The sequence below is a fragment of the uncultured Campylobacter sp. genome (assembly GCF_937921625.1).
Taxonomy (GTDB): Bacteria; Campylobacterota; Campylobacteria; order Campylobacterales; family Campylobacteraceae; genus Campylobacter_B.
Genome location: NZ_CAKZTI010000048.1, coordinates 1 through 57671, shown reverse-complemented (window position 1 = coordinate 57671; position 57671 = coordinate 1). Strand labels below are relative to the sequence as shown.

At 47.7% G+C, this 57671-nt stretch carries 48 protein-coding genes, 1 tRNA gene and 1 pseudogene (1 of these 50 running past the window's edge); 23 read left to right on the top strand and 27 right to left on the bottom strand.

Features of this window, described 5'->3' with window-relative positions:
• From Q0101_RS07915 to Q0101_RS07885, 7 genes are all read right to left on the bottom strand, one after another.
• Positions 1-636: the 5' portion of a hypothetical protein gene (locus Q0101_RS07915; protein WP_297944078.1), read on the bottom strand. It extends 51 nt beyond the left edge of the window; the window shows 636 of its 687 coding nt (coding positions 1-636); it begins with the start codon at positions 634-636; its stop codon lies beyond the left edge, outside the window.
• 592 nt (positions 637-1228) lie between these two features.
• A complete protein-coding gene (locus Q0101_RS07910) occupies positions 1229-1732 on the bottom strand; it encodes a flavodoxin family protein (protein ID WP_297944075.1) in 504 nt (167 codons plus the stop codon).
• Entirely contained in the window at positions 1729-2943 is a 1215-nt protein-coding gene (locus tag Q0101_RS07905; protein WP_297944073.1) for a radical SAM protein, read from the bottom strand. Before Q0101_RS07905 ends, Q0101_RS07910 begins: the two co-directional genes overlap by 4 nt.
• A complete protein-coding gene (locus Q0101_RS07900; RefSeq protein ID WP_297944070.1) occupies positions 2944-3726 on the bottom strand; it encodes an ABC transporter substrate-binding protein in 783 nt (260 codons plus the stop codon). It abuts the gene before it with no gap.
• Positions 3723-4496 carry an ABC transporter ATP-binding protein gene (locus Q0101_RS07895; RefSeq protein ID WP_297944067.1) on the bottom strand — a complete coding sequence of 258 codons (774 nt, stop codon included), beginning with the start codon at positions 4494-4496 and terminating at the stop codon, positions 3723-3725. Before Q0101_RS07895 ends, Q0101_RS07900 begins: the two co-directional genes overlap by 4 nt.
• Entirely contained in the window at positions 4493-5461 is a 969-nt protein-coding gene (locus Q0101_RS07890; protein WP_297944065.1) for an iron ABC transporter permease, read from the bottom strand. Before Q0101_RS07890 ends, Q0101_RS07895 begins: the two co-directional genes overlap by 4 nt.
• Positions 5451-5645: a hypothetical protein gene (locus Q0101_RS07885; RefSeq protein ID WP_297944062.1), complete on the bottom strand. Its 195-nt coding sequence runs from the start codon at positions 5643-5645 to the stop codon at positions 5451-5453. Before Q0101_RS07885 ends, Q0101_RS07890 begins: the two co-directional genes overlap by 11 nt.
• A 368-nt stretch (positions 5646-6013) precedes the next feature.
• Here Q0101_RS07885 and Q0101_RS07880 point away from each other — a divergent pair, with 368 nt between their 5' ends.
• On the top strand, positions 6014-8095 hold the full coding sequence (locus Q0101_RS07880) for a carbon starvation CstA family protein (protein WP_297944060.1): 2082 nt from the start codon (positions 6014-6016) through the stop codon (positions 8093-8095).
• Positions 8082-8297 carry a KCU-star family selenoprotein gene (kcuS, locus tag Q0101_RS07875; RefSeq protein WP_297944058.1) on the top strand — a complete coding sequence of 72 codons (216 nt, stop codon included), beginning with the start codon at positions 8082-8084 and terminating at the stop codon, positions 8295-8297. The genes Q0101_RS07880 and kcuS overlap by 14 nt, the downstream gene beginning before the upstream one ends.
• 386 nt (positions 8298-8683) lie before the next feature.
• Here kcuS and Q0101_RS07870 read toward each other — a convergent pair whose 3' ends face one another.
• The 6 genes from Q0101_RS07870 to Q0101_RS07845 all read right to left on the bottom strand — a co-directional run bounded on the left by Q0101_RS07870 (position 8684) and on the right by Q0101_RS07845 (position 12903).
• Positions 8684-8977 carry a hypothetical protein gene (locus Q0101_RS07870; protein WP_297944055.1) on the bottom strand — a complete coding sequence of 98 codons (294 nt, stop codon included), beginning with the start codon at positions 8975-8977 and terminating at the stop codon, positions 8684-8686.
• 105 nt (positions 8978-9082) lie between these two features.
• A complete protein-coding gene (locus Q0101_RS07865) occupies positions 9083-9916 on the bottom strand; it encodes a hypothetical protein (protein ID WP_297944053.1) in 834 nt (277 codons plus the stop codon).
• A 261-nt stretch (positions 9917-10177) separates the two neighbouring features.
• Entirely contained in the window at positions 10178-10378 is a 201-nt protein-coding gene (locus Q0101_RS07860) for a hypothetical protein (RefSeq protein ID WP_297882160.1), read from the bottom strand.
• 121 nt (positions 10379-10499) lie between these two features.
• The gene (locus Q0101_RS07855) at positions 10500-11111 is read right to left on the bottom strand and encodes an NAD(P)H-dependent oxidoreductase (RefSeq protein WP_297944050.1); all 612 of its coding nucleotides are present in this window, start codon (positions 11109-11111) and stop codon (positions 10500-10502) included.
• A 1-nt stretch (position 11112) separates the two neighbouring features.
• On the bottom strand, positions 11113-12648 hold the full coding sequence (gene guaA, locus Q0101_RS07850) for a glutamine-hydrolyzing GMP synthase (RefSeq protein ID WP_297944047.1): 1536 nt from the start codon (positions 12646-12648) through the stop codon (positions 11113-11115).
• Between the two features lie 54 nt (positions 12649-12702).
• Positions 12703-12903: a hypothetical protein gene (locus Q0101_RS07845; RefSeq protein ID WP_297944044.1), complete on the bottom strand. Its 201-nt coding sequence runs from the start codon at positions 12901-12903 to the stop codon at positions 12703-12705.
• A 27-nt stretch (positions 12904-12930) separates the two neighbouring features.
• On the opposite strand from Q0101_RS07845, the gene Q0101_RS07840 reads away from it, so the two are divergent.
• From Q0101_RS07840 to Q0101_RS07805, 8 genes are all read left to right on the top strand, one after another.
• The gene (locus Q0101_RS07840) at positions 12931-13341 is read left to right on the top strand and encodes a hypothetical protein (protein WP_297944041.1); all 411 of its coding nucleotides are present in this window, start codon (positions 12931-12933) and stop codon (positions 13339-13341) included.
• The gene (gene uvrC, locus Q0101_RS07835) at positions 13322-15124 is read left to right on the top strand and encodes an excinuclease ABC subunit UvrC (protein WP_297944038.1); all 1803 of its coding nucleotides are present in this window, start codon (positions 13322-13324) and stop codon (positions 15122-15124) included. Before Q0101_RS07840 ends, uvrC begins: the two co-directional genes overlap by 20 nt.
• Positions 15125-15289: 165 nt before the next feature.
• A complete protein-coding gene (locus Q0101_RS07830; RefSeq protein ID WP_297944035.1) occupies positions 15290-19840 on the top strand; it encodes an ATP-binding protein in 4551 nt (1516 codons plus the stop codon).
• Between the two features lie 14 nt (positions 19841-19854).
• Positions 19855-20235, top strand: a complete 381-nt coding sequence (locus Q0101_RS07825) for a response regulator (protein WP_005869488.1) — start codon at positions 19855-19857, stop codon at positions 20233-20235.
• A gap of 13 nt (positions 20236-20248) precedes the next feature.
• Positions 20249-20325, top strand: a tRNA-Arg gene (locus Q0101_RS07820).
• Positions 20326-20572: 247 nt separating this feature from the next.
• Positions 20573-21754, top strand: coding sequence for a tryptophan synthase subunit beta (gene trpB / locus Q0101_RS07815; protein ID WP_297944032.1), 1182 nt, complete (start codon positions 20573-20575; stop codon positions 21752-21754).
• Positions 21747-22493 (top strand): tryptophan synthase subunit alpha, encoded by a 747-nt coding sequence (trpA, locus tag Q0101_RS07810; RefSeq protein WP_297944029.1) that lies wholly within the window; start codon positions 21747-21749, stop codon positions 22491-22493. Before trpB ends, trpA begins: the two co-directional genes overlap by 8 nt.
• 10 nt (positions 22494-22503) lie before the next feature.
• Positions 22504-23655 (top strand): hypothetical protein, encoded by a 1152-nt coding sequence (locus Q0101_RS07805; protein WP_297944026.1) that lies wholly within the window; start codon positions 22504-22506, stop codon positions 23653-23655.
• Positions 23656-23874: 219 nt separating this feature from the next.
• On the opposite strand, the gene Q0101_RS07800 is transcribed toward Q0101_RS07805, so the two are convergent.
• Entirely contained in the window at positions 23875-25965 is a 2091-nt protein-coding gene (locus Q0101_RS07800; protein WP_297944023.1) for a TonB-dependent receptor, read from the bottom strand.
• A 1024-nt stretch (positions 25966-26989) separates the two neighbouring features.
• On the opposite strand from Q0101_RS07800, the gene yedE reads away from it, so the two are divergent.
• Complete coding sequence (yedE, locus tag Q0101_RS07795; protein ID WP_297944021.1) at positions 26990-28051, top strand: YedE family putative selenium transporter; 1062 nt, start codon at positions 26990-26992, stop codon at positions 28049-28051.
• A gap of 297 nt (positions 28052-28348) precedes the next feature.
• Here yedE and Q0101_RS07790 read toward each other — a convergent pair whose 3' ends face one another.
• From Q0101_RS07790 to Q0101_RS07765, 6 genes are all read right to left on the bottom strand, one after another.
• Positions 28349-28804 carry a hypothetical protein gene (locus Q0101_RS07790; protein ID WP_297944019.1) on the bottom strand — a complete coding sequence of 152 codons (456 nt, stop codon included), beginning with the start codon at positions 28802-28804 and terminating at the stop codon, positions 28349-28351.
• 469 nt (positions 28805-29273) lie between these two features.
• Positions 29274-30146 carry a hypothetical protein gene (locus Q0101_RS07785; protein WP_297944017.1) on the bottom strand — a complete coding sequence of 291 codons (873 nt, stop codon included), beginning with the start codon at positions 30144-30146 and terminating at the stop codon, positions 29274-29276.
• Positions 30147-30208: 62 nt separating this feature from the next.
• Positions 30209-31993 carry a hypothetical protein gene (locus tag Q0101_RS07780; RefSeq protein WP_297944015.1) on the bottom strand — a complete coding sequence of 595 codons (1785 nt, stop codon included), beginning with the start codon at positions 31991-31993 and terminating at the stop codon, positions 30209-30211.
• On the bottom strand, positions 31977-33098 hold the full coding sequence (locus Q0101_RS07775; protein WP_297944013.1) for a DNA adenine methylase: 1122 nt from the start codon (positions 33096-33098) through the stop codon (positions 31977-31979). Before Q0101_RS07775 ends, Q0101_RS07780 begins: the two co-directional genes overlap by 17 nt.
• Positions 33099-34712 carry an anthranilate phosphoribosyltransferase gene (gene trpD, locus Q0101_RS07770; protein ID WP_297944010.1) on the bottom strand — a complete coding sequence of 538 codons (1614 nt, stop codon included), beginning with the start codon at positions 34710-34712 and terminating at the stop codon, positions 33099-33101. It abuts the gene before it with no gap.
• Positions 34713-35024: 312 nt separating this feature from the next.
• Entirely contained in the window at positions 35025-36710 is a 1686-nt protein-coding gene (locus Q0101_RS07765) for an anthranilate synthase component I family protein (RefSeq protein WP_297944007.1), read from the bottom strand.
• A 128-nt stretch (positions 36711-36838) separates the two neighbouring features.
• Here Q0101_RS07765 and yaaA point away from each other — a divergent pair, with 128 nt between their 5' ends.
• The 3 genes from yaaA (at position 36839) to Q0101_RS07750 (ending at position 39861) form a co-directional block, all read left to right on the top strand.
• A complete protein-coding gene (yaaA, locus tag Q0101_RS07760) occupies positions 36839-37570 on the top strand; it encodes a peroxide stress protein YaaA (protein ID WP_297944004.1) in 732 nt (243 codons plus the stop codon).
• Positions 37571-38391: 821 nt separating this feature from the next.
• Positions 38392-39123: a sulfite exporter TauE/SafE family protein gene (locus Q0101_RS07755; protein WP_297944001.1), complete on the top strand. Its 732-nt coding sequence runs from the start codon at positions 38392-38394 to the stop codon at positions 39121-39123.
• A gap of 357 nt (positions 39124-39480) precedes the next feature.
• Entirely contained in the window at positions 39481-39861 is a 381-nt protein-coding gene (locus Q0101_RS07750) for a CrcB family protein (protein WP_297943998.1), read from the top strand.
• Positions 39862-40442: 581 nt separating this feature from the next.
• Here the strand turns inward: Q0101_RS07750 and Q0101_RS07745 are convergent.
• The 5 genes from Q0101_RS07745 to Q0101_RS07725 form a co-directional block, all read right to left on the bottom strand.
• The gene (locus Q0101_RS07745) at positions 40443-41600 is read right to left on the bottom strand and encodes a hypothetical protein (protein WP_297943996.1); all 1158 of its coding nucleotides are present in this window, start codon (positions 41598-41600) and stop codon (positions 40443-40445) included.
• A 68-nt stretch (positions 41601-41668) separates the two neighbouring features.
• Positions 41669-42658, bottom strand: a complete 990-nt coding sequence (locus tag Q0101_RS07740) for a glycosyl hydrolase (RefSeq protein ID WP_297943993.1) — start codon at positions 42656-42658, stop codon at positions 41669-41671.
• Positions 42659-42734: 76 nt separating this feature from the next.
• Positions 42735-43328: a hypothetical protein gene (locus tag Q0101_RS07735; RefSeq protein WP_297943990.1), complete on the bottom strand. Its 594-nt coding sequence runs from the start codon at positions 43326-43328 to the stop codon at positions 42735-42737.
• 270 nt (positions 43329-43598) lie between these two features.
• The gene (gene rpsU / locus Q0101_RS07730; RefSeq protein WP_005869392.1) at positions 43599-43811 is read right to left on the bottom strand and encodes a 30S ribosomal protein S21; all 213 of its coding nucleotides are present in this window, start codon (positions 43809-43811) and stop codon (positions 43599-43601) included.
• Positions 43812-43862: 51 nt separating this feature from the next.
• Entirely contained in the window at positions 43863-44495 is a 633-nt protein-coding gene (locus tag Q0101_RS07725) for a hypothetical protein (RefSeq protein WP_297943987.1), read from the bottom strand.
• 171 nt (positions 44496-44666) lie between these two features.
• Here Q0101_RS07725 and Q0101_RS07720 point away from each other — a divergent pair.
• The 5 genes and pseudogenes from Q0101_RS07720 (at position 44667) to Q0101_RS07700 (ending at position 51946) form a co-directional block, all read left to right on the top strand.
• Positions 44667-46979, top strand: a pseudogene (locus Q0101_RS07720) (ribonucleoside triphosphate reductase).
• 17 nt (positions 46980-46996) lie between these two features.
• Positions 46997-47719 (top strand): anaerobic ribonucleoside-triphosphate reductase activating protein, encoded by a 723-nt coding sequence (locus Q0101_RS07715; protein ID WP_297943984.1) that lies wholly within the window; start codon positions 46997-46999, stop codon positions 47717-47719.
• 328 nt (positions 47720-48047) lie between these two features.
• Positions 48048-49070, top strand: coding sequence for a ribonucleotide-diphosphate reductase subunit beta (locus Q0101_RS07710; protein ID WP_295152816.1), 1023 nt, complete (start codon positions 48048-48050; stop codon positions 49068-49070).
• 282 nt (positions 49071-49352) lie between these two features.
• Positions 49353-49988, top strand: coding sequence for a protein-L-isoaspartate(D-aspartate) O-methyltransferase (locus tag Q0101_RS07705; RefSeq protein ID WP_297943981.1), 636 nt, complete (start codon positions 49353-49355; stop codon positions 49986-49988).
• Between the two features lie 155 nt (positions 49989-50143).
• The gene (locus Q0101_RS07700; RefSeq protein WP_297943978.1) at positions 50144-51946 is read left to right on the top strand and encodes a hypothetical protein; all 1803 of its coding nucleotides are present in this window, start codon (positions 50144-50146) and stop codon (positions 51944-51946) included.
• A gap of 433 nt (positions 51947-52379) precedes the next feature.
• Here the strand turns inward: Q0101_RS07700 and Q0101_RS07695 are convergent, their stop codons facing one another.
• A complete protein-coding gene (locus Q0101_RS07695; protein ID WP_297943975.1) occupies positions 52380-52889 on the bottom strand; it encodes a molybdenum cofactor biosynthesis protein MoaE in 510 nt (169 codons plus the stop codon).
• Positions 52890-52904: 15 nt separating this feature from the next.
• A complete protein-coding gene (locus tag Q0101_RS07690) occupies positions 52905-53126 on the bottom strand; it encodes a MoaD/ThiS family protein (protein WP_297943972.1) in 222 nt (73 codons plus the stop codon).
• Positions 53127-53213: 87 nt separating this feature from the next.
• On the opposite strand from Q0101_RS07690, the gene nspC reads away from it, so the two are divergent.
• The 4 genes from nspC (at position 53214) to selD (ending at position 57121) form a co-directional block, all read left to right on the top strand.
• Entirely contained in the window at positions 53214-54368 is a 1155-nt protein-coding gene (gene nspC / locus Q0101_RS07685) for a carboxynorspermidine decarboxylase (RefSeq protein ID WP_297943969.1), read from the top strand.
• 95 nt (positions 54369-54463) lie between these two features.
• On the top strand, positions 54464-55423 hold the full coding sequence (locus Q0101_RS07680; RefSeq protein WP_297943966.1) for a formate dehydrogenase subunit gamma: 960 nt from the start codon (positions 54464-54466) through the stop codon (positions 55421-55423).
• A gap of 82 nt (positions 55424-55505) precedes the next feature.
• Complete coding sequence (gene yedF, locus Q0101_RS07675; RefSeq protein WP_297943963.1) at positions 55506-56102, top strand: sulfurtransferase-like selenium metabolism protein YedF; 597 nt, start codon at positions 55506-55508, stop codon at positions 56100-56102.
• The gene (gene selD, locus Q0101_RS07670) at positions 56102-57121 is read left to right on the top strand and encodes a selenide, water dikinase SelD (protein WP_297944116.1); all 1020 of its coding nucleotides are present in this window, start codon (positions 56102-56104) and stop codon (positions 57119-57121) included. The genes yedF and selD overlap by 1 nt, the downstream gene beginning before the upstream one ends.
• Positions 57122-57671: the final 550 nt, after the last annotated feature.

Sequence of the window (57671 nt, the reverse complement as noted above, 5' to 3'; positions counted from 1 at the left end):
CGCTAGATACAGCTCGAAGTAGGGCTTCAAAAAGTCCTCCTGCGGCCTTTGCGCGTAGTTTGGATACTGCAAGTACGCCGAGAGCAGGTAGTCGCAGTCGATCGAATAATACGCTTCGCCGAGCACCCATAGCTTCGTATCGAGCTTGGGCGAATCTATCATCCACTCCGTGATCGCCTCATAGACGGCGTTCGCAAGCCCATCTTTGTTATGCGCGAGATCAAAGCTCTCCTGCACGCGAGCGGATTTTATCTGCTCAAGCATCTCTAAAAGCTCATCATCGCCGAGAAACTCGGCGAAAATTTTTAAATTTTGAACGTGCGCTAAAGCTAGGCTCTTAAGCGCTTCGTCATCAAATTTCGGATTCTGCGGCGGGCAAAAATATCCGGGAGCCACACCTCGACCAAACGCCTCTCGCGTTTGCTGCGCCGTGACCGCATATATCGGCATTATGCGCGTTTGCAGCTCAGCGCCACTTTGCAGCGGCGCAAACACCGCCTCCACGCCCGCGTCCTCAGGCATAAAGCACTGAAAAAGTCCGTAAAACTTATCCTGCAGATCGATCTCTTCGCAATCTAAGCTTAAATCTAGCCCCACAACCTCGTTAATGCGACTAGCGTATTCGAAATTCGTCATCTTCGCCCTTTTAAATTTTGACCGTCAAAGCGTTTGCGTGGAATTTTACCTAAATTTTACGCATTTGCCGAATTAAAATTTATGCGCGATGAGACTTTTGTAGAATTTAAAATTTAGCGGTTCGGTTTGGGTTCAGTACTGCGACAACGCGGCGGATAGATTGGCGGCGGCAGGTTGTCGCGTGACGGGGTGATGAGCGGCGGCAGATAGGTTATCGTGCGGCGGGAGAGCGGCACCTGACGGCGGCACCTACGGCGCGTGACGACAGGGGTAGCCGATGATCGCGACCGCAGCGCTCGCAGTCCACTTGCTCGCAGAAGCAGATTTTTCGCGCTCAGGCCGTCGCAAAATGGCGGGCGGTGTATTGGATGACGGCACCACTCGCAGACCAGTCGCTTACAAAAGCGCTTTTCGCGTTCAGGGCGCACATTAGGGGCGCAAGGTCAGCGGCATTATTTGATCTGTTGCGCACGAAATGAAATTTAACTCTAAATTTAAAAGTGCGAAATTTTTCAAATCGCGCGTGAAGTAGTTTGAAATTTTATCTGGCTTTGCTTCGCCGCGCATCGGTTTGCGCGGCTTGTTTTAAAATTTATTCTATCCCCGCAAATGCTGCTTTTGCGTCCGCCAGATCCTTCTCGTCCGGGTGTTTCGCAGCCTCCGCCCAGCGCGCAAGTCGCTCGGGGGTAATAGGGTGGGGCGAGTTGCCGCCGGCCGCCATTTTGCGCATCATTTCAAGTAGATTCGGATCGATCGCGCCCTGGCAGGCAAACTCCCTTATGATCTCGTTGTCGTTTGCTTTAAGCCCCTCTTCAAAGCTATCCAAACACTTGCGCGAGTGCTCGCCGTCCGGCTCTGCGCCCAGAGTCATAAAAACGCCAAGCTTCTTGCCGTGAATCTTGCGTAAAAAGCGCATAAATTTCGCTTCGGCTTCGCCCTTATCGACGTAAAAGCCTAAAGCTATGAAGTCGTAGTCATCGACCTCACCCTCAAAGTCGCGGAAATTTAGACTCTCGCAGCCCAGTTGCTCGGCGATCGCGTCGCCCACCTTTTTCGTGTTACCCGTTTGTGAGGTGTAAAGCACGATTTTTTTCATACAAAATCCTTTCTAATAATGTTTGCTATCTCTTCGTTGATGTTGTTGCCCCAAAAAATTCCGTCCAAGTTTAAGATCGATCTTTGATCTTTTAGCTCCAAAAGCCCCCAGCTCTCAAATTCTTTGAGCTTTTGCACCGCTTCGTCGTAAATGCTCGCGCTTAGGGCCTCTTTTAGCTCGTTTAAGCTTACGATCGGGTATTGAAATAGATTGCTTAGAACGCCGTATTTTGCTTCGCGCTCATCGATTCGCGAGATCATCTTGTGCCCCGAAACGCCGTAAATTCCGAAGCCCGCTACGTGTCCGCCCGCGCCGTTGCCGATAGGCAGGACGTCCGTACCCTTGTGGCTTAGCTTGATGTAGCCGTAGTTATCGCGCCCTTTGCGAGCAAGCTTGGTAAGCTCCAAAACCTCGAAATTCCCGCTTTGCAGCAGCGCCTCTGCGAAAGCGTGGTGCAGCTTCTTATCGATCTCTAGATCATAGTAGGATTTGTCGATCTTTTTGGATAGCTCCGAGCCATCGAAAAACATTAGCGAGTAAAAGCTGGCGCTATCTAGACCTAGCTCATTTACGTAATGCGCGTCCGCGACCGCTTCCTCTACGCTTTCGTTCGGGAAGTTGTAGATGATGTCGCAGCAGAGCATGCCGTCAAATTTTTCTCTAAGCTCTTTTAGTCGCTCGATTGCGCGAGCAGGCTTGTGCACGCGGTTTAGAAGCGCGCGCCCCTGCCTACTGAAGGTCTGCACGCCGATGCTAAAGCGGTTTACGCCAAAGCTTTGCAAGGCAAGCGCCTTTTGAAGGTCTAAATTATGCAGCGTGGTCTCTACGCTGATCTCGCAGTCCTCTGCGATCTTAAAATTTTTATGCAGCGCGCCCAGAACCTTTTCGAAGTGTGTCTCGCTAAAGACGCTCGGCGTGCCGCCGCCGAAGTAGATACTTTTGATCTTTTTAGTGTCGAAGTAGGGCATCTCGCCATAGTCTTTGATCTGGCGGATCAAAAATTTAGTGTATTCGTCCAGCTCGTCGCCGAGTTTGGAGCGCATCATCGAACAAAACGAGCAGATGTTGTCGCAAAAGGGCACATGCAGATAGATCACGCAGTCGCTGTCTTTGGCGGGCTGCTCCAGCGCGTCGAATAGCTCGTTTTCGCTTGCGGAAACGCTCTCGAAAAGTTTGGAGCGGTGGTGGGATTTAATGCGCTCTTTAAACATCTATTTCGTTGCCTCCGCGTAAATTTCATCCACCGTCTCGCCGATCTGCGGGCTGCCTCGCAAGATGAGCGTCGGAGCTTTTAAAATTTTGCCCGATTTTACGGCTTTGGTGTTGCTAAGGATCGGATTTGCCTTTAAAAAATCCTCCGTCTCGCCGCCCACGACTACGATTATATCGGGGTTTTGCTCGAGGATGTATTCGGCAGATACCGAAGGCGTGCTGCCTTTTAGGCCGTCTGCGATATTTTTGGCGCCTAGGCGAGCGAAGATATCGCCTACTAGGGTTTTGTCGTTAAAGGCCATAGTGGCGTTTGAGCCGAAAAATAGCGCTACTTTTTTACCGCGAAGAGCGGGTTTGTCCGCGAAAATTCCATCCATCCGCGCGCAAATTTTATCCGCCTCGCCCTCTTTTTTTACGATGGTCGCGATCTTTTTTACGTTTTGGCAGATCTCTGCGGTGGAGTTCGCATCCATCGCAAGGCTCTTAAGCCCCAGTTTTTGCAGATTATCGCTAACGCCTGCGGAGTGAAAGCTCGTAATAACCAGATCGGGCTTAAGTTCGACGATCTTCTCCATATTCGGCTTTACGTAGGTGCCTACGCTCGGCAGTTTTGCGGTTTCTGCCTCTGGGCGGATCTTGCTCATCGAGGTAGTTGAGATCGCAGCGATCTGATCCTGCGCGCCTAAAGCGTAGATGATCTCGACTGCGGCGGGGTCGAGCACTACCAGGCCTTTGGCGAGCGCAAAACTCGCCGAAAGCAAAGCTATAAGAATTTTTTTCACATTTTCTCCTTTTGCGGTAAGATAAATTTGGTTCCTAAATTTTCGACTATCAAGGCGTCAAAGCCGTAAATTTCTTTTATGATCTGCGGCGTAAAAAGCTCGCCCGCGCTACCGCGATACCTCACTACACCGTCTTTTAGCATCAAAATTTCATCGCAAAACAGTGAGGCTAAATTTAGATCGTGCAGCACGATGACGCTCGTTAAATTTAGCGTTTTGGTTAAATTTTCGCAGATCCTCATCGCCTCGATCGCGTAGTTCATATCAAGCGCGCCCGTGGGCTCATCGAGCAGTAAAATTTCAGGCTCGCTTACGAGCGCTCTGGCAAGCAGCACGCGCCCGAACTCGCCGCCGCTTAGCTCAAACGCGCTGCGATTTAAAAATTTTTTCACGTCCAAAAGCTCGGCGATTCGCTCTACCTTGTCGCGGTCGCTCGCATCGTAGCCGCTAAAAGCGCTTTTTAATCGGCAAAATCTGCCCGCAAGCAAAATTTCTTTCACGCTAAGCGGCGCGGCGAGGGCTGTTTTTTGCGGTACGAAGCCGATGAGCGCCGCAAGCTCTTTTAGGCTATACTCGCTCGCCTTTTTGCCGTTTATTTCGATGATCCCGCTTGCGGGCTTTAAAATTTGCAAGATATTTTTTAGCAAGGTGCTCTTGCCGCAGCCGTTAGGACCCAAAATCCCGTAAAATTTGCCCCGTTTTAAATTTAACTCGATACCTCGCAAAATCGCTCGCTTGCCGTAGCTGAAGTTTAGCCCGCTTACTTTCATGCGTGCTTCCTAAACGCAAGGTATAGGAAAAATGGCGCGCCGAAAAACGAAGTCACCACGCCGATTGGAATTTCTACCGGCGAGAGGGCGTTTTTAGCGATTATGTCGCAAAAAACCAAAAAAACTCCGCCGGTAAGCGCGCTAGCGGGGATCAACACGGCGTTACTAGACGTGCGAAGCGCCATGCGAAGCGTATGCGGAATGATGAGCCCCACGAAGCCTATCATCCCCGTAAATGCGACCGAAAAGCCGATGATGAGCGAAGAGACGATGAGTAGGCTCTTTTTGGACTTCTCGACGTTGAGCCCCAGCGACTTCGCCTCCTCGTCGCCGTTTAAGATGATATTTAGCTCGTGGCGCTTCGCGTAAAAATACGCCATGCAAAACAGCAGCGGCGGCAGTAAAAGCGCGATCTTTTGCCAATTCGCCCCGCCTAGATAGCCCATCATCCACGCCGTAATTCTAAAGCTGTCCTCTCCGATTAGATAGACCGCGAAAGAGGTAAATGCGCCCAAAAACGACGATACGGCGATACCTACGATCAGTAGTGTCGAGATCGAGCGGGTGTGGGCGGCGAGCTTAAAGATCACGATCGACAGCGCGCTTGCGCTTAAAAACGCGAAAATTCCGTAAAAAACGTCGCTAAGCCCCAGCAGGTAAGCTATGACTGCGCCGAAAGTCGCTGCCGAGGCGATGCCGATGATGTAGGGATCCGCAAGCGGGTTTAAAAACACGCTTTGCACCACTACGCCGGAAGTTGCCAGTAGCGCGCCTATTAAAATTCCAAGCACGAGGCGCGGCAGGCGCATTTGCGTTAGAATTAGCTGCTTGGTCTCGTCTATCTCGCCGAAGGTGAAAAATTTTACGATGTCGCCCAGCGAAATGCTCGCCCCACCGCTACTTACGGCCACTAAAGCAAGCAATATAAAAGCTGCGATTAGAAAGAGATAAAATTTAAAGCTCATAGCCCACCAGGCGAACTATACGCGCAGATTTCGTCGCGGCGGATATTTTAAAATTTAAGCGATGCCAGGAATTTATACGCGCGGAATTTATGAAATTCTCGCGGCTCGCATCGTTATTTTCGCGGCTCGCAGAGCTTTTGATATGGGCGCGAAAAAGTATGTAGCCGCACACCTGATCTGGCATAAATTTCCTCCTAAAAGTATTCGCGATTTTTGTTAAGAAATTAAAATCGTTATCATAAGATTTTATCGCTTGGTTTCTTAAATCGCGATAAATTCCGTAACGGCTAAGAGCTGCGGGGTTAAATTTAGGGCGATTAAGTATTAAAATTTCGTGCGCCGCCAAGCCGGCTCTTTAAATTTGAAATTCAAAATTTAGGCGTCAAATTTAAACGTCGAAAGCTCTTTTTAATTTTGCAATTCAGCTTTAAATTATAAAAACGCCGATAAAATACGCATTAAATTTTACTTAGCGAGCTCTGCTTCAAAGACGCAAGCCGTTTTGTTAAAACGACATACTGCCTAAGCCGCTCGCTAATTTAAGGAGTGAGCATGAAATTTTGGCAAAAGATCCTTTGGGCGGCGGTCGCCGTCATAGGGGCGTGGTGTTTCGGCGTACTTGCGCTAAATAAAGGCGAGAGCATCAGCGCCGTCTGGCTCGTAGTAGCCAGCGCGTGCATCTATCTGATTGGATACACCTTCTACGGGCGCTTTATCGCGTATCGCGTCTTTGAGCTGGACGATCGTCGCGCGACTCCTGCGGTGATCCGAAACGACGGACGAGATTACGTCCCTACGAACAAATACGTCCTTTTCGGCCACCATTTCGCCGCTATCGCTGGCGCCGGACCGCTCGTAGGCCCCGTAGTAGCCGCACAGATGGGCTATCTACCCGGCATGATCTGGCTTTTGGTGGGCGTCGTGCTCGCAGGCGCGGTGCATGATTTCATCGTGCTCGTGCTATCTACGCGACGCGGCGGCAAGAGCCTCGGCGAGATGATCAAAGATGAGATGGGTAAGCTCACGGGCGGTATCGCGATGATCGGGATTTTTTTCATCATGCTGATCATCGTAGCGATCTTGGCGATGGTCGTCGTAAAAGCGCTCGCAAACTCGCCCTGGGGGCTTTTTACGATCGCGATGACGATACCGATCGCCGTATTTATGGGAATTTACATGAGGTTCTTGCGCCCGGGCAAGGTCAGCGAGGCATCGATCATCGGCTTTATTTTGCTGATGCTTTCGCTTTGGGGCGGGCATTACGTGGCGATCGATCTGTACTGGCACGATGTCTTTTCGCTAAAGGGCGAGACGCTAGCACTTCTTACGATCGGCTACGGCTTTGTAGCGGCTATCTTGCCCGTGTGGCTGTTGCTTGCGCCGCGCGATTATCTAAGTACTTTCCTTAAGCTCGGCGTCATCATCGGTATGGCGGTCGCGATAATCTTTGTCGCGCCCGAGCTTAAAATGCCCGCTACGACGAAATTTATCGACGGCACGGGTCCTGTTTTTGCCGGTCCGATATTTCCGTTTTTGTTTATCACTATCGCATGCGGCGCGATCTCGGGCTTTCACGCGCTGATCTCCAGCGGCACGACGCCGAAGATGGTCGAGCGCGAAACCCACACTCTTTTCATCGGCTACGGCTCGATGCTTATGGAGAGCCTCGTGGGCGTAATGGCGCTCGTATCGGCGTGCATCCTAAGCCCGGGCGAATATTTCGCTATCAACTCGCCAGCTGCGGTACTGGGCAAAGACGCGGTAAGCGCCGCGGCGTATATAAGCTCTATCGGATTTAGCATTACGCCCGAGCAGATCGGCGCCTTGGCTTCAAACGTCGGCGAAACCACGATGATGAGCCGCACGGGCGGCGCTCCTACCTTTGCGATGGGGCTAACGATGCTGCTGCATCAGATCATCGGCGGCAAGGAGCTGATGGCGTTTTGGTACCATTTCGCGATTTTGTTTGAAGCGCTGTTTATTCTGACCGCGGTCGATGCGGGCACGCGCACGGGGCGCTTTATGGTGCAAGAAATTTTAGGCAACGTCTATAAGCCGTTTTCCGATACCAAAAATTTCCTCTACGGCATCATTGCGACGCTGATCTGCGTGGCGGGCTGGGGCTATCTGCTCTACAGCGGCGTTACCGATCCTATGGGCGGAATTTACACGCTGTGGCCGCTTTTCGGCGCGTCCAATCAGATGCTCGCGGGCATCGCGCTGCTGCTTGCGACGGTGGTGCTTTTTAAAATGGGCAAGCAAAAATACGCCTTCGTCACGATCGCTCCTGCGATTTGGGTGCTTATAACCACGCTTTATGCGGCGATCTTAAAGCTGATGCCGGCTAACGGCGAGCGCGTGCATGACGCGGTAAGCCACGTGGCTATAGCGCAAAACACCGCCGCCAAGCTCGCTAGCCTAAGCGATCCCGCGGCAATCGAAAAGGCGCAGGCTATCATCAGAAACAACGTCATCGACGCCGTGCTATGTGCTCTTTTCGTCGTCGTTACGATCATCGTCATCGCCCAAACGATCCGAATGTGCCTTAAAATTTCAAAGGGCGGCGCAAGCGATGGATATTTCAAGCTAGCGGAAAGCGAGTACGTAGATAGGGGCGTTTATGAAAAAGTTTAAATTTAACCCGCTCGCAGCCCCGAAGGCCGTGGCGAGGTTTTTGGCGCGCGCGGATGTCGCACTTGCGCCGCTCATCGGGCTCGGCGATTACGAGGGCTATCTGCGCCATTTCAGAAGCGCTCATCCGGACGAAATCCCGCTAAGCAGGGCGGAATTTTTCCGCGCGATGCAAGATAGCAAGGCAAAAAACGTCAAGTGCTGATAGTGACGAAAGGGCGCGGTCGCGCCGTACAAATCGTCGTTGATCTGAAATTTTAAATTTGATAGGGTGCGGGCGTGCGAGTCATAAAATTTAACCCGCTGCTAGAGATTAAATTTCGCGCGTACCTCTTGAAGAGCACTTTAAATTTGCCCGCACTTAGGGCGTTAAGATTTGTCCTTGCCGTTGCGCCGTACTTATCGCTGAGCCGCGATTTTTTGCAATGCTCTCGCCTGCATGTCGTAGAATTTTTAAACGGGTATTTCTGTGTCTTGGTAGAATTCTATATAAAATTTTTGCAAAATTTTTAACAAATCTGCCTTAATTAAAGGCGTGAAATCACGGCTGCAAATTTTAAATCAGGAATATGGGTGTGCTTGGATCATGGCTTAGATTTCATAGCAGGTTAAAATTTGCTCCGTATCCTCGTCGTAGGCGTTATCGACTAGTATGAGATCGCGGGTGAACTCAAGCGCGCGATGCCTGCGTTTTTCATTTTTACCGGGAGCGAGGAGTGAATATTTTTCTTTTTCGTCGCGGCTGCTGCCCTCGGGCGCTAAATTTTGCTCGGCAAATGCGCCATTTTGCTCCGTTTCGGATTTTGTGCTCGCAGCCCGGCAAGAAGCAGCCGTAATGACGCCTAAAATTCTCGTGCCCTTTTGTTTAAATTTATGCGCCAGCACGGGCTTTGCCGCGAGATATTGGACCTGCTCGCCGAGTTTAAATTTAAAGGGCTCGTCGTACTCAAATTTATCCGTCGCTTCGCACCTGGATTTACTCGCCCCATCCTAAGTAAATCCGCCCGAGCCGCCGTGCCCGAAGCCGTCCGCCTCGCTACGCACAATATCAAGAATCCTCAGCTCGTTCGGCTCGTTTATAAAGTGTCCGCGCCAGCCGTCTGGTCCATCCGCCGCAAGATCTAATTTATCGAAATCAAAGTCCAGCTCCACGCGGAATTTAATATTAAAATTTGCGTCCGTAAAAACAAGCTCGTTACCACCCTTTATTTCGCCGTTTTCGCCCGCTTCGCCCACGCGAATGCAATATCCGCCGCTTGCGCGCTGCACCTGCGTCATAGGGCAAGTTTTAGCGATGATTTTAAGCTCGCAACCGCTTAAATTTAAGCCGTAAATTTGACCCGAGCGCGTAAAAATCAAGAAATTTAGCTCGTCCTGTTTAAAAATCGCCGCGCAGCCCTTTAATCGCTTTCGCGTGCCCGCCTGCGTCTTAAAATCGTAAATAAAAAGCGTGTCATCTGTCGCCGTAATAGCCTTTTTATCGCCATCCTTGCTACTTAGCGCGATAAAGTTGCCGTATTTTAGCACGCCCTTTTTGTGCTTTGTGATGAGCGCGAGATCCGCGGCGTTAAATTTATAAATCGTGTCTATAAAGCCCAAAACTACGAGCGTGCGGCCGTTGTCGTCAAAGGTCGCGGCACGGGTAAAATCGCGGAAAGGCGCGCCGGCTAGCTGCTTGCCGCTTGCAAGCGAGAATTTTCTAAGCTTCATCTGTTTTTGCTCGTCGTTATCGCCCATATAAAATGCGCGATCGCCCTTTATTAGGACGTTTTCGCCGATATCGCGAAGTCTGTTTTGAAGCCTGCTTTGCCATAAAATTTTCATCGGTCGCTCCTTTTGTCTGCGCGTAAAGAACACAGCGCGATTTATCGCTTTTAATTTGCGCTAGCGGTTTCATCGGCGCGCACGCTAATCCTTGCTGTTGCTTAATTTACGCTATTTGCGCGGCGCTCGGTATTGATCAAATCGGCATTTCAGCCGTGCTTTGCAGGCAAATTTATCCGCGCAGCGTTTGGACCGGGCTAGAAAGAAATTTAACCGCGCGCTGTTTGAACGAAACCGCGAAATTAGCCTCGCAAATTTAGATCATTTTTTCGGTTTATTTTCTTTGATATAGTCCACGGCGATACGCTGGCAGGCGATCTTGTCGTTCTTTTCGAGGCATAAAGTCTCCAGCTCCTCGCGGCTGAAATTTTTGTAATCTTTGATCGTCTTTTTGCCGCCGCCTCCCATCACGAAGTATATGAGAGCCGCTAAAATCGCCATCGCAGCGATTAATCTAAGCATGATTACCTCCTAAATTTCATAGATTTTGCGCCAAATGTGCGAGCGAATTCGGCGCGCATCTGTTTAAATAGGCAGTCAAATTCTATGCCGTTCGGATTTTGCGAGCAGCGCATTTTTAAATTTAAAGCAAATTAATCTGCTTCGGAAAGTACCTATCCAGCGTCTGCGCTACCTGCTCTAACCAGACCTTTCGCTCAGCTTCGTCGCTATCCGCGACCACTCTAAACATCAGCCGCTCAAAGGTTTTCACGCCGCAAAAATCAAAAATGCAGCTTTTCCAAATTCTTTCCAGCGGATCGCCGAATATCTTGTTTTCTCTGGCCTCGGGGGTGTTGGAGGTGTTGAAAACTACGGCGGCTTTAGCCTTTAAAAGTCCTATCGGAAGCCCGCCGCCGTTATCGCCCGGCGCAAAATCGTAGGCTACTCTCTGCCTTAGCACACGGTCAATCCAGCCCTTGAGGATGGCGGGCGGCTCGCCCCACCAGTTCGGATGGACAATCACGATGCCGTGGGCGTTTGCTATGTCTTTTTGATGCGCCTTTAACAGCTCGTCGTCGCTTTCATCGCTCACGAGCTCAGCGCCGCTAAGGATCGGATTAAATTTCTCCTTATATAGATCATGAAATTTAACCTCGTAGCCGCTATTTTGCAGCTTTTCTACCGCTACGTTTGCAATAGCTGCATTTAGGCTTCTTTCGTAAGGATGCGCTAAAATGATGCAGATTTGTTTCATCTTACTCCCACTCTATCGTTGCGGGCGGTTTACTTGAGATGTCGTAAACTACGCGGTTGATGCCGTCTACTTCGTTTATGATGCGTCGAGAGACGTTTTCTAGCAGGTCGTACGGCAAGCGCGAGAAGCTGGCCGTCATGCCGTCGCTAGCGTCCACTACGCGCACGCACACGGCGTTTTCATAGGTGCGGTTATCGCCCATGACTCCCACGGAGTGCACGTTTAGCAGCACGCAAAACGCCTGCCACGTTTTGTTGTACCAGCCGCTTGATTTTAGCTCGTCGCGCAGGATCACGTCGGCTTTGCGCAGTAGCTCGAGGCTCGGCGTATTTACCTCGCCCATTATGCGGATCGCAAGACCCGGACCAGGGAATGGATGGCGGAAAACGACTTCGCGCGAAAGACCTAGCTCAAGTCCCAGCTGGCGTACCTCGTCTTTAAAAATTTCGCGCAGAGGCTCGATCAGTTCAAATTTCATATCTTTAGGCAGGCCGCCTACGTTGTGATGGCTTTTGATTGTTTTGCTTGAGCCTGCGACCGAGCTTTCGATGATGTCGGTGTAGAGCGTGCCTTGGGCTAGAAATTTTACGTTTTTGTGTTTTGCCGCTTCTTTGCTGAAAACCTCGATGAAGGTCGCGCCGATGATTTTGCGTTTTTGCTCGGGATCGACCACCCCTTTTAGTCTGCTTAAAAACAGCTCGCTAGCATCGATCACGTCTAAGCTCACGCCGAGTTTGAGTCTAAACATCTCCTCCACCGCCTTGCGCTCGCCCGTGCGGAGTAGTCCGTTATCGACGAAAACCGCTATTAGGCTCTGTGGCACCGCATGCGCCAAAAGCGCCGCTACGACCGAGCTATCCACGCCGCCGCTTACCGCGCAAAGCACTTTGGCGCTGCCTACGCGTTCTTTTATTTTGATCATCTGCTCTTTGGCGAAGCTGCCCATATTCCAAGTGCTGGTTATTCCACAGATCTCTTTGGCAAAATTTTTTAAAATTCTATCGCCGAACTCGCTGTGGCAGACCTCGGGGTGAAATTGTAGCGCATAAATTTTACGGATCTCGTCGCCAAATACGCACCATTCACTCTCATCCGAGCTTGCCATCACCTCAAAGCCCTCCGGCAGGCTCTCGACCTTGTCTGAGTGACTCATCCAGACAGTAGAGTTATCCTCCACGCCGCCAAATAGCCTGCTGGCGCGAAGCAGTTTCAAAGAGGCTTTGCCATACTCTTTTTTGCCCGCAGGCACGACGCTGGCGCCAAATTTATGCGCGATGAGCTGCATGCCGTAGCAGATACCTAAAATCGGAATTCCAAGCTCAAAAATTCTATCGTCGCAAAAATACGCGCCTTTGGCGTAAACGCTAGCGGGCCCGCCGCTTAAAATAAGGCCTTTGGGGTTTTTTGCTTTTATCTTATCGATCGGTGCGTCGTATGCGATCAGCTCGGTGTAAACGCCTTGTTCGCGCAAGCGTCTAGCGATCAGCTGGGTGTATTGAGAGCCGAAGTCCAGCACTAAAATGTCTGCCGTTTGCATGAAATTCCTTTGTAAAAATTTTTAAAAGTATAACAAAGCAAAGCTAAAAGTAGGCTATTTATCGCGTAAAATTCTAATACCGCCTTTCGCGTCGTTTGTTTTGTTGCCGTCCGCGGCGGATGCCTTTGCGTTCTCGGTTTGCTCATCCGCGTCCGAGTAAAAAGGCGGCGCTTTGTATCCGCAGCCGCTAAGCAAAACTAAGATAAAAAATGCTAAAATCCGCTTATGGAAAATGCAAGAGAAATAATAGCTCATATCAGAAAAGGTCCTTTATATGCCAAGATGCGAGAAAGAGGCGAGTTCTTGGCGATTTTGCCGCTTAGTTGGCAAAGGCTGATCGCTTTCATCTACGTCAAAGATGGCATTTTGATGATAGCCGCGAAACACCCGGCGGGGCTTTGCGAACTAAAACGCGATAGTAATATAAATTTAATAAAAGACGTATTAAAGCGCTTCGTAGCCGCTAGAGAGACGGCGGAGCTTTGCGGCGTCCGCGATATAAAATTTTTTGTCGCAGATAGAGTAATGAGCAGAAGGAGGGCGCAAATTTATAAAGCTCATTTGCGCCGGGATGGCGAAGCTTTATCTTTGGAGCGCGCAAAGGGGGAGTTTAAAAACAAAATCCAAGATCCGCAAATTTATAAAATTTTTGAAGAGATAAGAGGACTGATCCTTGCTAATAGAGGAGATTAAGAGCTTGCCTGCTAGCCCCGGCGTGTATCAGTACTTCGATGCCGCGGGCAAGCTGCTATATGTCGGCAAGGCAAAAATTTTAAAAAATCGCGTCAAAAGCTACTTTTCTTTCACGCCCGCCCTCGCGCCGAGTCCGCGCTTAAGCGCGCGCATCGCCAAGATGATAAGCGAGGCTGTTCATTTAGAATACATCGTAACGCCCAGCGAGAGCGACGCGCTGATACTAGAAAATTCCTTCATCAAGCAGCTTAAGCCCAAGTACAACATCCTGCTGCGCGACGATAAGACCTATCCATATATCTACGTAAATTTAGACGACGATTTTCCGCGCTTTGAGATCACGCGAAAGATCATAAAGGGCAGAAACATCAAATACTTCGGCCCCTATTTTCACGGCGCGAAGGAAATTTTACAGACGCTTTACATGCAGTTTCCGCTCGTGCAGAAGAAAAATTGCGTCAAGGGCAAAAAGGCCTGTTTGTTCCATCAGATCGGGCGCTGCGCCGCTCCGTGTGAGGATAAAATTTCAAAGCAGGATTACGCGGGTATCGTACAGGGTGCGCTTGCGGCTCTGAAAAATCCGCAAAAGATGGTGCCGCAGCTTCAGGATCGGATGGCGCGGCTCGCGCAGAGCGAAAATTTCGAGGAAGCCGCACAGATCCGCGATACGATCGAAATTTTAAAGCAGATGAATGTCAAGGTTGAGGTCGATCTAGCAAAGCTCGATGATTTCGAGGTCTTTGCGATTGCTGCACGCGACGGACTCGTCTGCGCCGTGCATTTTAGCATACGCGAGGGTAAAATTTCAGCCTCAAACTCGCATATAATCAACTGCAAAGCCCCAAGCGCCGATGATATCGCAAACGCCTACAAGCAGATGATCTTAAGCGCCTTTCCTGCCGCGGCTCCCGTGGCGTGCGCTAAAATTTACGTTTACGACGAGTTTGACGATGCGGATCTGGTACGTGAAATTTTATCCAAGCGGCACGAAAGAGCCTTTAAAATTTACGCGCCGAAAATCGGCGAGAAGCGTAAAATTTGCGAGATTGCATATCAAAACTGCGAGATCAATATCAAAAAGCATCTAAAAACGCACGATTACGCATTTTTACAGGAGCTGAAGGATTATTTTAATCTTACGAATTTGCCCGTAAATATCGAAGTTTTCGACAATTCGCATATGTTCGGCGCCGCAGCCGTGGGAGCTATGATAAGCTTTCAAGACGGCGAGTTTAACAAGCAAAACTACCGCCACAAGCACCTTAGCTCAAATAACGATTACGATCAGATGCGCGAGTACCTAACTAGCCGCGCGCTTAAATTTGACGAGCTTGCAGCGCCCGATCTGTGGCTCATCGACGGCGGAACGGCTCTGCTAAACTTGGCGGAGGAAATAATCTGCAGCGTCGGAGCAAACGTCGATATAATCGCTATCTCTAAAGAAAAGATCGATGCCAAAGCCCACCGCGCAAAGGGAGCTGCGAAAGATAAAATTTGCACGAAAAGCGGAATTTTTTCGCTGCCTACGGACGATAAAAAACTTCAATTTTTTCAGCGCCTGCGCGATGAAGCGCACCGCTTTGCGATCTCGTTTCACCAAAAGAGCAAACGCAAACTCGATTTGCAAAGCTCAAAACTGCTAAGCTTGGGCGTTAGCAAGGGAAGCCTGAAGAAGCTTTTGGACTTTTATGGCGATTTTGAGAGCATTTATGCGGCTAGCTTCGATGAGATCAGATCACTTACGAATATCCAAACCGCCGAAAAAATTTTAAACAATCATTAACGAAAACCTAACGCAAAAAGCTATATTTAAAGATTTGTTTAGTAAAATCACCCATTAACTTTGCAGGACGGCTAAATCGTCTCCGCCTAGCGTGACGGAAGCGACTTCGTTTCTCCGGTTGAATAAAATTTAACGTCGCGTAAGCTGCGCTTTGAAGGATTTTGTATGAATTTAAATACTACAAGTGCTTTGAGACTTGTTAGCGGTATCCCGCTACTTTTGATTTTCGCGTTTGCATCATATTTCTTGTTTATCTCTTTGCAGGATTACGCCAGAGTGGGAATTTTGCAGCAGCAAATTGCTAAAAATAGTAATCTCGCGGCGTTAGTAGAGCAGGTAGATAAAGAGCGCGGTATCACTTCGGCGTTTTTGGGTAGCGAGGGAAACCCTGGTATGGGAACCCTTCTATCGGGTCAACGTAAAAAAACCGACGATGCGCTTGCAAAGTATAAAGAAAGCAAAAATATCAGTGAAAATGTCGTAAAAAAGACTATTTTTGATATTTTCGCTTACGGCACCGGTAATGACGAGCTTTTGGCTGCCGAGACCGATATAGACGGTTTGTTAGACAAACTTCCGCAGGTAAGAAGGGATGTCGATGCTCAAAGCAAAAGCTTCGGTGAGCTTTTCAGTTCATATTTTCAAAAATTCGACGATGATGTAAAAACAATCCAACGAGTGCTAAGAGAGGGTCTTGTAAGCTCAAATATCACCGTTTGGACGGTTTCGTTGCTTAATACTTATGAGGCGATGGATGCCACTGCATCGGAGCGCGACTATATTATCGAATACATCATCGGTAGCAAGGCTATGAATCAGGCGCAGCTAAGGACTTGGGCTAGCTTCAATCTATCTAGTTCGCTTCCTAATTACTACTTCTTGCCGGAATCGGATGCTAGAGCTGCAATTTTAAAAATTCTAGACGGAGAAGAATTTCAAAACGCATTAAGAGAAACTGCTAAAATTTCAGCCACATTGCAGCAAGAAGCGGACGAAGGACACTATAGCGTGCCTTTTCAAGAGTGGTTTGCCTCTACTACACTTAAATATAAAAAGTTAAGTGAAATTTCTGAAAAGATCAATGCTGAGCTTGCGACGCATGCCGATACTTACCTAGCGCAAAGGCTAAGAAACCTATTTATCGCTCTTGGTATATGGGCTTTAGCGGCTATTTTGGTCGTTTTTGCCTTGGGTATTACTAGGCGTTTAAGACAGAACGTTACCGACCTCGGCAACGTGCTTAGCCGAATCGGCGATTTGACGAATCAGCACGAGCATATCGACGTTAGGACTAGTGAGGGTGTTAACAAGGCGTATTCACTTATCGAGGATGCACTCGATCTGATTGCGTATCAAAAAGGCGCTGCGGAGGATGCCAACAAGGCAAAATCGATCTTTTTAGCTAATATGTCTCACGAGATCAGGACGCCGCTTAACGGCATCATCGGCTTTACGGAGCTTCTTAAAAATACCGATTTGGACGAGGAGAAGCGCGATTACGTTGATACCATCGAAAAATCGTCCGAAAACCTTCTAACGATCATTAATAACATTTTGGATGTCTCCAAGATCGAAAGTAATAAGGTCGAGCTTGAGGATATCTTATTTAACCCTATTCAAGATTTCGAAAGCGCGGTTGAAATTTACGTTGCCAAGGCTACCGAAAAGAATATCGACATCCTGCTCTACATCGATCCTACGCTCGTACACCACCTATACGGCGATATTACGAAGATCAAAGAGGTTCTTATCAACCTCATGTCAAATGCTGTCAAATTTACGCCTGAGCACGGCACTATCGTGGTCGAAATTTTAAGAGAGCCTAGCAAAGCTCCAGGAGAGGCGATCGTAACGTTTAGCGTAGAAGATACCGGCATTGGAATTTCTGAAGATAAGCTCGCAAATGTATTTAACGCCTTCTCTCAAGCTGACTCTACAATCACGCGCAAATATGGTGGAACGGGTCTTGGACTTACGATTTCGTCTAAATACGTAGCGATGATGGGCGGCAAGCTTCAGGTCAAATCTACCGTAGGAAAGGGTACTAGATTTTACTTCACCCTTGCTTTTAAAGAGACTCAAAAGACTGATGCAGACGCAGTATTTGAAAGCATCAAAGGATTAAATTTCGCGCTTTTAGCTGATAGCGCCGATACGATGTATAATGATATCGTTAAAAATTATATCAGCAAGCTAGGCGGTAAAATTTCGATATTTAATACGAACGCGCAGTTCCGCTCAGCGCAAAATAATAACAAATATGACGCCCTTATCACTAGATTTAAGAATTACGGCGAGGTTAGCGATATATTGAGTATGCCTACGATCTTGACTCTTAAGCCGAAAGAGCTTCAAAGTATTAGTATTTCAAATTCTAAAATTTTTACTCTTACAGAGCCTTTTAACTTAACTAAATTCGTTAAGACGCTAGATAAAATTTCAAAATCCGGAATTGCTCTAAATAGATCGGATTTTGCTCCACAGACGCATGAGATTAAGCTGGATACCGAGATAGAAAAGCCTATAGTCGCTGATGAAATGATTATGGAAGAGCCGGTAGTAAAAGAAAGGCCTATCATCAACAAGCTCGATGAATTACGACATGCTACTACTTCGTCGGCAGACGAGCTACGCGCTATCTTGCAAAGCAGAAGGCGTACACACGATGCCGAGGCTCATTCTGCGCATAAAGAGGAGGCTGTTAGTAAGCCTAGTATTGCTCAAGAACTCAAAAAAGAAGCTCCTAAAGCAGAAGAGCCGGTCATTAAGCCTATAGATATCGAGCCTATGAGTGATATTAAGATTGAAAAGACAGAGCCTGAATCGCCAAAGATTAATGTTGATATTCCTGAAATAGTAATTCCACGCGCAGAAAAGCCAAAGGTAGAGCCTTCAAGCACAAAGGATGCCCAGGCCGATATCGATGAGCCTATATCTTTGGAAATCCCTGATGATTTTGTGGGGCTCAAAACACATGCGACTCAGACCCAGGCTCCTAAAGCCGAAACTCCTAGCATCAATCTTTCTGATATCGAAATAGAGCTTCCTAAGATCAAAAAAGAGGAAGAAGTAAAGGCTGAGCCTGCGAAAGTAGAAATTCCAAAGGCTAAGGTGGAGACACATAAGGCCGAGATTGAAATTCCTGATATAGATATTGATCTTTCGGATATCAAACCGAGCGTCAAAGCGCAAGAGCCTGTTAAAAAGGTTGAAATTCCAAGCGTAGAAGAAGAAATTCCTGTAGCCGTTAAAACCGAGCCTGAAATTCCTATTGCTAAAGCTTCGAAGCCTGATACTTCAAGTGTTTCTGCTCATGAAGATGAAATTTCAAGTGTTAAACTTTCAGAACCTGAAATTCCAACTAAAAAGATAATTGAGCCAGAACCTATCGCTGTTGAGCCAGAGCCGGTAGCAATTGAGCCTGAACTAAAACCTATCAAGCCAAAACTTGAAGAGGTTAAACAGGGACTGTCAAATATCGAGTCTGAACCGGTAACGCCAGTAGTAGAACTGGCAGCTCAAAATATTCCTGTCGAAGAGCCGAGTATTGAGCCGGAGTCGGTGTCTATTCCAAAGACAGAGCCTGCTACTCAAAACGTCCATGTCGAAGAGCCAGAGATCGAGCCTGTTAGCGTAAAAGTCGAACCGGTAGTTATCCCGCAGCCTGAGGAAGAGGAGATGGTCGAGGTGCCCGTCACCGTATACGAAGACGAGCAACAGGAAGAAACCATCATGGTCGAAGAGGATGTTGAAGTCGAAGAAGAGGTTGAAGTGCCGGTAGAGCGAAATCCTGCCGATGAAAATGTACCTTTGGTCAATAGAAAATATAACGCTAAAATCCTTATTGCGGAGGATAATGAGATCAATCAAAAGCTTATGAAGCATACGTTAAATAGCTTTAATATGAATTTGACGATAGTCGAAAACGGACTTTTGGCGCTGGAAGCCAGAAAAGCTAATAACGACTATGATCTCATATTTATGGATATTTCGATGCCTGTTATGGACGGTATCGAATCTACAAAGCAGATCAAGCAATACGAACACGAGAATAATCTCCGCCACATCCCGATCGTGGCTGTTACTGCCAATGCGCTAAAGGGCGATAGAGAGAAATTTATGGCGGCGGGGCTTGACGAATACTGCACCAAGCCGATCAAAAAGGATATCTTAGCCCAAATGCTAGATAATTTTATCGGCGATAAACGATCTGATGCAGCGCCTGCGGGTGGAACTACAAAGAAGCTGGTTAAAAAGCTTGTCAAACGCCAGGTACCTAAGACGGTCATTAAAACTGTCAAAGTGCCAAAGACGGTAATGAAGCTAGTTCCTAAAAAAAGTATAGTTTCCGATGACGTAGTGAAAGCTAAGGGTGCACGCGTGCCGACAAAAGATATACTTATATGTAAGGCAAACATTATGGAAAGTAAAATTTTTGCCAGCATATTAAAACATCAGTATAAAGACGTAGAAATTGCGGGCAATTTCGACCAGCTTATTTCTATGGCGGCTACGGGTAGTTATAAGCTTGTTTTGATTGATAAAAAGCTAGCAGGGCTAGACTTAGCGGCGTTAGAGAGCTTGCGCCGAAAAGCGTCTGCAACCAAGCTAGTTCTGTTTTCTAACGACAACGATGAAAATCCACTATTTAGCGAAGTCGCTAGTTACAATATCACCAAGTCGGGTCTTGAGAAACTCGCACAAAAATATATATAAGGATGAGGTCTTAAATGAGAGATTTGAAAGTTTTAACGGTTGATGACGACGCTATAAATTTAAAGCTACTTGAAGTTATGCTAAAAAAATACGGAAAATTCCAAACCATACTCCAAGCCAAAAACGGCTTGGACGCCCTTGCCGTACTCGAAGTTCAGCCTGTTGATTTGATTTTATTAGATATCGTAATGCCTGTGATGAATGGGCTGGAATTTTTAGATAATCTTCACGCTAGAGAAAGTATAGCTCATATCCCCGTCATCGTCCTTACGACGGACGAGACCGCTAAACGAGAGGCTTTAAATAAAGGTGCTTATGACTTTATGACAAAGCCCATCAATGACAAAGATCTTCACAAAAAACTAGACGACGTTATGAATATTATCGGCGATTAAATTGCCGATTTTTGTCCTCGTAGCTCAGTAGGATAGAGCGCAAAATTCCTAATTTTGAGGCCACAGGTTCGAATCCTGTCGGGGACACCATTGCTCTTTTTGAGATATTTTGCTTTCAAATTTAAGCCCTCATATTCCATATAGAATCACGTTATAAAATTTACTTGTAGTCCGTGAAACCTTGAATTGTAAATTTTAAAATTTACTATCTTACGCCGCGCGTTTTTGCGGCTGTATATCCGATAAATTTAGAAGAGCGCCGCAAAAGGCGCCGTAAAAAAAGCGAAATTTAACGCGAAATTTTATATAATCTTGCGATTTAATGCGAGGAGATAGGATGAATAAAAAGGCGTATTTCGGGAGTTTCGGCGGGCAGTTCGTGCCCGAAACGGCGATGTTTGCGCTCGAGGAGTTGGAGGATGCGTACAGCACCATAGCGCAGACTAAGGAATTTAAAGACGAGCTAGGTTACTTGCTGCGCGAATATGCGGGGCGTCCGACGCCGCTGTATCACGCTGCGCGCCTTAGCGAGCACTACGGGCATGAAATTTATCTAAAGCGCGAGGATCTTAATCACACGGGCGCTCATAAAATCAACAACGCCCTAGCGCAGGCGCTACTAGCCAAAAAAATGGGCAAAAAAAAGGTCATCGCAGAAACCGGCGCAGGCCAGCACGGCGTGGCGACGGCGACGGCAGCGGCGCTATTTGGGCTTGAGTGCGACGTGTATATGGGCGAGACCGACGCCGCGCGCCAACAGCTCAACGCCTTTAGGATGCAGCTTTTGGGTGCAAATTTAATCAAAATCGGCACCGGTTTAAAAACGCTCAAAGAGGCGACCACCGCGGCGATTCAGGCGTGGGTGAATGAGATAGAGAGCGTATTTTACGTCATCGGCTCGGCGGTCGGACCGCATCCGTATCCGAAGATGGTTAGGGATTTTCAAAGCGTCATCGGCACCGAGACCAAATCGCAGCTTGCGAGCAAGGGGATCAAGGCCGATTACGTCCTAGCCTGCGTGGGCGGCGGAAGCAATGCGATAGGAATTTTTAGCGCGTTCGTGGATGATCCCGCCGTACAACTCATCGGCGTCGAAGCGGGCGGCTTGGGCGCACAAACCCTTTATCACGCAGCGACTATTACCAATGGGCGCGCGGGCATCATCCACGGTATGAAAACGATTGTGCTACAGAATAAATTCGGCATGATCGAGCCTGTTCACAGCATCTCGGCGGGGCTTGATTATCCTGGAGTGGGCCCGGAGCACGCGCATCTGCACGAGATAAGTCGCGCAAAATACGAAGCGGTAACCGACGATGAGTGCATCACGGCGCTTAAACTGCTCTGCAGGCTCGAAGGCATCATCCCCGCGATCGAAAGCGCGCATGCGCTAGCGTATTTAGAAAAGCTCTGTCCACAGTTAAAAGGCAGAAAAACGATCGTCGTAAACGTAAGCGGTAGGGGCGATAAGGATATGGATACCGTGATGAATTACAAAAAAGGAACGATTTATGGATAAGATCAAGGCGGCCTTTGCGGGCAAAAAGGCGAACATCGGCTACATCGTGGCTGGCTATCCGAGCCCAGCGCATACGAAGGAGTTTTTGTCAAATTTAGACGAAAGCGTGATCGATCTGCTTGAGATCGGCATCCCGTATTCCGATCCACTCGCGGACGGTCCGGAAATTTTTAAGGCGAGCTTTTCCGCGGTGCAAAACGGCGTAAACGCGGGCACAGTATTTGAAATTTTAAAAGAGGTGCAAACGCGCAAGCCGCTCGTGTTTTTGGTCTATTATAACGTGATCTTTGCCTACGGCGTGCGCGAGTTTGTAACGCAGGCGGCGCGCTACGGAATCAGCGGACTAATAATCCCCGATCTGCCATATGAGGAAAACGAGGAAATTTTCGCGCTTTGCGAGGAGTTCGGTATCGCGCTCATCCCGCTTATTAGCGTTACGAGCGAGCACCGCGCCGCGCGAGTTTTGAGCCGCGCGCGGGGCTTCATCTACGGCGTGGGAGCTATCGGCGTGACCGGAAGCAAGCAAACGCCGATTTCACGCCTAAAAAATATGGTCGCAGATCTTAAAAAAATGAGCGATCTGCCCGTAGCTATCGGCTTTGGTATCCGCACGGCGGGCGACGTTCGCGCCACCAAAGAATACGCAGACGGCGCTATCATCGGCACTGCGATCGTAAATTTATGCGCGAACTACGGCGGGCGCGAGCTGCAAAATAAGATCGCCGAACTTTTTAACTAACGGAAAGAGCATGAAAAAGATATTTTTGATTTTAATCGCAAATTTTTGTCTCGGCGCCAATTTGATGCAATATGATCTTTTCAACCACGACGACAGCGTCGACATCGCCTTGGCGTTTGACTCCGCATACAAGCCCGACATCGTGCGCCGCGTCGACGGGCAGTCGATGAGCCTTATTTTAAAAGGGCTTGGCGGCGATGAGAAATTTAACGAAATGCGCACCAATCAAAAGGTCTTAAAAAGCTTTACGATAGCGCCTAAGGGCAAGGATATCGAGATCAATTTCCCTACCGGAGCCGATCTATCAGTCGATGCTCTTACTCAAGACGGCAATTTAAAGCTCATTTTGCGCGTAAAAAACCCCGCTTTCGATCAGAGCAAGATGAGCGTAAAGAGCGAGGCGAGTGAGACGGTGCAAAGCGGTAGCAGCGGGGTTTCCGTGATGCCGATAATCGTAGCGTTACTACTTGCGGCTGCGGCTTTCGTAGGCGTGCGAAAATTTTTATCGTACAAGCCGCAAAAAAGTATCGACGAGACATGGCGAGTTTTTGAAGACGACGCTAGCATGGAGGGCGCCGATGTGGACGAAGCGGGCATAGACGAAATTTTAAACGACTCCTCTTTTAAAAATCAGAGCGGATCAAAGAACGCAAATTTTACCAATTATTCCGACGCGCAAGAGTTTGCGAAGAAAGATGAGGACTCCGCTTTAAATTTAAAAAATTCTAACGACTCAAAAAGCGTAGATGGTGCAGATTTTTTAAGAGGCGAGAACGTGAGCGAAGAGAGTGCACACGATAAATTTTACGATGAGGTTGCGCGTGCCGAGCGTTCGGAAGCTACGGAGGCGGACGAAAACTCTGAGAGCGCTGAGAATATAGGCACAGCGGATAAAATTTCACCGCTTAAAGTAAGCCCTGTCGAGAGCGGCACGATGGAATTTTGCGAGGGAGCAAAAGAAAGATCGGATACAAAAGAGCCCAAGGTTTCGGCATTTAAAAGCATTTTAGAAAATGAGCTGCTTGGCTCGGATACCGCAAGACCTAGCGACGTGCGAGTAGAGCTGGTACGCGAAATCGACGAAAATAATGCTGCCGTAGTGCTAAGCTTCGCGGGCAAAAAACATCTAGTGGTGTTAAAAAGCTCCAACGCTATCGATTGATGAGGCGAGAAAATTTGCAACTTGCGGGCTTTGTGGCCCATAAAATTTTGCAATTTGTTAAATTTTAAAAATTGCGGAATTTTATAGCGCTAGAAATTTATGCCACATTTAAGCCTTATCACCAAAAGGTCTCGATGAGGTCTAAATTTAAAGCGAAAGAGGGGCGAAGGCTGGGTAAGTTTTAAAATTTAACCCGCGCCCTCGCCGCAAAAATTTAATCTAAAATCTTACTTCCAAATCGACGTAGAAATTTCGTCCAGCGCCCACCGCTACAGTATCGCGCGTGCGGTTTGCGTTGATATAATGCCGATCGAAAATATTATTTACGCCAAAGCTCAGATCGGCGCCGTCAAGGGCCGGAATAATGCCGTTTTTAATCTTGTAACTTCCTCTAAAATTAGCGATCGTAAAGGACTTATCTACATAAAAATACTCTCTCCCGCGTGCAAAATATGAAGCAGGTTTGGAATGAGGCTTAAAATAGTGGCTTACCTCAAAGCCTAAATTTAGATCGTGCAAAGGCGAGTAGGAGGCGTGCGCGCTTAGCTTTTTAGCGTGATTGTTTATATTTTCGTGCGTCTGCTTGTTGTAAATTCTAAGCCGTTCGAAGCTCGCGCCGAAATCAAAGTCCTGCGTTTGGTAGTTTGAGCTTAGCTCAAAACCATGCCTTTTGGCTTGATCGATATTTTGATACTGCCCGTATTGTTGCGAAAAGCCGCCCGGCGGCACGCCTAGATGCGGAAGCGCCTTTATACCTATCATATCTTCGATCTTGCCGTTAAAGTAGATAAATTTCATATCGAAGTGGTCGTCCGTAAAAATTTCATCCTGTTTAAAACTAAATCCGACCTCGTATTCCTTGACGGTCTCGGGCTTTAGATCGGGGTTTGGGATGTAATAATACATTCGGTTTATCGGCCCTTTTTGCGATGTCTCATGCGGAGTAGGCGCGCGGAAACTCTCGCTGTATCCCGCTAAAAGCGTAAATTTATCAAAGAGCGTATAGGCAATCGCCGCGCGTGGAGAAAATCTGGAATCTTTAAATTTCGCGGGTTTGCCTTTGATGTCACGATCGAATCTATCGTATCTGCCTCCTAGGGTAAGCTCCAAATCATCGTGCAAGCGGATCAGATCCTGCGCAAAAAGCCCGTAGCTATTGTATTCATTCGGAAATGAGGCGAAATCTCTTAGCGCTCCATTTTGGATAAAGATCGCATCCTCCTGCCTATTTTCGTAATCGCCGCCGAAAGCGAAGCTATGATTTAAAAAGCCCGTATCAAATTCCGAGATATTTTTGATCTCTAGCCCTTTGCGGTCATCCTTGTTTGCGTAGTCGCCGGTAGTTGCGCCGCTGGTATAGCCGCGTTTATACTCAGCTCTGCTTTTGTAGGCCTTAAAAGACATATCCACTAGCGGGCTTTGCGGCGTAAAGCTCCAATCAAAAACGTAATCTCTCTGGCTTAAATTTCCGTTTACGAAGAGATCTGCGTCGTTTTGCCATAGTGTCTGCCACATCGTATGTAAATTTTCGTCGTAATCAAAGGCGCTGAAGCTGATGCGATGATCGTCTAAGTTTGCGCCGATCTTAAAAAATCCGGTATCGATATGTTCGTTATTAAAGCTCTTATCGTAATCCGGAGCGTAGTGCGTGCCGCCGTCTGCGAGCTTGATATTGCCGTAGCTTGCGCGCTTGCCGTAGAGTAAAACGTCGATCGGAATTTCCTCGCCCTTGCCGTAGACCGCGCCGCGCGTGCTATGCATATTGTTTGATTCAAGCCTCTGTCCTAGCATCAAACCTACGCTTTTGCCCTCGCTTAGATAATCGCTCGCGCTTTTTGTCTGCATATTTACGATACCGCCGATTGCGCCCGAGCCGTGAAGCACGGACGAGGCGCCCTTTACGACCTCGACGCGCTTTAGGATGTCGCTATCGGTGCGAAAGGATGAGATCATATTTGAGTACATCCCCGCGCTTCTGCGCACGCCGTCTTGCTTGATGATGACGCGCTCGTCGCTTTGATATCCGAATCCGCGGATCTGAAACTGCCTGCCGATCTGACGCCCCATATCCATGCTGCCGTCAACGCCCGGTATCTGCATAATCGAATCGATCACGTTGGTTTTGGCTTTCATATCCTTGGGGGTTAAAATTCCGGCCGAGCCCGCGTATTTTAGGTTATCGACCGCGCTTACCGTCGCTTGCACGACGATTTGACCCAGATCTTGCGACTTCGTAGCGTTGTTTTCGGCCGCATTCGCTCCGCCTATTGCGCCTATCGCAAGCGGCACCAATAAAATTTGCTTTTTCATGCCCGACCTTTAAAATAAAATTGAAATACATTATTATATATCTACATACTTAAATAAGGTTGAAATTTAATTTCAAAAATATTTGAATTTCGTTTCGTAAAAAAAGCGATACGATGCAGCGCTGCAAAAAGACGTCGCGTCTTAAAGACGGCGAGGGCGTATCGGTGGAGGACGTGTCCAAACGAGGGCGCATCGAAGGCAGACATATCATCGGCGCGGGCCTGTAGTCCGCGAAAAGTGCGAAGAGGGGGTATCGGCATAAGGTACGTCGGCGTCGGAGAGGGAGCGCGTCGATAGGGGGCGTGCCGGAGGAGTAGTCGTACTCGCGTGCTCGTTTCCGCATCTCAGCAGTACTCCCGCCGGTAGGGCGAAGCTGCAAAGTACCGCGCCCGAAAGCTCGTCTCCGCACGGGCACGTTTCCGCCGGCTGCTTTTAGATCGCCCCCTGTATCGGCTACATTTTGATCTCGGGTGCACTCCGTCTTGCGTTTGAGATCGCAAGCGTCCGCGTCTCGTATTCGGAGCCGCAGGCCAATATCGGCTGTTTTGATCGCGCACGATCTGTGTCTTTAGATCACGCGACTTCGCTTTATGTTTAAGTCGCGAACACGGCTAGGCTTCGCTCGCCCGCAGCAAAATTTCAAGCCGCGTATGGGCATGGGATGAAATTTTGCTTCGCGCAGGACGAAATCTGCCGCGTGCCGAAAGAATTTAACGATCGGACGGGCCCGCGCAGTGTTTATAAAAGCTAAATCGAAAATTTAGCCGCATGCGAGGCGGAATTTAATAAAATTTCTAAAAATTAGCTCGGCGTTTTTTGTTTCGGCTGGAGCGAAATTTTATTAAATTCGGTCTTGTCTCGCTCGCTCGAGGCAGAAATTTTAACTACCTTTCGGTCCCGCTTTAGGGTGCGGATAAAATTCCTCGCCCTAAAATTTCGATCGGAATTTATTTACTTTTTATTTTATAAAGGATAAAATCGCGCCTAAGAGATCGGTCGATCTAGATTATTTCAGGATCTTTTCATGAATAACGTTAAATGGTACATCATCGCAGGCGCCGTGCTAGGCGTGCTGGGTGCGACGCTGGTGCATTTCGGAAACCCGGGCAATATGGGCGTTTGCGTCGCTTGCTTTTTGCGCGACACCACCGGCGCGTTAGGCTTTCACCGAGCTAGCGCGGTGCAATACATCCGCCCGGAGATCATAGGGCTCGTGTTCGGCGGCTTTTTGGCAAGCGTGCTTTGGACGCGCGAGTTCGCGCCGGTTACGGGTAGCTCGCCGTTTGCGAAATTTTTCCTAGGGATTTTCGCGATGATCGGCTGCCTTGTGTTTTTGGGATGTCCGTGGCGCGCGTTTTTGCGCCTAGGCGGCGGCGATTTGACCGCACTAGCCGGGTTGGCAGGTCTGATCTGTGGCGTACTCATTGGGTTTTTGCTTAAAAAGCGCGGCTATGAGGCGAGCAAAGAGGCAAGGCTTAGCGGCGCGATCGGAATTTTGCCTGTACTACTGGGCGCTGCGTTGCTTGCGGCCTTGATTTTCGGTCTCAAAACGGGCGAGGGTGGCGCGCTTTTTATCTCCGCTAAAGGTCCCGGCGCGCAACACGCCGCGGTAGGCATCTCGCTAGCTGCGGGCATTATCGTGGGCGCCCTGATGCACAAGAGCAAATTTTGCAGCGTCGGAGCGTTCGGCAAGATTTTCGGCGGTGATTTCTCGATGTTTTGGGGCGTGCTAAGCGTCATCGTGTTTGCGAGCATCGCAAATATCGCGTTTGGACAATACAAGCTCGGCTTCGAAGGTCAGCCTATCGCTCATAACGATTTCGTTTGGAATTTCTTAGGCATGGTGCTCGCAGGACTTTGCTTTAGCCTCAGCGAGGGCTGCCCGGGCAAGCATCTGGTGCAGGCCGGCACGGGAAATTTAAGCTCGGGCATATTCGTCATCGGCATGGCGGCGGGCGCCGCGATCGCGCACAATTTCTTGCTCGCAAGCTCGGCTAAAGGCATCACCGAGTTCGCTCCTTACGCGGTCGCGATCGGTTTTGTTTTCGCGCTTTACGTGGGGATTTTTCAAAGGCGCGCCGCTTAAGGCTGATATTTAATCTCAGAGATCAATCTATACAGAGGCGGCGTATCTGATCAAGCTCTGGCGGCGTACTTATAAAGACATACGCTGTCGGAGCGGAGCGCTCTCTGCAAGACTGGCGCAAGCAGCTGGAGATAGAATTTAAGAATTTGTAGCTGTATTCATAACGCGATAAAGCAAATGATAAAATAGATTCTGCGCAAGAAAGATTACGATCAATTTTTAAGAGTCGCGCCTTTAAATTTTAAAATTTAAAGGCTTCGCCATTTGAGGCTTCTTTCATCTAAAGCTCTTTAATTATTAATTAAAATCCAGCCACACGTGGCGCTGGGTCTTGTCCAAATCAATGCCTTTTGTCTTCATAAAAAATTCTTTTATCCTAACGTAGTCATCCATGGTTTCTATCGTAAAGACGATATCTTTATCCTTGCCTCGGATTATTATATTATCGTAAAATATAAGTCTAAGACGGAATTTAAAAACTAAAAAATATATAAATTTTAAGACGAATAAAAACAAAAATGCAAGTATAGATATGAAAAATACTCTGAAACTACCTGTTTCTATATATTTTCTTACGTCGATAGCTAATACCAATATGCAGATCAATAAAAAAGCGATTATCGTAGTGTATGGCTCAAATTTTAAGAAAAATCTATAAAAAGCACCTTGCCTCCTAAGCCACTCATTATCTCTTGCAAAATAGGCTCTTTTTACATCCTTAAGATCATCTAAGAATATAGTTTTTTCGGACATTTTATTTGTATAATAAGTAACTCGATCATTATAAAATTTTACAAATTTCTTATTAAAAAAATTTGTAAAATATTCCATTATTATAGGCAATCCGAAAAATGGAAATACTATAAAAAGCTGATTATATCTAGTTTGATTGGGTTCGTATGAATACATAAAAATCATAATTGCAAGCGTGCATACCGTAGCAAGAACTATATAAAAATTCGTCCTATCTTTGACCACCAAAGGCTCTTTATTATAATCACGAGCGCAACTCGGATTTTGTCTGAACTTAGTAAGACTTATGCTTTCGTTTGAATTTATAGCGGAGTCATCCGTGAGTTTTTCAAATTTAAAATTTTTACTGTCAGAATTTTCGGCATCAAAATTCCGCCCTGAACCCCGCTCTAAATTTTGACGCCGTTCATTTAGAATTTTCTTTAGCTTTTCGAGGCTCTATTTTTTATTCATCTTTATTCTTTATAGCCTACACAAAAATTTGTGGCGGGATTTTATCTAAATTTTTCCCTGTTTTGATTAGAAAATAGGCTTTTAGCTCTTTGTATTCTTTGCTTGTTAATATGCTTGCTTCGATATAATTACCATTGCTCATAAAAATAAGGCTGTCGTTTCCTATGTCAAATCCCAAATTTTTCTTAAATCTAAATATGATTAAGGGCGCAAACGCTAAAAATAAGGAGATCGGCACAATTAAAATTCCATAAGAAATTTTATTTTTAAAAGTTACTACCAAAGATAAAAGGATTATCCACGTAAACGCGACAAAAAATGTTGAAATTTTACCTTTTTCCGTCATTTTTAAAGTGGATGGCCCAAAGGTGCGTTTTATTGCAATTATTTCGGATAAATTTATAGAGTATAGGGTCACTCTCTTTTTCTCGGAATAATATTCGATAACTGAATTTTTAAATTTTATATAACAGGTGCCAAATTTATCCGAAAGTTCTAGCCAGCGTTTAATGGATCTTGGCGAGTCTTGCCTTGTTCCAAAATCTATAAAATTAAGAAAATACAGAAATGGCGAATAAAATTTAATCATCTCTATTGAATTATCTTTTATGGTTATTGGTTCTTTGTCGTAATCTCTAGCTTGAGTTTTAAAATTTTGCGAAGGTGTATCAGTGGCACAAGAGAGATCGCTTTGCGATTTTTGTTCAACGACATTTGTAAAATTTTGCTCGCTGGCATTTATAGAATTTTGCCTGCCATCGCTCGTAAATTTTAGCCCGCCGCCCGCCAAATTTCGCTTATCGCAATTTTTATCTTGTAAGAAATCCTTTATATTTTTATCATACCGCGTTTTGCTTATGCCAAACCTAGCAATTTCGTCGTTATGCATTTGGTTCCTCCTTATACACGCTTGATTTAGATATAACTATCGCGCGAGTTTGCACACGGAGATCAGCCTTGCGCATTTTTTAAAATTTGCAAAATTTCGCTTATCTTTTGTGGATCTTTGATGCCTCGCGCATCCTCCACGCGGCTGTTTAGATCGATAGCGTATGGGCGCAGCGCGAGCGCTTCAAGGATATTTTGCGCACCGATACCGCCTGCAAGAATAAAAGAGATCGCGCCGCCCTTGGAAGCAGTGCTACACTTATCCGCACTATCATCCTTTGCGGCACCCGACTTGCCCACCTCACCGCCGTCATTCGTAATATTTGGTGCGCTCGCCTCATAGTCGTTTACACCTTGATTATTGACGCCTTCGCTTGTGGGTCTTACACCACTCAGCCGAGCGGTAGCACACGCACTAAATTTGCACTCATCGTCATTTTTTTCGGCGCGACGATCGGCGTTCGTTTCTTGTTTTGTATTGCCCGATCGAACAATATCATGTGCTCGCTCGCTCGCTTCATTGCTATTAGAGGCACAGCACACGTCGCTTACCCTCTTGAGCTTCAAATTTCCGTTTTCGCTATGCTCCGTGCAATAATTGCCGCAGCTGCCGTTTTTATCGCGCTTTAAATTCCCCTCGCTATATCCGCTACAGATCGCGCTGTGTTTAAGATGGCTCCTTGCGCCGTCTGAGCTTTGAGCGGTGCCCGTTACATAGCATTTTTTTTCGCCACTTACTGAGTTATTCTGCGTATCGCAGCGCCCGCTAGCCGGGTCGTATTTTGTGCCGCCTATGTTTTGAGTTGCGCTACTTGCGCAGTATTTTTCACTGCTCGCCGTGCCGTATTGTCCTTCGCAGCCAAGCCCTGCGCGTCGCAGCAGATCCCAGTCGAAGCTCACGCCGTTGCCGCCCAAGTTCGCCCCTTTGGCGTCAAATAATATCCGATCGCAGCTCAAACCCTCAAGCAGCGGCATCTCAGCGCCGACGCTTAGCACCTGCCATGCCTCGGTGCCTGCTGCGTTAAGCCGCGCTTTGAAATCCGCGCTTATGCGTCCATAAATTTGAGCGCAGTCTAGCTCACAAATCTCACAAATTTTTAAAATTTGCCCCTCGTTTAAAGCTTCCGCGCCAAAAATTTCAGAATTTAGATCTTTTATCGAAGCAGGCTCTGCGCAGTTTGTGTTTAAATTTACGCTCAAATCGTCGCACTCGTTTTCGTAAAATTTTAAGCCGCCGCTCGTGCCCGCGTAAATTTTATCTTCACAAATTTCTTCGCCGCGAGTTTTGCTGCTAAAATTTTTACATTCGCACGCGGCGACGCCGTGTTTTTCGCAGCTCAAAGCAAAGACCCCGACGCACTTTGCGCCGTTTTTATGCGCGATGCGTGCGATCTCGCGCGCTGTTTCTACGCTAACGTGGCGCTTGGAGCTTGACACGAAGATCACGCCTAAAAATTCCACGCGCGCGCCTGAGCCGTCGCCCTGGCTTCGCAAATCGCTACTGAAATTTTTATCGTAATCGGAATTTTGCTCAGACGTAAAATTTGCATGATTTTGCGCACGGCAGGTAAAATTCTCGCCGTCCTGATTAAAATTTTGCGCGAAATTTTGGCCGTCAGAATTGAAATTTCGCGTAGCATTCTCGGCGTCCGAATTAAAATTTCGCTCAGAATTTTCGCCGCAAAAATTAGAATTTTTTATCGAGCTCTCGCTACCCGATTGCGGTAAATTTTTGGCGCCGTCCGCGCGCTCTAAATTTACACATAAAGCCGAGCTGCACGCCAGCACCGCGCGAGCTTCGGCGGCGCTTTTGATGCCACAAATTTTGATCTTACTTCTGTACGACATATAAAAATTCAGTCACGTAAAGCTCGCGCGCGCTTAAATTTCTGCTCGCGCGGTAGGTCGGATAGCGGATCTCTATCGTGCGCACAGAGCCTATGTGTGCGAGGTTTTTTAAAAATTCCGCCTTCGAGATAAAGCCCTCGGAATTAAAAGAGATTATTAAAAATTTCGCCGGAAATTCCGCCAGCAGCGCGAAAAATTCCTCCGCAGCGCTTGATTTTTTATTATACGCCGAGCGGTTCCAGCCTGCAGGGATCCCCGAGACCCTGCTAAGCCCCACAGCATTTGGGCGCTTGCCCTCATTTATAAAATCCGTGATCAAATTTAGCATGAAATAGTTCGAGCCGTAGGGGTGCTGATTGTAGGGCGGATCGAAATACGCCACGTCAAGCTGCGAAAAGCGCTCGCGCGCACTCTGTGCAAAGCGCGCGGCGTCCTCTTGAAAGACCGCGCTTTCGCAGGCGAAATTTGAAAGCACGGGCAGGCGTAGGGAAATTTCGCCCATTATGCGAGCTAGCGCGTTTTCGCCGCTACCGCCGAACTTGCCCACGCCCGCTTTATCCTTGTAAAAGCCCTTAAAAACGCCGCCCGTGTTTGAGTGGATGCTCGCCTCGCTAAGCAGCGGCGCGGTGAAAAAATCGCGAAATTTTTGTGGGATTTTACCGATCTGCTCGCAAAGCCCGCCCAAAATCAGGGCGTTTCGGCGCGTGTAAAAAGCGCGCTCGCCCGCCTTGATATTCTCATCGTTCTTCGGCGCGTACAGCTCGCTAAAAAAGCTCTCCTTCGGCGTAAAATTTCTTAAAATTTCAGCATGCAGCTCGCTCAAATCTCGCCACAGCTCCTCGCTGAAATTTGAAAGATAGCAGGAGTTTATCGCGCGCGAGTAGCCCTCCAGATCGTTTGCGATCACGAGATTTGAGTGCGCTTTGGCCAGGCGCGCGACGATGCCGCTGCCGCTAAAGACGTCCGCGAAGCTGATTTTACCCTGCCCAAGCTCCGTCTTAATCTCGCAGATCGCCCGCCCTATCGGCGCTAGCAGCGAGCGCTTGTTGCCCAGATAGCTGATGAGCTGCTCGCTTAAAAACTCCCTCTTTTCGCCGCTAGTCATCTAAGCTCTCGCCCTCACGTAGTTTTCGTAAAATTCCCACGTTTTGCCCGATCTGATCGCCTCTAAAATGAGCGGCTTAGCCTCCGCAGGGCTTGACACGACATCGGCGCAGTATAGCGCAAACATCGCGTTTAGCACGACGATGTCAAATTTTGGCCCGCTAAGCTCGCCTTTTAAAATTTGCTTTAAAATCTTGGCATTAGCTTCGCCGTCGCCGCCTTCGATATCGCTGTGAAACGCCCTAGCGAAGCCGAACTGCTCGGGATTTACGCGGTATTCTAAAATTTTGCCGTCCTTGACCTCGTGGATTAACGTCTCATCGCACAGGCTGATCTCGTCCATGCCGTCCATGCCGTGCACCACCAGAGCGTGCTTGCGCCCCAAAATCATCAGCGTTTCGGCGATGAGTCCGTTTACTTCCTCCAGATAATTACCCACGATCTGATTGCTTAGGCTTAAATTCGGATTTAGAAGCGGTCCCATTATATTAAAGACGGTGCCAATTTTTAGGCGGTTGCGCACCTCTTTGACCTCGGCAGTGATCTTGTGAAAAAACGGCGCATGAAAAAACGCTAGCCCCGTGCGATCTAGCAGCGCCCTAATCTGCGCCAGATCGCTAAGTAGCGGCACGCCCAGAGCGTCCAGCGCATCGGAGCTGCCCGATCTGCTAGTGATCGCGCGGTTGCCGTGCTTGGCGACGCGCACGCCGAAGCTTGCCGCGATAAACGCCACGGTCGTGGAGATATTGATCGTCTTTAGCCTATCGCCGCCCGTGCCTACGATGTCAAACATCGGGCTTGGATCATCGTAGGTGATCGAGTATTTTAAGATACTGCGCACGAGCGCCGTAAGGCTGCTTGGGTAGAGCGACTTTTCGCTGATCAGCACGAGCAGTCCCGCAAGCTGCACAATGTCGTAATCCTGCTCGTAAAGCGCCTTACAAATGACCGCATAATCGTCGCTGTCTAGCGGGAAGCCCTTTTGTAGCTTCAACATAAACGGGGCGAAATTTACCACGAGTTTCTCCTTTAAAATTATCTTTTTGCCATAATTGATGAAATTTTCAATGATCTTTTTGCCGTATTGAGTAAAAAAGCTCTCGGGATGAAACTGAATGCCGAAAACAGGCTTGCTTCGGTGCTTCATCGCCATGATTACACCGTCATTTTCGCTCTTTGCTAAAATTTCAAACTCGCGCGGCAGCGTAGCTTCGTCCACATAAAGCGAGTGGTAGCGCATCACTTCAAATTTACGCGGCAGCCCGCTAAAAAGCACGCCATCTGCGTAAATTTCGATCGACGAGCTCTTGCCGTGAAGCGGCACCTCCAGCTGCTTTATCTCCGCACCAGCCGCGTATCCGATCGCCTGATGCCCAAGGCACACGCCCAAAATCGGCACGTCCAAATCCGCGCGCAAAATCTCTAAGCAAACGCCGCTATCTTTTGGGTGATTTGGCCCGGGGCTTAGGATTATGTGCGACGGGGCAAGCTCGCGCACCTGCTGCAGCGTTATCTCGTCGTTGCGGAAGTAGCGCACCTCCTCGTCGCTTAGCTCCAAAATGTATTGATAAATATTAAAAACGAAGCTGTCGTAATTATCTATCATTAAAATCAAAATTTTATCCTTTTTTAGGGCGTTTACGCCTCTTTCAAATTTTAAATAGTTTAAATTTGACCGCTTTGCGGCGGGTAAATTTAGCGCCGTTTTAGCGCCTCTTGCGTGCTAAATTTAAAATTCCGCCTACGGCTGCGACATTACCGCATCGCGACGTTGCACGGCTTTGCAGCCGATATGTATCTCGGCTTTGCGGCGCCGAATGAAGCTAGCCGTTAAATTTAACGTCCTAGCGTCGAAACCGCTATTAAATTTAGCGAAATCAAACTCGCACCGAAAAGCGGCGCGTCAGGCTAGCTAAATTTAAAGGGTCTAAGCTTCCTCGCATAGCTCCTCGATCGCCTTGAGCGGGCTTTTGCGCTTTTTGCAGATCTCTGCGTATTCGCTCTTTGGCGAGCTGTCGTAAACGATACCTGCGCCCGCTCCGATAAATACAAGATTGTTTAGCCCTTCGCAGCCGAAATTCTCCGCGCTAAATTTGGCAGCTTCAAACCGCATTGCGCGGCTAAAGCTCGGCTTGCTTTCTAAATTTAGCGCTCCGCCGCCTGCGCGAGCTTTTAAATTTAACGTCGCGTCGCGTTTGCTTGCACGAGCCGGTAAATTTTGCGCCTCGCCGCCGCCCTTTTGCGCTGCGAAATCGCAAAACTCTGTCGCTTGGGAATTTATCCCGCCGCAAGCAGCGTTTAAATTTAAGTTGGAATTCCGTTTAAAATCCTCGTTCGAGCAGAAATTTTGCGCGCCGCGATTTACAAAGATCGCCGAGCGAATCAAGATTGCTTGCATCACGTCGCCGTTAAAGCGCCAAAATCCGATTCCGCCGCCGTAAATGCCGCGCTCGTAGCGCTCCAGCTCGTTTATGATCTGCATCGCGCGAATCTTCGGGCTACCGCTTAGCGTGCCCGCAGGAAAGATAGTGCCAAGCACCTCAAACGCGCTTACCCCGCGCGGCTTACTGCCGTAAACCTCGCTTACGATGTGCATCACGCTTTCGTAGCGCACGACGCGCATCGCGTTTTGCACCCGCACCGAGGCGGGCGCGGCGAATTTGCCGATGTCGTTGCGAGCTAGATCGATCAGCATCCGATGCTCCGCAAGCTCCTTTTCGTCGCTTAAAAGCTCGCGCTCGAGCGCCGCGTCCGCTTCGGCATTCGCGCCTCTGCTGCGTGTGCCCGCGATGGGAGCGACGAAAATTTCGTCCTTTTTGATCTCCATGATCAGCTCGGGACTGGAGCCCGCGACGCAGCCGTACGGCGTCGGGAAGTGAAACATATAGGGACTCGTATTGTTCTTTTTGAGTCGCTCGTAAAACTCCAGGCTGCCCAGATTCGTGCCGACTTCTAAAATTTCGCCCAGCACGACCTGAAATACGTCGCCGCTTTTTATCTTTTCTTTTGCGGCCTCGACCATCGCGCTAAAATGCGACTCCTCGGCATCCAGATCGGTTAAAATTTTAAATTTAAGCTCTTTTTTCTTAGGCTCCGGCTCAGACGCGCCTTGCGATTTCGAGCCGCCTTTTATCGCGGCGTCCGCTTTTGCGGCACTTTGCGGCGCACCTTCTGCTTCGGCGACGGCCTGCTGCGAAGCCTGCGGACTAAGCCCGCGCAGGCTTTCGTAAATTTGGGCATCTTTGCCGTAAAAATCGTAAATTTTGCTAATTTTATCGTAGTGCAGGTAGTTTGCGGCGTCGGCGTAAAAAAACGGTGGGAAGTCATACAACGCTTGCTTCGGCGCGCCGATATTTTCAAACACGCGCACGATGTCGTAGCCCAAAACGCCGAAAAGTCCCGCAAAGCTTGCGTTTTTAAACTCGCTCGCGCCCGCTTTTGCACCCTTTATCTCATCAAATTTAAGCCTCAAAGCCTCAAAACTCATCTTAAATCCGTCGAAATAATCGCAATCGATGCCGATGATGACCTGCCTGTCGTCCTCTGCGAGGTAGCTTTGCGGATGCATCTTTAAAATTTCGCGGTAGTAAAACAGCGGCTCTTCTAAAAGCATTTTCGTCCTTGGAATTTTTAGCGCCATTATACGCTGCTTAGCTTAAATTTGAGCGGGCGGCGCGAGCTAGAGCGGGCTTGAATGCAAGCAAAATTTTAGTAAAATGAGCAAAAATTTAAGGAGAGCGTATGAAGATTTTATTTTCCCCAAGCGAGATGAAAAGCGAGCAAAGCGGCAGCACGCGCATTTGCGAGCAAAATTTCATCTTTGCGGATCTTTACGAAAAGCGCCTGCAGATGCTACGCGCCTACGCGGATTTCGTGGATAAAGCAAGCGAGGCGGAGCTTTGCAAGCTTTTCGGGCTGAAAAAATGGGATGCGGCTCTGCGCGAAAATATCTTTGAAAAAGGCTGCGCGAAGGCGCTTTTGCGCTACACCGGCACCGCGTATCGCGCCCTAGGCTACGCTTCGCTAAGCCCCGGCGCGCAGGAGTTTGCGGAGCGAAACACGATAATTTTTTCAAACCTTTTCGGCCCCGTGCTGGGCGGCGACGCGTTGCCGAACTACAAACTCAAGCAGGGCGAGAGATTCGGCGGCATAGACGCGGTAAAATTTTATCGCGATAGCTTCTCCGCCGCGCTGGGTCGGTATCTGGCAGATGAGTGCGTCGTGGATCTGCGCGCGGGATTTTACGAAAAATTTTATGAGATGAAGCACGAATATCTGAGTTTTAGTTTCATTAAAGACGGCAAGGTGCTGAGCCACTATGCCAAGGCTTGGCGCGGCAAGGTGCTGCGCGAAATAGCCCTTGCCCGCGCCTGCAGCGAGGCGGAAGTGCTCGCGCTGCGCTTGGGCGGCGCTTCCGTGCTCGAGATCAAACAGATCGGGCTAAAAAAGGAGATCGTGTTGGAAATTTCATAAGGCGCGAAAACCGCTCGGGGAAATTTACGATAAATTTTGCAGGTTTAATGCAGATTTTCGCGTAAAATTTGGCCTGGAAAATTTGTCGCAAGTTCAAATCCCACCCCATCCAAAGCGATTTTACCGGGAGAAATTTGCGGGCGGAATTTCGGCGTGAGGATTTTGCGGCGGCTTTTTGATCTTTGAAACTCTTTTGGCGGGTTTTGAACGAGCTTTTGGCGGCGAAATTTCGTCGTAAATTTTACAAAAAATTCGTGCTCTTTGCGTTTCCGTGCGCTCCGCATAAAATTTTACGGCGATCTTGTCGTGACTTTACACCGATTTTGCGGCGATTTTTAGAATACGGAGCGCATAAATTTTTCCGTAGAATTTTGACTGAAATTTTACCGTGCGGAATTTTGCCGTATGAAATTTCGCCGCGATAGAATCCTGTCGAAATTTAATCGCAGCAAAGATACGACGACCGCGATATAAACGTAAAATTTTATCTAAAATTTACGCTAAACCGCCGCAGTCTGGGCGCAGAATTTTAAAATCCGCTACCAAGCCGTAATACGAACAAACGCAGGCGGGCTAATTTGCATAAAATTTCAAGCCGAAATTCCACACCTTAAAATCCCGTAAATTTTAAAATTTTGCAAATCCCGCGCTTGAAATTTCGAGCTAAAATCTCGCTTGTAAACTTTCAAGCCAAGTCAATTCCAGATAAAATTTCAAACCGAAATCCCGCAAATCCCCGCTCCTAAATCCAAAATTCCGCAAATTTAGCAAGCTTTAAATTTTAAAGCTATAAACTTTGCTTCAAATTTCAAGGATTATAAATGTTAGAACTCCCCTTTGTCGGCGTCGTCGTGGGCTTCATATCGGGCTTTTTCGGTATCGGCGGCGGTACGGTTGTAATGCCCGTGATGATGGCTCTGGGATACGACGTCAAGACCGCCGCGGGCATCTCGGTGATGCAGATGTTCATCGTCTCGCTTTTCGGCTCATATCTGAACTACCGCGCGGGCAGACTCCGCCTAGATAGCGGTATCGCGGTGGGGCTCGGAGGGCTGTGCGGCGCGAGCATATCGGGCTTCATCGTAAAATACTCGCCAGAAATCGTGCTTGAGATCGGTCTTCTGCTGACGCTTGCGATCTCATTTCTTAAACTCTTTAGCACGAATGTAGCAAGCGGCGGCAATGCAAATCCCCACGGGGCGGTGCTATTTTTCATCGGCTTTGCTATCGGCGCGATCGCGCTTAGCATGGGCGTGGGTGGCGCGGTATTTCTGACGCCCGTATTGGTCGGATTTTTGGGCGTCGATATCAAAAGAGCGGTCTGCATGGGGCTATTTTTCATCGTTTTCGGCTCATTCAGCGCGCTTTTGAGCCTTTCGTACAACGGCCACGTAGATTACGAACGCGGCGCGCTGCTAGCCGTGGGCGGGCTTTTGGGCGTGTATTTCGGCACCTCTCAGGCTCGCCGTGCAAAGCGCGAAACGCAGAAAAAATGGCTGCTCGTCCTCTACGTCGTGCTATTTGCGCTGGCGCTAAAAAAGGTGCTACAGTAGCGCCCGCTGTAGTAGCGCTGCAGCGATTGCCGAGCTATAGTTTTACCCCTTGCCTCGGTTTTGCTACAAGCGCGGTTTAAGCGTTCGCGCTGTTTTGCTACGTCGCCCTTTTGCGTCTCGTAGTTTTTGCATTACCGTCCTCTTACACTGCGCGTGTTTGGTCTCCGTCTTGCGGCGGCGCGTCAAACGTCGCGTTTTGCCGCGCTAGTAAAATTTTAAAACGAAATTTCAAAAAGCGCGAGTAAATTTTAAAAGCGGAATTTTAACTAATCGCGTTAAAATAGCGAAGTTGCACATCTTTCGTCCTATGGAGGCTAGATGGCGAAATAAAATTTACGAATTTTAAAAGGACTTGGATTGACGAACTTGATTTTAGCGGGGCTAGGCGGCTGTGTAGGCGCGATGGCGCGAGTAGGCTTAAGCGGAGCGATCGCGCGCGCAATGGATCGCGCCGGATTTTGGAGTGCGTTTCCGATCGCTACTTTTTGCGTGAATGCGCTGGGAAGCCTGCTGATAGGGTTTTTGCTCGCACTAAATTTGACGCAGAGTGTGCGGGTATTTTTTATCGCAGGCGCGCTGGGCGGCTTTACGACATTTTCTACGTTCAGCTACGATACGCTGCAATTATTGCTGGCGCGAGAATTTGCTATCGGTGTGCTAAACGCGGTCTTAAGCGTATGCGCCTGTATGCTTTTTTGCTACGCTGGGCTGCTCGCGGGCAGAGCGCTTGCAGGCTAGCCGTGGAGCACGTGAGCTTTAAATTTAAATCGCCTCTATGTTTGCGCTTTTAAATCAAAATTTATTGAAAGTGCCTGCGCTACGGAATTTTATCGCGCGCATATGCTGCAAAATCTGCGAGCGATAGGCACAATCCCACATGCCGTGCAGTTTTGCGAAAGGGTGCGCAGCAAGTAGTTTCGCAAAGTGCAATATCAAGCAGGAATTATAAGGCGAGCAAATCGTAAGACGAGCGAAAAGTAAAGCGAGCGAGAGGGATTGTAGCTAAATAATTGTGCTCGGGCAGGCTGGCAAAATCCAGATAAATTTGAAATTTGCGTGCATTCTCTGCGTATCTTGTTTACCGCAGCTTTGTAAAATTTCGCTATCTTGCGCCTAGCTATCGCGACGCCCTAAAAATTTCGCTGTCTTGGCGCGGATAAAATAAACCTAAGCCGCGCGATAAATTTTAAAAGCTCCGCGGGCAAATTTTAAAGCTTGAAGCTTAGAATTTTAAAATTCTCACGTAAATTTTAGAAGCTAAATTAAAGCGCGCCGAAATCACGATCTTATGTGTCAAATCCTGCAGCGCTATCTTAGATTTATCGCAAGCGGCTGCGAGCCCTCTTAATTTCATTTCTGCAAATTTCATTGACCTGCTCGCCCTCGCTATTTCGCAAGATAACCTCGTAGTCCGTGATTTCACGACCTTTGTTATACCCCTCGATATATCTGAATCTCGATAAAACTATTTTAAAGGATTCCACATCGTCTAAAGTATACTTATCGCCGAGCTTTACGTAGTTAAAATTCCTACTAGTAAGCGTATGAAAATTATTAAATTTTTGCTTTAAATTTAGCGTATAAATTGCCGTGGATGCAGCGTCGTTATCGCAGCTATTGATTTCGCTCTCATCAAAGGCAAGCGCGAGGCAAATTTCATCTCCGCAGATAACCTTGATATCCTTGGCGCGGCTGTTTATACGGATGGTCTGTCGCCACCCATCGCCCTCTATCTCAAAGACGTTGCGAGCGAGCTTTTTGGCTATTTCATCTCCGACATAGCCTCTGGCTTCAGATTTATCAGCCCAACCAAGCGCAGAGTAGTTCGGTTTTTGCGGAAAATCCGCAAGCGGAGTTTGAAGCTCGCTTATAGCGTTTAAATTTTCCTCGGTGCCTTGCGGAGCTGCAAAAGATGTGCCCCTCATAGAGTGTAGATTAAAGAAACCGATAAATTTCCTCACGACCTTATGCGCCGTTTGAGAAAATATCTTGGCTTCATTTTCAAAAAGCGAAATATCGTAGATGCCGTAGCTATAATATCCAAGCTCTCCACTTACCCACCTTTCGTCCGGCGAACGATCGATCTCGTCGTATCCATAGTAGCACTCTGGCATATCTTTTTGTAGCAAAAAGTCGTCGCTATCGCTGTCCTCATACCTAAGCCAGACCCCAAAATCGTCCTTAATGTATAGATAATTAAACTTCGCGCCTCCTGCGAATTTTTTTTCGCCTAGCCAAAATACGGGCCTTTTTTCTAGGCTAGGCAGAGCGGCGACGGGAGGCAAATTTTGTAGCTCTTTTTCAAATTTTTCATCGATATAATCGCAAGCGCTAGTGGGCATACTAGGATCGCAACCCTCGGGCGTATCGGATGAAAAAAGCAAATTTAAAATCACAAATATATACAGCACAAAAAGTACGCATGCAACGCTCACGACCAAGGCGGTAATTTTTAAAATTTTTATAAAAGTTTTCATATCTAAATTTTACCTCGTTGCACCTAAAAAGCATAAAATTTTGCTTTAAATTTGAAATCCTCCTCGCATTATCTGTACGCTTCGCCTATTGCTTCGCTAAGGCTTTTTAGCAGCTCGTCCGCGGCTTTCGCTTTGTTGCGCGTGCCGCGATTTTTGCTGTTTGAGGCGCCCGCTTCGCCGCCCGTTGCGCAGTCTTGTACGAAATACCACCAAAAATACCCGCCCACGTAGTTTTTCGCGTAGCGCGGCATCGTATAATATCGCCTCATCATCGCCTTTTTGCTCGCCTGCGTAGCGTCCGCCGCCGTGTTTCCGCACTCGCCGATGCCAAGCTTTGAAGCGGGAAAGGCGCTTTGCAGATCGGTAAAAATTTCGCTCCAATCAGGCGCAAAGCCCTCGTTATCGTCCTCGTAGTAGCTTACGAAAAGATAATCCAGCCCCTCTTTCATATCCTGCGGCACGAATTTTTGCAGCCACTCGTGCATCTGCGTTTTCTGCGCTCCGCTCGGCGTATAATACGCCGTAAGCGCCGTTTTAGCGCCCTTTTTGTGGATGAACTCGAATGCCGCGATTATCTTAGCGGCGATAAAATTCGCATCGTCCCCGAGCCAGCCCTCGCCGTTTATTTCGTTGCCGATCTCCCAAATCGCGACATAAGGCGCGAGCGCAGCGAAGGCATCCGCGAACCTCTTTTCGTAGCTTTTCACATTTTTGTACGAGCTCATCTCGTAGGAGTCCACGGGGCAGGCCATCACGTATGAAACCTCGCTAAGCCGCCTAAAAAGAGGCTCATATTCGCGCGGGCTAATTTCTTTTGACATCACGACGCGCACTGTGGGCTTTGTGGGTAGGGTTTGCAGGGCGCGCACGATACTTTGCAGCTTCGCGCCCGAGGCATCTTGCGCGTCCTCATACCAGCCGTCGTCGATCGTAACGCCCCAGATGAAGTCAGATTTAAAATTTTGTTTTGAAATTTTATGTGGATTTTCGCCGTAAAGTACGCCGCAAAACAGTACCCCGCAAAACAGCGCGAGAAATATGTGTTTGAAATAGACCACGGCTTGCTCCTTGATTTTAAATTTTAAAAATTTAGCTCTTTGCTGGTCTTTTCACAACCGATCAAGCAATCAAAATTTATCTCTTGCCTCTAAGATCATAAGAATAATACGAACGAGAAAAGCCCTCTACGCTGAACATAGCAAAAGCATTAAGTGCAAGAGCCGCTAAGCTGAGCAGTACCGTAGCAGGCAGCGAAAAACGCGCCAAAAATGCATTTGCAATAGCTGCAAGTACAAGCGCGATAAAGCAATATGAAAATATCGCAACTCCGCTAGTATCGGCAAGTTCCTGATAAAATCTATAAAAAAACAGAAACGATGCGATAAATCCCAACGCAAGTAGTATTTGAGCGATGATGCCGCCCGCTAAAAATATAAATAACAATACGCCTATAAATATCGCCGCAAAGGCAATGGCTACGTTGCGCAAAAGGTTGCGGCTTACGGTAAGTTTAGAGATATTATAAATGCTAAAGATAAAAAGCACGAATGCCGCTGCGCTTAGTAATACTCCTAATCCGCCGTAAATCCCTAATAGCAATAGCACTAGTTCGGCTATAGCTTTTAAGGCGCAGGCTGCGATGAAGGTGTATTTGATGAGTGCTACCTCTTTTTCTTGAGGGTTTGAGGGTTGCTGATCTTGAGTGTGTAGATAGTCGTTTAAGTCCATGGTTGCTCCTTGAAATTTAGCAAAAGTATATCTAAAAAACGAATAGGTAAAAATAAATTTCAAAATTTAGCGGCTCGCCAGCGGACATATTGTATAAAGCAGCTGCCGCAAAAAGGCGGGTAAATTTAAGAGTAAATTTTAAAATTTAGAGCGGAATTTCGGCGCTGACGGGGCGGATAAAATTTTTAAGCGGGCTGTAAATTTAAAAAGATGTGAGATAAAATTTCGCGCAGATCTGCAAATTTAAAATCCGCAAATCCGCGCAAACCGCTACAAGCGTGACTCGTAGCGACGTAGCGTGTAAAGACGTTTAAGCATCTTTTTGCGAGCTGAAATTTTTTGCTTTTTGCGGACTTCCGTCATCGGCTCAAAAAATCGTCTCGCACGGACCTCGGTAACGACTAGGTTACGATCGGTCTGTTTCTTAAAGCGTCTGTAAGCTTCGTCAAATGATTCGTTCGGATATACCTTTACTCCAGGCACTTTCCTCACCGCCTTTCAAAAAAATGAACCGTGAGTTTAGCGAAAAATTCCTTAAATTTGCTTTTGAAGCGCTTTTTTATACTTCCACACGCTTTTGTTGTTGCGAGTATCTATCATCGAAAGCTCTAAAAATAGGCTCTCGCTTGCTTGTGCGGTAGAATTTTTAGCTGCAGAATTTAAATTTTTTGATTTTTTAGATTCTGCTTTACCGTCATTTACCACAGCGGGGCTTTGCGGTAAAATTTTACCTACCAAGATGTAATCCGGCGCGTAGATCGAGCCGCTTTCTACGGCGTGATAGCCACGGCTTACGCCATCGTTGCTAAATACGAGTTCATCTTTACTTGGGGCGTCTGTGACGACTGCTTTGCCTGAATGCAGCAGTGAAATTCTAATTTTTTTGCTTAAAAATTCCGCATCCACGCCGCGCGCGTTCGTTCCATCCAGTGGCTCGATGCCGACGACACTAAATCTACCGCCTTTCTTGCCGACAATACGCTTTGAGAGTAGATCAGCGATGCTTTCGCCTGCAATGCGCTCCAGATATGCGTTTGGATATCCTGCGTGATCTATGCCTCCGGTAAGCGCCGAATTATCCGTGCTTTTAGAGCCTTTAAGCGCAGCGCAGCCTGCTAAAAAGACACATAGTAAAATAACGAAAAAACTTATTTTAAAATTTTTCATAGCATTTCCAAATTTTATAAAATAAACTCCGCGATTATAGCGAGATTTGGTTAAATTTCGTTTTTTATAAGCAAAATTTGTAACGGATATTCCGCTCGTTCCTTTAATTTTGAGTTAAAGATTCCTTGATATACTTTCTGCCAATTTATTCAGAAAATTCTCGGGGTGCTTATGAAAAAAATCATTAAAAGAGACGGAAGTTTTCAAGAATTTCAATCCTACAAAATAAAAGATGCTATCAAAAAAGCCTACAAAAGCGTTGGTAGCGAGTTTGACGAAAAAGTCTTTAATAATGTAATGAGCGCGATCGTTTTTAAAGAGAAATTAAGCGTCGAAGATATTCAGGATCTCATCGAGAAAAAGCTCTTCGAAGCTGGCGATTTCGACGTTTTGAAAAGCTTTATGATCTATCGCCACACACACAAGATGCAGCGTGAGCACATCCTGGGGCTTGAGGAGGATACGACCTATATCAACTGTACCCAGACGGTCAATGAATACATCAGCAAGCAGGATTGGCGAATTTTAGCAAATTCCAATACCAGCTACTCAAACGCAGGCCTGATCAATAACACTGCCGGCAAGGTCATCGCAAACTACTGGCTCGATAAAATTTACTCTCGCGAGGAGGGCGCGGCACACCGAAACGGCGACTATCATATCCACGATCTGGACTGCCTTACGGCGTATTGCGCGGGCTGGAGCTTGCGTGTGCTTCTAAACGAGGGCTTTAACGGCGTGCGCGGCAGAGTCGAGAGCAAGGCGCCGAAGCATTTCCGCGAAGCGCTGTATCAGATGGCAAATTTCCTTGGAATTTTACAAAGCGAATGGGCGGGCGCGCAGGCGTTTAGCAGCTTTGATACGTATCTAGCGCCATACGTTTTCCGCGATAAATTAAGCGACGATGAGGTCAAAAAGGCGATCACAAGCTTCGTGTTTAACCTAAACGTTCCGGCGCGCTGGGGTCAGAGCCCATTTACCAACGTCACCATCGATATGACCTGCCCGGATGATCTAAAAACGCAGATTCCTACGCATAACAACGAGCATCTATTTAAAAATTTACGCGACGAGGAGCTTTTGGCCGAGGCTAAAAGGCGCGGCAAGGGCTCGCTTGAGGCGATGACTTACGGCGATTTCGAGCCTGAGATGAACCGCATCGTGATCGCGTTTTACGAGGTTTTAACGACGGGCGATAAGTGTGGTCAGCCCTTTACCTTTCCGATTCCTACGGTAAATTTAACGGAGGAGTTTGATTGGGATACTCCTGCGGCCGACGCGGTATTTGAAAACACCGCCAAGGTAGGCTCTAGCTATTTTCAAAATTTTATCGGCTCGCAATATATCACGAACGAAAAAGGCGAGCGCGTACCCAATCCAAAGGCGTATAAGCCTGGCGCCGTACGCTCGATGTGCTGCCGCTTGCAGCTCGATCTGCGCGAGCTTCTAAAGCGCGGCGGAGGGCTTTTCGGAAGCGCGGAGATGACGGGAAGCATCGGCGTCGTAACGATAAATTTAGCCCGCCTAGGCTATCTGTATAAAAATAACGAAGAGGCGCTGTATGCGAGGCTGGACGAGCTTTTGGAGCTTGCCAAATCGACGCTTGAAAAGAAGCGAAAATTTGTAACCGAGATGTTTGAGCGCGGCTTGTATCCATATACGAAGCGTTATCTGCCGGGCTTTAATAACCATTTTAGCACTATCGGCATCAACGGCGCAAACGAGATGATACGAAATTTCAGCGGTAACAAAGAGGATATTACGACAGAATTTGGGCGTAAATTTGCCCTTAAAATGGTTGAGTATCTGCGCGAGAAGATCCGCTCGTTTCAGGAGAGCACGGGCAATCTATACAATCTCGAAGCCACGCCTGCCGAGGGTACGACGTATCGTTTCGCCAAAGAGGATAAGAAGCGCTACGCAGACATCATCCAAGCGGGATTTGATAAAAACATATATTACACCAACTCTACGCAGCTTCCTGCAAATTTCGGAAGCGATCCGTTTGAGGCGCTGGCGATGCAGGACGAGCTGCAAAGCTCCTATACCGGCGGCACGGTGCTGCATCTGTATATGAAGGAGCGCATCAGCTCGGCTCAGGCGTGCAAACAGCTCGTAAAAAGCGTAGTGCAAAACTACAAGCTTCCTTATATCACGATCACGCCGATTTTTAGCGTCTGTCATAAGCACGGCTACATCAGCGGCGAGCATGAATACTGCCCGAAATGCGACGAGGAGCTACTCGCGGAATACAAAGCCAAGCAGAGCAAGGGCGCCTAAATAGCGATTTAAATTTTAATCTTAATGAAAGGATGGAGAATGGAATTTCCAAAAGAGTTAGAAGCAAAACGCACAAAATGCGTCGTTTACACAAGAGTAATGGGCTATTTACGCCCAGTAGAGAGCTTTAATATCGGAAAGAAGGGCGAACACAAAGAGCGCGTCTTTTTTGAAGAGAAAAAAGACAAAAAACAAATAGCCTAGTCGCCGCTACCGGCCAAATGCAACAAACGCATACGAAGCCGCCGCAAGCCTTAAATCTGCGTAACGCGCAGATTTACGAGATCACGCCGTTTACGATGCTTGATTTTCCTGATCACATCGCCGCGATTGCGTGGTTTTGCGGCTGCAATATGCGCTGCATCTATTGCTACAACCCACAAATCGTTACTTCAGGGGGTAAAATTTCAAACGAAGAGTTTCTGCGTTTTTTGGATGCGCGCGCGGGCAAGCTTCAGGGCATCGTATTTAGCGGCGGCGAATGCACCTGTGCGAGCGATTTTATCCCGCTGGCGCACGAAGTTAAGCGGCGCGGCTTTTTGCTCAAAGTAGATACCAACGGCTCAAATCCGAAAAAGATTGAAGAGGCGCTAAGCCTAGGGCTGATAGATTATATCGCGCTTGATTTTAAGGCGCCGCGGCAGGATTTTGAGCTTATTACAAAGTCAAATTTATATGATAGACTTCTGCAAACTCTTAGGCTTTTGCTGCGGCTAAATTTTAAATTTGAGGTGCGTACGACCGTGCATGCCGATTTTTTAAACGAAGCAAAGATCGAGCAGATGGCGCAAATTTTATGGAGCGAGGGCTACCGTGGCGTCTATTATCTGCAAAACTTTCTACCCACCGGCGATAATTTCGGTAATTTAAACGCGCCGCTTGCAAGCTTTGATCCGAGCAAAATCCGTACCGATCTGAAGATCGAACTTCGAAATTTTGATTAAATTTGCGCCGCCACGAGCGTCTTGCCGCGATGAATGCGATGAAATTTTTTAGCGCATTTATCTAGCGCGCATTGTCCGGTGTATATTGTGCCACGATAAATTTCGCCTTGCGGGAAGCTTTAAAATTTAACCTTGCCGCCGCTTGCTATGTTTGAATTTCATTCCGTCTGCGGCGTAAAATTCTATGTTTATCAAGAGCTTTAAATTTTACTGCGCAAATTTAACTTCTCGCCAAATTTCACGCCGCGTAGCCATTGCCGCTTCAAAACAAAAGGTAAATTTAGCTTGCTTTGGCTAAAATACGCCGAAATTTTTAAAAAGGCAAAAAATGGATAGGAAAAAAATCTACAACCCCTTCTCCGACGAGACGCTTACCGATCGCAAGATCTTCGGCGGCAATCCACAGGGAATTTTAAATTTTACCAAGGCGAAATATCAATGGGCGCTGAAACTTTGGGATCTGATGGAGGCCAACACCTGGTTTCCCAAAGAGGTCGATACCACGGACGACGTGCGCGATTATAACTTCAATCTCACAAGCGCCGAGAAGCGGATGTATGATCTCGTGTGGAGCCAGCTGATATCGATGGATAGCTTTCAGACCAACAATCTCGCCGATAATATCAACCCCTACATCACGGCTCCGGAGATCAACGCCGTGCTCGCTCGCCAAGCCTACGAGGAGGCCAACCACAGCAAATCCTATGCCGTCATGGTCGAGGCGATCTGTGAAAACACCGATCTGATTTACGAGATGGAGAAGCACGACGATATGCTCCGCAGGAAAAACGACTACATCTCAAGCGTCTATGAGGAGCTCGCGGGCGAGGTTAGCGACGATAAGCTGCTGCTAGCGATGGTGGCGAATCAAATTTTAGAGGGGATCTATTTTTACAGCGGCTTTACGTCGATCTATGCGCTTGCTCGCGCGGGCAAGATGCTAGGCAGCGCGCAGATGATCCGCTTCATACAGCGCGACGAGATCACGCATCTGCTGCTATTTCAAAACATGATAAATTCCGTCCGCAAGGAGCGCGCCGATCTTTTTAATAAGCGCAACGTGGATAAAATTTACGAGATGTTCGAGACGGCGGGAAACTTAGAGATAGATTGGGGCAAATACATCACGGATAACCAAATCATGGGCTTTACGGACGACATCATCGAAGAATACATCCACTATCTGGTCGATCAGCGCCTGCTTGCCATCGGGCTTGAGAAGCGATACGGCGCGAAACATCCGATAAAATGGGTCGATGATTTTTCTAAATTTAACGATCAGAAGAGCAACTTTTTCGAGAGCAAGGTCACGAACTATAGCAAAGGAAGTTTGAGTTTCGATGATTTTTAGCGGATTTTGCGATTTGAAATTTTGCTCCGCCGTATCGCGGTACGGATACTTTGCAGATACTTGTCCTGCGCCGCACGGACGTGCGATGAGCGCAGAAGGCGTATTACCTGCAAAATTTTTTAAATTTAGCCGTGCTATGTATCTAAAAAACGCAGCTCATGCTCTTTTGGCGCGGAATGGGCACTTTGGCGGTATTTTTAAAAACTCTATCGGTTTGGAATTTAGACGGGGCGGAAACTTTCGCGGCTTTAAATTTGACGCCGGGCGGGGCGGGAGCGCGCCATGGTCTCGCTAGAGCGGCTTCGCTGTGAAAAGATGGCGAACGACATCGCCGAGCAGGTGAGTTTAAATCCGGCGCTTTTTGAGGCGTTTTGCAGCATTGCTAGAAGCGAGTTTGCCCCGCTTGGCGCGCACGCTTTCAGCCTTAACGCGCAGCCCATTTTGGCAAGCCAGTGGATCAGCTCGCCGCTGACGGTCGCGCGCATGACGATGGCGCTAAGCGTGGATCCGAAAGTCGAGAAAATTTTAGAGATCGGCTGCGGCAGCGGCTATCAAGCGGCGATTTTAAGCAGGATGGTTCATCGCGTCTTTGCCGTAGAGCGCGTCGAGCGGCTGGTAGGCGAGGCGAAAAGACACTTTGCAAATCTCGGGATTTCAAACATCAGCCTGCGTCATGACGACGGCAACGCGGGATGGAAAAATTTCGCCCCTTTCGATAGGATCTTGCTCTCCGCGTGCGCCGAGCGGATCGACGAGCGACTGTTTGCGCAGCTGGCAATCGGCGGAATTTTGGTCGCTCCGATGAATAGAGGCGGCTCGCAAAAGATCGTTAGGTTTAGTAAAATTTCGCCAAGCGAGATCAAAGAAGAGGAGCTCGGCGCCTGCGAGTTCGTCCCGCTGGTGCAGGGTCGCGGATAGGCTCTGCGCGCAGTAAATTTTAAAATTTTCTACCGCCCCCGGGCGCGTAAATTTAATAAAATTTGCTTTCGCACTCCGCCGCAAGATCAGAGTTTTATTAATTATTTATTTAAATTCAAGTACAATACATAATTTTAATCTTACAAGGATGAGTCATGCAAGATTTTAGCAAGGAAAAGATAGAGTCGCTGGTCGTCAGCTGGAAAAATCACAACAAAAACCAATTCTGGCTTAAAAAACAAACCGCGATTTCAAAGTATTTAGGCGAGATAAAGCGCTGCCTCGCAAGCTTTGACGAGACCGAGAACGAGTTTTTGCAAACTTTATATATAAATCTCAGCGACGGCAATCTTAGAAGCTGCAAAATTTTATCTCTGGGCGAGAAGTTCGCGCACGCCGAGTATTTCTTTATGGATCAGTTTTTTGATTCCAATATTAGCGCGTTTTATTATGATTTCGCTTTCAAAGACCGTATCGTCGGCAAAAAGGAGTTGTTTCCTAAAAATGCCGTAAAAAGCGTAGATAGCGTGCTTAGCGGCGAGGATAAAAACATCGTCTCGCTTTATGTTTTTATCGAAAATATCGTCAAAAATTTCAATAGCTATTCGCAGGAGCGCACCGCTCGCGATATTTTCAAACAAAAGCTAGTCAATTTTTACGACGAGCTTTACAGACTTCTTACGGCGGTGGATAGCGCTTTGGCGATCGATTTTTTCGACGTCGCGCTGCATAATCAGCCCTTCGTGCTGATGGAATTTTTAAAATCCGCGATAAATGCCGATAATTTCTATCTGATCGACAGCTACCTAAGCGACGACGGGATGTTAAATTTGGGGCTTGCCGAGGGCGGCGATTTCGCGCAAATTTCGCGCGAGAAGCTCTATCTGCTAGCTAGCATATTTGCGCAGTGCAACGATGAGTTTCCGACTCTCATTTATCGCGATGAAACCGCGCAAATTTTATCCTTGCTCTATGACGAAAAGGTTGAAATTTTTGAAGAATTTTACGAAGTAAGTTCGCGATTTATCGCGGAATTTACCCCGTATCCGCAGGACGTCGTGGGAGCGGCTAGAATCGTGTATTCGTCGCTATTTTTCGAATACGTCAAAAACTACAAAAGCGAAGAAGTTGCGAAAAATACGATATTTTACGGCGCAATCGGCACCGGCAAGACCCGCAGATTGCGATCTTTGATCACCGAAAAGAAGCTTGCGGCAAAAAATTTCCGCTACGTTTGCTTGCACGAAGGCTTTGAATATCGCGATTTTATAGACGGATTTTACGGCGAAAGTTTCATCAATGGCGAGTTTAAGGCGCTTTGCAAAGAGGCGCTAAACGATCCGAAGGGCGAGTATTATTTTCTGATCGACAATGCAAGTGCCGCGAGCTTGGATAAAATTTTAGGCGAAGCCGCGGTGCTTTTGGATCGCCGTTACGACGAGAATGACGAGCTTTCGCTGATCCGCACGAAAAATTCCCACGTAATCGATGGCTTTGAAGAGGGCGAGAAAGCGCGCGCCAGCATCGTTTTAAAGAACGGCCGCTCATATTTTGCAGTGCCTAAAAATTTATACGTCCTATGCACTCTAAATGAGTACAAATGCGTTTCACCATCGATTGCGAAGGCGTTTAGATGGATCAGATGCGAGTGCGATTACGGCGCGCTTGAGGATTATTTAAGAGATCGCGAGATCGTAAATGCAAGCGCGGTCGTTGCGGCTTGCAAAGCGCTGAATAAATTTATCGCCGATGAGGCAAAGGGCCTGGGTGCGATCGGGCACGGCGTATTTATGGGGCTTGCGCGCTATCAAAGTGGCGCGCAGATCATGCAGGAGGGGCTAAACGGCTTTTTCGCCGAGGTGCTTGAGCCGATCTTTAGGTGCGCGGCAAGCGGCGAAGATACCACTACGAGCCTTAGCGAGCGTATCGCTGAAGCCAAGGACGTGTTTAAATTTTAGCCGCCGCTTAGCAGGAATGGTTATATTTGCAATGAAATTTTAAAATTTCATTGCACTGCGTTTCATTTGTGCTTGCAGATACCGCGCGCGAATTTGGGTTTAAATTTTATTTATGCTGCGCGGGATTACAAGACGATTGTAGCGCCATTTTATTTGCTGTGTAGCACGCCCACTGGATTGATTAAATTTGCTATAAATTTAGACTTGAAATTTTAGTTCTCGCTTGCCATGCTTATAGGAGCGCAGGCACGGAGTTGGATTGAAATTTTGAGCTTTAAATTGAGCCTCAGCCGCTAAATTTACATAAAATCTTTATTTTGAAATTCTGCAGTATCTCTACGCGGAATTTTGTTTGTCGGCGCAATTTCTGTTTTGATTAAATTTGATTGAATTGAAGCAAGCCTATAAATTTAAGCGGGGCGTGCTTTTAAATTTAGCTCAAAAGCCCTGCGCCTTTTACTTTCTGCGAGCGATCCGCCGCGTAGAACTTCTTCCCGCCTACTACTTTGCCGCCCTCGATTTTGCCGCCCTTTACGTCGTATTTCCAGATCGGCGCGGCCGCCTTGAAATCCTCCACAAACTCATTTATGAGCGCCAAAGCGACCTTGCGCTGCGGGCTTACGACGCCTGCGACGTAGGAGCTTTCGTGGATCGGCACACCCCCGTTTGCATGTGCAAAAAGCACGAATGCGCCCTGTGCCGCGGCCTTTTGCTGCCACGCTTCAAACCACTTCCGCAAAATCGGCTCGTATATATCGAAGCTAAGCGCGCAGATGCCACCCTCTTCGCGCACGATACCTACGAAGGTGATGAACGCGCCGCAATTTGCGTCCTTAAATTTAGCGTACCAGCGCGATAAAATCGCATCTACATCCAAGCTGCCCTCATAAATTTCGGGCTCGATCCCGCTTAAAATTTCTTGGTTAAATTTAGCCTCGCCCATCGCCGCCTCCTAAGCTTAGCCGCCACAAACGGGAGGCAGAAGGCTCACGCGATCGCCGGATTTAAGCGCGAAATTCGCATCATAAACCATCTTATCATTTACCGCCACGGCGCAGTTTGCGAGCCACTCTCGCAGGCTTTCGTCCTTTTGCAGCTCTGCTTTTACCTCTTGCAAGGAGTTTGCGTTTAGGCGCAGGGGCTCGCGCCCGATCGGCCCTAAAAATTCTACCTCTACCATTTTTGTCCTTTTTTAAAGATTGGGCGATTTTAACCAAAAATTTATAAAATTTTATATAATTGCGGAAAAATTTAATGAGGAAAAACGATGAAAATCGATGAAATTTCGACCCCGGCTTACGTATGCGAGGAGCAAAAACTAGTAAAAAATTTAGAAATTTTACGCGGCGTAGGCGAGCGAAGCGGCGCAAAAATTCTATGCGCGCTAAAAGGCTTTGCGTTTAGCTTTGCGATGCCTTACGTTGGCAAATACCTTTGGGGCGCAACTTGCAGCGGCCTGCACGAGGTGAAATTCGCCGCGGAATTTATCAAAAACGGCGAAATTCATACATACTCGCCCGCGTTTAAAGAGGATGATTTGGATGAAATTTTAAAAATTTCAAATCACGTCGTGTTTAATAGCGCCGCGCAGTGGCAAAAATATCGCGCAAAAGCGCTTGCTGCGGGAGCATCGTGCGGCTTGCGGCTAAATCCGCAGACCTCCTTCGCGCCCAAAGACGCTTACAATCCGTGCGGTAGCTTTAGCAGGCTAGGGATGAGCCTTGAAGCGCTGCAGCGGGCGATCTTGCAAGACGGCGAGTTTTTGCGCGGCATCTCGGGGCTTCATTTTCACGCGCTGTGCGAAGAAAGCGCTCAGAGCCTAGAGCGGGTGCTTGAGGTTTTCGAGGCGAAATTCGGCAAGTATTTTGACGGCCTAAAGTGGCTAAACTTCGGCGGCGGGCATCATATCACGCGCGCAGGCTACGATGTGGAGCTACTGATAGAGCTGATCAAAAAATTTCGCGAAAAATACGAGGTCGAAATTTATCTTGAGCCCGGCGAAGCGGTCGGCTGGGAGTGCGGGTATTTGGTCACTAGCGTGCTTGATATCGTAGATAACGGCGCTAAAATCGCTATTTTAGATGCCTCTTCTGAAGCACACATGCCCGATACCGTGCTGATGCCGTATCGTCCTGCGGTGCGCGGCGAGAGCGAGAGCGGTAAATTTAGCTATCGTTTCGGCGGAAATACCTGCCTCGCAGGCGACGTCGTGGGGCTTGAGAGCGGACAGCCCGAGTATAAATTTGATGCGCCGCTAAACATCGGCGATCGGGTGATTTTCGAGGATCAGATCCACTACACGATCGTGAAAAACACGACCTTTAACGGCATCAAGCTGCCCGATCTCGTCTTAGCGGACGAGCACGGAGAGGTTTTGGCAATCAAAAAATTCGGCTACGACGAGTATGCGCGGCGAAACTAGCGCCGCACTTAATGCAAAAATGTAATTTTGCTTTGTAAGAAAATTTTTTGCAAAAAATGATATAATCGGCTTGAATTTTATATCTAAGGAAATCCATGAAAAGATTGTTTCTCGCGCTTTTTGCCTGTATTTATGCGCAGGCCGAAGAGAAAAAATATGCCGATATCGTGCAGGGGAATAGCGATGTTTGGGGCAATGCAAGGCTTGAAAACATCGATAGCTACGGCAACGGCTTCGGTCCGATTTTTCTGCAATTTCAAGGACATCTGCAAAGCTCGGGCTTTTTTGCTTGGTTGGCACTGGGCGCGGTTTTGGGCGTAATCATAGCTTTTATTGGGCACTACGCGATCATAGGGCCGAAGCACTTCGATCATCACGCTGGCAAGCCGATCTATGCATTTAATAAATTTGAGCGACTATACCACCTTGTAGCGGCCGTAGCATGGGCGATCTTGGTTCCGACAGGCTTGATTATGATGTTTGGCGAAGAATTCGGTGGCGGCGCTTTCGTGAGGTTTTGTAAAAACGCTCACGGGCTAGCTACGATAGCGTTTGCGATTGCCGTTGTGCCTATGCTAGTGACATGGTTTTGGCGTATGCTACCGCGAACTTACGATATCAGATGGATGATGATCGTGGGCGGCTATTTAAGCAAAAAGAAGCGCGCGATCCCTGCGGGTAAATTTAACGCGGGCCAAAAGGCGTGGTTTTGGGTCGCGACTTTAGGCGGTATAGTGATGATAGCGACGGGTGCGTCAATGTTTTTCCTAGACTACGATATCCCTGCGATGAGAAGTGCGCTAGGTATGAGTCAGATCGAAATTTTAAGAGCAAGCGCGATTATTCATAATTTTTTGGGCGCGGTCTGCGCGGTATTTTTGCTTGTGCATATCTATATGGCGGTCTTTGCGATCAGCGGTGCCATCCACTCAATGATCGACGGACACAAGCCGGAGGAGGAAGTTTATGTACTTCACCACTACTGGTATCGCGAGCTGCTGGATAAAGGGCAGATCGCCAAATCACAATTTGAAGCGAAATACCCGCGCTTATAATTTGGGTAAATTTATGCGGGCCCGCTTGCGCGCGGCTCGCATTAGCTTTGAGGTTCAAAGAATTTTATTTTAAGGATTACATATGCAACTAGATTGTCGCAATTTAAATTGCCCGGAGCCGCTTTTGCGCACCAAAAAAGCCCTCGGTGAGCTAAAAATCGCAGAGAGTTTAGAAATTTTAGTAAACGACGTAGCGCCGCGCGAAAATATAAAGCGCTTTTTGGCCAAAAACGGCTTTGAGGCGCAAATTTCACAAGCGGGCGCCGACACGCTTATAAAAACCGTAAAAACAGACGAGCTGAAAGATGAAAGTATCGACGATATTTATTGCGGCGTAACGGCGCCAAAAAGAGGCAAGGTGATATTTCTAAACGAAGAGCAGTGCGGAAGCGGCCCGATCGGAAAGAGCCTGCTTGCTAAATTTTTAGGCGCGGCGCTGAATTTAGACGAAAAGCCAGCGAAGGTGATCTGCGTAAACAACGCCGTGCACATAACCACCAACCGCGGTCACGAATGCTTTGAGGCGATCAAAAAGCTAAACGAAGCGGGGGCTGAAATTTTAAGCTGCGGAAGCTGTCTAGAGGGCTACAAACTAGTCGATAAGCTCGTAATCGGCGAGATTTCAAACGCATACGAAATCATGGACGTCCTATCAAAATACGAAGTAATCAAACTATGATCTACAGAGATTTTAACCTCACGAAATTTATTGCAGCCGCTGGTTGAGCCGCCAAGCTTGACCCGGCGGGTCTAACCGAAAATCTTGGAAATTTAATCGAGCCCAACGCAAGCCTGCTTTCGTCCACCTGCAGCAACGAAGATGCGAGCATATTTCGCATAAGCGACGATCTTGCGCTAGTGCAGACGCTCGATTTTATCACCCCTCTAGTGGACGATCCGTTTATCTTCGGACAGATCGCGGCGGCAAACTCCCTAAGCGACGTATTTGCGATGGGCGGCGAGGTGATAAATGCCCTAAACATCGTTGGTTTTGACGATTGTCATTTCTCAAACGAAATTCTGCGCGAAATTCTGCGCGGCGGCAAAGACAAAATTAAAGAGTGCGGAGGGGCCTTGGTAGGCGGTCACACCATCTCTACTGCAGAAATTTATTATGGACTTAGCGTTACGGGGCGGGTGAATCCGCGTAAATTTTGGAGCAATAATACAGCGCGCGAAGGCGATCTGCTGATCCTAACAAAACCCCTCGGTACGGGCATTATCGCTACGGCTATCAAGGCGAAATTTCTTAAATTTGAAGAATTTCGTGACGCGATAGAGAGCATGATTTTGTTAAATTTTTATGCCGTGGGCGCGCTAGCGGGTTTAAAAATACATGCTGCAACGGACGTGACGGGCTTTGGACTGCTTGGACACGCGCTTGAGATGATTAATGAGAGCGTAAGTTTTAAAATTTATCCTAGTAAAATTCCGCTTTTAAAAAGCGCCCTCAGATGCCTTGATGAGGGGCTAATCCCTACCGGAAGCTATAAAAATTTAAAATTTATCGCACCGGGCGTCGATTCCGAGCCGGACATAATGCTTTGCGATGCACAAACCAGCGGCGGACTTCTGCTTGCCGTAGCGGAAAAGGACGCAGCGCGAGCGCTTGCGAATTTAAAAAACGCAGGCTACGCTAGCAGCGCTATCATCGGCGAAGTAATGGCACGTGCCGAGCATAAAATTTATTTAGTTTAAAATTTCTAATGCCTATTCAGCCCCCTTTAAGCATCGCTCTTGTATAATCACAATTCTGTTTCGCACCGAGCCAAACCTGCTTCCTTAACTCTTAAGTCCTAGTAGTTTTAGCCTTTTAGCGAACGTGTTTTTTAAAATTTTAACTGTTAAAAACAAATATCTTTAGTCAATCTTTGAAATCTAAACAAGTGATCGATTGAGCCTATGGATTTAGATCCGTTAAAGGATTTAAGTTCATAAAAACAATGTTACAAAAACATAAAGTTTTTAGATTAAAAACTTCATATCGACTCTCTAAAGCTTAATTCAATTATTTGAATCTGAACTAACGAAAGTTTCGTTAGTTTTAAAATTTAATTATGTGGATAAGCGGATAATAGGTTTTATCTGCATAATATACGCCGCTTCCGATAGAAGCGGTGTGCTTTAGGGGTTTCCAAAGGGCGTAGCCCTTTGGTCGCAAAGACTAGCTTCGCTAGTCTGCGAAATCAAATAAATATGGAGAGTTTGATCCTGGCTCAGAGTGAACGCTGGCGGCGTGCCTAATACA

Bases quoted from the DNA above. Each gene is read 5' to 3' on its own strand.
- Q0101_RS07910 (WP_297944075.1), bottom strand. From the start codon at position 1,732: ATGAAAAAAATCGTGCTTTACACCTCACAAACGGGTAACACGAAAAAG.
- Q0101_RS07905 (WP_297944073.1), bottom strand. From the start codon at position 2,943: ATGTTTAAAGAGCGCATTAAATCCCACCACCGCTCCAAACTTTTCGAG.
- Q0101_RS07895 (WP_297944067.1), bottom strand. From the start codon at position 4,496: ATGAAAGTAAGCGGGCTAAACTTCAGCTACGGCAAGCGAGCGATTTTG.
- Q0101_RS07890 (WP_297944065.1), bottom strand. From the start codon at position 5,461: ATGAGCTTTAAATTTTATCTCTTTCTAATCGCAGCTTTTATATTGCTT.
- Q0101_RS07885 (WP_297944062.1), bottom strand. From the start codon at position 5,645: ATGCCAGATCAGGTGTGCGGCTACATACTTTTTCGCGCCCATATCAAA.
- Q0101_RS07880 (WP_297944060.1), top strand. From the start codon at position 6,014: ATGAAATTTTGGCAAAAGATCCTTTGGGCGGCGGTCGCCGTCATAGGG.
- kcuS (WP_297944058.1), top strand. From the start codon at position 8,082: ATGAAAAAGTTTAAATTTAACCCGCTCGCAGCCCCGAAGGCCGTGGCG.
- Q0101_RS07865 (WP_297944053.1), bottom strand. From the start codon at position 9,916: ATGAAAATTTTATGGCAAAGCAGGCTTCAAAACAGACTTCGCGATATC.
- Q0101_RS07860 (WP_297882160.1), bottom strand. From the start codon at position 10,378: ATGCTTAGATTAATCGCTGCGATGGCGATTTTAGCGGCTCTCATATAC.
- Q0101_RS07855 (WP_297944050.1), bottom strand. From the start codon at position 11,111: ATGAAACAAATCTGCATCATTTTAGCGCATCCTTACGAAAGAAGCCTA.
- guaA (WP_297944047.1), bottom strand. From the start codon at position 12,648: ATGCAAACGGCAGACATTTTAGTGCTGGACTTCGGCTCTCAATACACC.
- Q0101_RS07845 (WP_297944044.1), bottom strand. From the start codon at position 12,903: ATGAGCTATTATTTCTCTTGCATTTTCCATAAGCGGATTTTAGCATTT.
- Q0101_RS07840 (WP_297944041.1), top strand. From the start codon at position 12,931: ATGCGAGAAAGAGGCGAGTTCTTGGCGATTTTGCCGCTTAGTTGGCAA.
- Q0101_RS07830 (WP_297944035.1), top strand. From the start codon at position 15,290: ATGAATTTAAATACTACAAGTGCTTTGAGACTTGTTAGCGGTATCCCG.
- Q0101_RS07825 (WP_005869488.1), top strand. From the start codon at position 19,855: ATGAGAGATTTGAAAGTTTTAACGGTTGATGACGACGCTATAAATTTA.
- trpB (WP_297944032.1), top strand. From the start codon at position 20,573: ATGAATAAAAAGGCGTATTTCGGGAGTTTCGGCGGGCAGTTCGTGCCC.
- trpA (WP_297944029.1), top strand. From the start codon at position 21,747: ATGGATAAGATCAAGGCGGCCTTTGCGGGCAAAAAGGCGAACATCGGC.
- Q0101_RS07805 (WP_297944026.1), top strand. From the start codon at position 22,504: ATGAAAAAGATATTTTTGATTTTAATCGCAAATTTTTGTCTCGGCGCC.
- Q0101_RS07800 (WP_297944023.1), bottom strand. From the start codon at position 25,965: ATGAAAAAGCAAATTTTATTGGTGCCGCTTGCGATAGGCGCAATAGGC.
- yedE (WP_297944021.1), top strand. From the start codon at position 26,990: ATGAATAACGTTAAATGGTACATCATCGCAGGCGCCGTGCTAGGCGTG.
- Q0101_RS07790 (WP_297944019.1), bottom strand. From the start codon at position 28,804: ATGTCCGAAAAAACTATATTCTTAGATGATCTTAAGGATGTAAAAAGA.
- Q0101_RS07785 (WP_297944017.1), bottom strand. From the start codon at position 30,146: ATGCATAACGACGAAATTGCTAGGTTTGGCATAAGCAAAACGCGGTAT.
- Q0101_RS07780 (WP_297944015.1), bottom strand. From the start codon at position 31,993: ATGTCGTACAGAAGTAAGATCAAAATTTGTGGCATCAAAAGCGCCGCC.
- Q0101_RS07775 (WP_297944013.1), bottom strand. From the start codon at position 33,098: ATGACTAGCGGCGAAAAGAGGGAGTTTTTAAGCGAGCAGCTCATCAGC.
- Q0101_RS07765 (WP_297944007.1), bottom strand. From the start codon at position 36,710: ATGCTTTTAGAAGAGCCGCTGTTTTACTACCGCGAAATTTTAAAGATG.
- yaaA (WP_297944004.1), top strand. From the start codon at position 36,839: ATGAAGATTTTATTTTCCCCAAGCGAGATGAAAAGCGAGCAAAGCGGC.
- Q0101_RS07755 (WP_297944001.1), top strand. From the start codon at position 38,392: ATGTTAGAACTCCCCTTTGTCGGCGTCGTCGTGGGCTTCATATCGGGC.
- Q0101_RS07745 (WP_297943996.1), bottom strand. From the start codon at position 41,600: ATGAAAACTTTTATAAAAATTTTAAAAATTACCGCCTTGGTCGTGAGC.
- Q0101_RS07735 (WP_297943990.1), bottom strand. From the start codon at position 43,328: ATGGACTTAAACGACTATCTACACACTCAAGATCAGCAACCCTCAAAC.
- Q0101_RS07725 (WP_297943987.1), bottom strand. From the start codon at position 44,495: ATGAAAAATTTTAAAATAAGTTTTTTCGTTATTTTACTATGTGTCTTT.
- Q0101_RS07715 (WP_297943984.1), top strand. From the start codon at position 46,997: ATGCAACAAACGCATACGAAGCCGCCGCAAGCCTTAAATCTGCGTAAC.
- Q0101_RS07710 (WP_295152816.1), top strand. From the start codon at position 48,048: ATGGATAGGAAAAAAATCTACAACCCCTTCTCCGACGAGACGCTTACC.
- Q0101_RS07705 (WP_297943981.1), top strand. From the start codon at position 49,353: ATGGTCTCGCTAGAGCGGCTTCGCTGTGAAAAGATGGCGAACGACATC.
- Q0101_RS07700 (WP_297943978.1), top strand. From the start codon at position 50,144: ATGCAAGATTTTAGCAAGGAAAAGATAGAGTCGCTGGTCGTCAGCTGG.
- Q0101_RS07695 (WP_297943975.1), bottom strand. From the start codon at position 52,889: ATGGGCGAGGCTAAATTTAACCAAGAAATTTTAAGCGGGATCGAGCCC.
- Q0101_RS07690 (WP_297943972.1), bottom strand. From the start codon at position 53,126: ATGGTAGAGGTAGAATTTTTAGGGCCGATCGGGCGCGAGCCCCTGCGC.
- nspC (WP_297943969.1), top strand. From the start codon at position 53,214: ATGAAAATCGATGAAATTTCGACCCCGGCTTACGTATGCGAGGAGCAA.
- Q0101_RS07680 (WP_297943966.1), top strand. From the start codon at position 54,464: ATGAAAAGATTGTTTCTCGCGCTTTTTGCCTGTATTTATGCGCAGGCC.
- yedF (WP_297943963.1), top strand. From the start codon at position 55,506: ATGCAACTAGATTGTCGCAATTTAAATTGCCCGGAGCCGCTTTTGCGC.